The organism is Aeromonas sp. D3 (assembly GCF_027705025.1).
Taxonomy (GTDB): domain Bacteria; phylum Pseudomonadota; class Gammaproteobacteria; order Enterobacterales; family Aeromonadaceae; genus Aeromonas; species Aeromonas salmonicida.
The window spans coordinates 1-57,671 of record NZ_JAPDBE010000021.1 but is presented as its reverse complement, the minus strand read 5'-3'; the positions used below and the strand labels follow the sequence as shown (position 1 = coordinate 57,671).

Below are 57,671 nucleotides of genomic sequence, written 5' to 3'. Positions count from 1 at the left end.
TATGAACTGGCCAGCTTTGTCCCTGCCTATCAGGTGCCCTATACCCGGGAAGGGGCCTGGCGCTGGATAAAATTACCCAAGCTGCCCGCCACACCCAAAAGTGATCTGCTTTACTGGCCACTCGATGGCGGAAGTAGCGGCTACAGCTACGGCGGTCTGCTCTGGATCGACGACCAGCTAAAAACCGAGACAAAAGCCGCCATCAAAAACGGCAAGACCTTTCCTGCCGTCATGAAGATAGACACCACTTATCGGCAGCCTTGAGACCAAAGTACATATCAAACAAAAGACCCCGCACCAGAGGTGACGGGGTCTTTTTTGTTTGCAACCGTGGTTGCAGCCTTGACGCTAGGGGCGATTAAGCGCGCTTGGCCTGCTTCTCGGCAATGGCATCAGCCACGTCAGCCGGCGACAGCACTATGCCTTCCTGATCCGGAGTCGGGAACACGGCGACGCACAGCTCGTCCTGCTCCATACCGTCAACCCAGCGCTCCAGCCACACCTTGAGGGTGATGGACTGCGGCTTGCATTCGGCCCATTCACCCTCGGCCCACGCCTGGGCGTACTCAGGGTGTGGCCATACCGGGATGCAATCTTCATCGTCTGTGGTCAGCATCATGACGCCGTGCTCGTCGGTCAGGACAAACAGCTCTTCGTACTCGACCAGCTTGCTGATGAAGTGCTCGTAACGGTAGTCGGCATTCAGTTGCAGCGCAGCATTGCGCTCGGTTTCGCTCAGTTCATAGCTCATTGGCCAAGTCTCTCTTTCAATAAAGGGCGCCATGTTCACATCTTGCTGACAGCTTGTCCAGTATGAGAGATCGGTCACCTATTATTCGGCAATATCAGCCCAGTTCAGGCGTCACCAGGGAGATCTCCGTCGTCTCGCAACAACGCTGGCGCAGCCAGTAGGCGGACTCCACCTCGACGAAGCAGAGCTGATCCCGTCCCGCCTGTACGCCCTGCATGATCTGCTCGAATCGTAGCAGCTGTTGTTGCTCCCAGGCGTTGGCCAGTTTGGATCCATGGGCTTCGTCCACCACCTCGCGGCGCAGCTCGAACAGGTTGTCGGTGATCGGGCTGTTTATTTTGGCCGGGCTGTGCCAATACATCAACAGATTGTCCATCATCTCGCTGTCGTAGTTGGCAAGGGCATCCAGCTCGGGCGTCGCTCCGACATCGCTGGCAGCAAAGTCACACCAGCCAGCCGTCAGCGGCGCCAGGGTTTGCGCAGCCGCACCCTTGCCATGCTGACGCAATACGGCCACATCCCCCCCCTTTATAGCTGGCAGCCAGACATCGCCCTGATGCTTGTCGAGCAGAGGTAGCAGCAGAGAGGTGGGATAGACAGGGAAACGGGGACCGAGAGTGTGAAGCAGTGATACTAGCGTGATCTTTACCATGAGGGGCGCCTTGAACTGGAAGGCCGATATACAGTGCTCGGCCAGAAAGACAAAGGAGAGCCTTATCCTATCATGTTTGAACGCTGGCGAGAGGACTCACATTTTCACAGCAACTCGGAGAGCAGCGCCCAAAAAAACAGCGTTCAAGCACTCCTCGCACGGATAAAGCCCAATAGTTTGAACCAGCGCCCACTAAAGTGGATCCGAGAATGCTAGTTTGCATACATCTTTAGCGTAAGGAGTGCATTCATGATTGGGATCGACCAGATTTCTAACGACTTTGTAAACGACTTGAAAATACTGGCATGCTTTGATCCGGCCAACATGAGCCTGGGGATCAAGTTGCGCAGTGACATGTCCGACGAGCTGTGTCGGGCGGCTGTACGTCTGCATCAGCAAGGGCTCATCAGCGCAGAGGATGGCGGCTACCTGACTCCTTTTGGCATGACAATGGTTGAGCATCTGCAACATCTGATAGTCGCACTCAAACCGCTTTGATCGCCTGCGGGGCCCAGAGCGAAAAGTTGATCAACTCCCAGCGCAAGCCCTGGCGCAACAAACAGGCAAACAGCAAAGGACCTTCGGGTCCTTTTACCTTGCCATCGACCATCCACTCCCCTTCCCGCTTTGGCAAAGGCTGAGCCTTGATCTCATCAGGCTGACTATCATTCCCAAGACGTACCTGAACAAACTGCTGACATACGGCTTTCGCTTCTGTGGCGGATGTACTCTGTGTCTGAAGATCGGCAATAGTTAGCAGGCTGGCAGCAAGAAGAAGTGATGGGGTCATGGTGAAATTCAAGGTCAACTATGATGCTGAAAACAGTGAAGATGGCCCATAAACAAAAAGCCGTGGAACCAGAGGTACCACGGCTTTCTTAAATTCTGTAAGAATTACAGAGCAGTTACGTTCTCAGCCTGCGGGCCTTTCTGACCTTGGGTCACAGAAAACTGTACGCGCTGACCTTCAGCCAAGGTACGGAAACCGTTACCGCTGATAGCGCTGAAGTGAACGAAAACGTCCGGGCCGTTTTCTTGCTGGATGAAGCCAAAACCTTTGGTTTCGTTGAAAAACTTAACGGTACCGGTGATCATGTTAGACATATCTTTAACCTGTATTCTAAATAATTACTTATGCTTTTCAGCGGATAAAGCTCAAAAACGGGATTAACTTATGAACAACAGGAAAAGATGTAAAACATCATATTCATTGACATAACTTTGGCCCTTTCAAGCTGATTTAGATTATACGTGGCTTTGGGGATTACGCAAACAAATTTGTGCCCCGCCAATGGCAGGGCACAGCCGTTTATAAGGCGGGCGATTCCAGTGCCTGAACCAGTACCTTGAGGAAGCGAGCAGCCTCGCCACCGGTGCAGGCCCTGTGATCAAAGGTCATCGACAGAGGCAGCACTCTGACCGGGCGAGCCTCCCCGTGGATGAACACCACCTTCTCGAACAACTTGCCCGCACCTATGATGGCCACCTGCGGTGGTGTCACGATCGGACTGGCATAGCGACCCGCGATGGCACCGAAGTTGGTGAGGGTAATAGTCGCCCCCTGCAGCATCTCGCGCGGCACAGCGCGCGCCTTCACATCGGCGATCATCCGATCCAGCCCCTGCCGGATGTCGGCTCCCTCCCGCTCGGCTACGTTCTCCATCACGGGTACATAGAGCCCATGTCTGGAGTCGACAGCAATGGCCACGTTGACCTCGTTGAACAGCCGCCTTGAGAGCGTATCTCCGTCAAACCAGGCGTTCATGGAAGGTTCGGCCCGGCAAGCGACACCGATGGCCTTGATGAGCCGCACTGTCACATCTTCGTCTGGGCGCCAGTGACGCAGATCCACTTCGTCGGTGATGCTGACCGGCACCACTGTCTGATGGGAAAGCTCCATCGCCTTGGCCATGGCCCGGCGCGAGCCCTTGAGGAACTCGTTGCCGCTGCTTTGCTGCACCTCGAATGCCGCCTGCACGTCCTGCTCGGTCACCATACAGGCACCGCCACTGCACTTGATCCGATCGATATCCAGACCCAGTTTCTGTGCCAGCAGCCGCACCGCAGGCATAGCCTGTATCAGGTTGCCACCGGGGGCTATGGCCCCCACAACGAAGTGATCCTCGATATGCTGTTGGTGGGCGCTGACCTTGCCCACCACAGTGCCGTCATCTTCACCCCCTTCAAATTCCACCAGTGGCGCGCCAATGTGAAGTATGTCTCCCTCCTGACCACAGAGCCTGGCAATCACCCCCGCCACCGGCGAGGGCACATCCACCAGCGCCTTGGCGGTTTCTACCGACAACAGCACCTGATCGACACTCACTGTATCGCCAGCACTCACCTTCCATTCGACGATCTCGGCCTCGGCCAACCCTTCGCCCAGGTCCGGTAATTTGAAAAATTTCATGACCAGTTCTCCATCTGCGGGGCAATCACCAAACGTTGGAAGATTCCATGGCTATTTTTTGCTCGGCTGCTGAAGCGCCAAAATTTGAAAAATGTCATAGCCATTTGTTCTCCATCAGCTGGTAAGCCGCATCCGCGATATCCTGCTCTGTGATGAGGTAATACTCTTCGTTGCGATAATAGGGTACGGCGGCATCCACCCCGGTGAGACGCTTGGGCGGCGCCTTGAGGGAAGCCAACGCCTCCTCGGTCACCCGCGCCACTATCTCGGCCCCCACCCCGAAGCTGCCGCACGCTTCGTGCACCACCAGCAGACGGCCTGTCTTGCGCACCGACGCCAGAATGCTCTCCATGTCCAGCGGCTTGATGGTCGCCAAATCCAGCACTTCGCACTGGATATCCTGCTCCGCCAAGAGGCTCGCCGCCCGCATCACCTCCTGAATACAGGCCCCCCAGGCAACCATGGTGATATCCCGCCCCGGCCGCAGGGTGAAGCAGACATCCAGCGGCAGGCCGACACCGTCATCCACCACGTCCGACTTCATGGAGCGATAGATACGATCAGGCTCGAAGAACATGACGGGATCCGGGTCACGAATGGCCGATAGCAGCAAGCCATAAGCACGCCTCGGGCTGGAGGGAATGACCACCCGCAGGCCCGGAATATGGGCAAACAGGGCTTCAACGCTCTCGCTGTGGTGCTCCGGCGAGTGAATGCCGGCGCCGTAGGGAGAGCGATAGACGATGGGGCAGGAGAGACGGCCACGGGTGCGGTTACGCATCCGCGCGGCCTGGCAGATGATCTGCTCCATGCCGGGGAAGATGAAGCCCTGAAACTGGAACTCGGCCACCGGCTTGAGTCCCTGGGTTGCCATCCCCACCGCCACCCCGGCGATCAGCCCCTCGGCCAGCGGTGTATCTATCACCCGTTTGAAGCCAAACTTGTCGCGAAGGCCAACAGTGGCCCGAAACACCCCGCCGTTGACCCCGACATCCTCCCCCAGAACAACCACATCAGGGTCGTGTTCCATCTCATGGTGCAGTGCCAGATTGATGGCTTCGAGCAGTGTCATTTCACTCATGCGTCCTCCCCCACTCGGCGTCATCAGCCACCGCATTTCCGTGGCATGTCATGTCGTCACACCAGGCCGGCTTGATGGCATCCTGCAGTCTCATCTCATCGATCATGAGCGTTCCTCCCCGGCGTGACGCTGCATGCCCTTGGCGATGATGCGCTGGCGCTGCCCGCGATAATCCTTGGGCAACTCGGCAAACTGATAGTCGAGCAGGGTTTCCGGAGCCTGCGGGGCCGTGCTTTCATAGGCAGCCACGGCGCGATCGACCTCCCGGCTCGCCTCGGCCAGCAGCGCCTGCTCCTGATGCTCGTCCCACCAACCCTGTTCAAACATGAATTGTCGCAACCGCTTGACCGGCTCCTTGGCCCAGGCGGCTTCCACCTCGGCAGCATCCCGATAGCGGGTCGCATCGTCGGCCGTGGTGTGATCCCCCAGCCGATAGCTGATCGCCTCTATGAGAGTCGGCCCCTTGCCACTGCGAGCACGCTCGACGGCGATGCGGGTGGCATCATAAACAGCGACAACGTCGTTGCCGTCAACCTGGATGCTGCGTACCCCTGCGCCAACTCCTTTCTGGGCCAGGGTGGGTGCGCTCGACTGCAACTTGCGCGGCACAGAAATGGCCCACTGGTTGTTGTTGATGATCATCACCATGGGCAGATTCCAGACACCGGCGCAGTTGAGCCCCTCCAGAAAGTCCCCCTTGGAGGTACCGCCGTCACCTATGGTGACCACGGCGACACGAGGCTGGTTCCGCAACTTGAAGGCCGCCGCTATACCGGCGGCATGGGTGATCTGGGTGGCGATGGGCACGCAGATGGGCAAGTCCTCCGAAAGCTCTCCGTCGGCCTTGTAAAAAATACTACCCCGTTCGTCCCCGCCCCAATACTGCAGGTTTTTCTCCATGGGCACGCCCCGCACATAAAGGGTGGGCATGTCCCGGTAGTAGGGCACATAGACATCCTGCTCCTGCATGGCGAGACCGACGCCTATCCCGACCGCCTCGGCTCCCAGATGGGAGGGAAAGGTGCCGAGCTTGCCGGTTCGTTGCAGCGCGATTGCTTTCTTGTCATAGCTGCGCACCATCACCATGTTGCGGTAGAAAGTGTGCAGTATCGCCTTGTCCAGCCAGGTCGGTAGTGTTGCGACCGGGCGCCCTTCCTCATCGAGGTAACGAAGGAAAGGGATGTCGACATGGGTCATAACTGGCTCCTTGCCGTTGTCAACGTCACCACCATGAGGTGACTCTTAGAATGTAAATAATATGTTAACCAAAGAGCAATGTGATTTAACCAGGTAAGACCAGTAGAAACTTCTTTAATTTCAGAAAGACACTGAACTTTTCGGCTGAGCAGAGACGAAAAAGGGAGCCGCTTCGGGCTCCCTTTTGGGTGGATGCGGGATCACTCCCACATCAATGGATTCGCGTCACCAGCCGGACGACGCGCAGGTCTATGGCACAGAAGACGGGGTCGGCTCACACCCACAAACGGGTCGGCACCACCAGCAGCACGGTACGCTGACCTATGGCCACATTGGCGTTGGGGAAGACCACCGCTTCCCGCGTCTTTTCTACCGTGTAGCGCAGTTCACCATCCTCGGCCAGCACGAATCCCTGGGGAAACTCGGTGAAATTGTCCACATCGCTGGCAAACAGGAAGCGAAACTGCTCCGAACGCTTGTTGATCACCCGGTCGATGGCAAAAATGGTGAAGTCATCCGCGCGCCAGGGCTCGAGCGCCACCTCATCCCGAGTTACCAGCTCCTGCAGCGCCTGACGGGTCTCGATGAAGCGGGTCGTGTCGTTCTCGCCAAACGGGCGCACCTTGCCCAGCTCTACCGTGAAGGCATGGGCACCATGCTGGTGCGAGCTGTAATAGCTGAAGGTGGTGGTGGGGCCGCTGGAGAGCAGTATGGTACGCACCCCGCAGGCACCGAGGAACTGCACCTGCTCCTTGCAATGGGGCCGCTCATGGGGGAAAGGGTAGACAGCAAACTTCTCGTGGCGCGAACCGCGAATGGCGGTGTGCAGGTCGTAGTGGTAACGGGGCCGGGCAGGATTGGCAAAGAAGCGACTCACATACTGCTCGAGGCGCATGGCACGAATGCGCTCCTGATTGCACAGTCCCTCCCCCTTGCTGTGGGCACCGGAGAAGAGCCGGTTCATGTTCTCCTCCACCTCCCGCAACCCCAGGTTCATGGCGGCCGGGTTGCCAAACAGGAACAGCACCCGATGACGGGCGCTAAGCTCGCCGCTGAGCAGCCGGGTCAGCAGCTGGTTGCAGATCTCGATGGGCGCGGTTTCGTTGCCGTGAATGCCGCAGGAGAGGACGATATCCTTGCGTCCCCCGGACTGATCGCCCGCGCCACTGGCAGGCTCCAGGCAGAGCACTCCCGTATCCCACACGCTCACCCGGGAGCCATCGGGCAGGTCAAACGCGAAGGGCTCAAGCTGCCACTCGTGGTGGCGGGTCAGGGCCAAAAAATCATGCTGGGGAATCATCCATCTCACCCTTTTGTCAGGAATGCTATGGGCGGATTATACGCAAGGCGTGTGGGCTTAAAATCAGTTTTTAAACAAATTCAAACAGTAAGGATACAAAACTGGCGACAGATAGTGACAAATCGACAAGGTATGGGGTAAAGGAAGGGGAAATCACGGGAAGTAAAACAGCACTGCGGGGAAGCAATAATATCAGGCAATCATTCACACGCTGGCACGAGCCAAGTCGGGATTAAGCAATCAGGATCAGCAGAAAACAAGGCATCCATGCCCGGCAGATCAACCACGCCAGAAGGGCTTGGTGGTCTCTTGATAACGATCAGATTCGTTCAGGCCGATGTCCTTGAGCAGATACTCGGGCAGCTCGGAGAGCTGGCGACGGCTGCGGCTGCGTTCCAGCCAGGTCAGTACTGTCATTTTGACGCGAGCAGCCAGATTCAATTGGCTGGAATGCTGGTAACCGGCTTCGGTATAAGTCATGTTGGCCATGATGTGGCTCCTCTTGATGATGTCTGCGCGGGTGCATATTTATTGCGCAAAGCTTAGTCAGGAGGGACAACCGACTCAATTGACGAATTTTGATACAACGCATTAGTAAAGCTAATGCTGCATATCGTCAGCCATTAAAATATAACCAATTGATTTTTAACTATTAAATAACCGTTTTATTCCGCATGAAAACCCGACAGCATATTCTCCTGCGTGGCACACCCCTAACTATGCAGTTTCCTGCCTTGGCTATGCAGTCACCGGATCTAAAGGCGAGGCAGGCAACCTGGTGTTTACATCCAGTTGTTAAACAAGAGATCTTTTATTGATCCTTATTTAACAGAGAGATACAAAAAAAAACACCCAAATGGCTATCACTTCTGATGCTCGCCAAGGGCATCAAAAAGGAGGCACTTGGCTCACTTCCGGCATACTGGTATGGTTATTTATACAGTAGTTCAGCCAACCCCCTGCCAACTCTCTTCAGAGGATGTGACAGGGGCGACCACAGGACATGCCGATGGACACATTTACTCCGACTGCCGCCCTGCGTCAACAGATGGACGCGCTCGAAGAGGCGCTGGCCCGCCTGGCCCGACAGCTGGGTCAGCTACCCTTGCTGGAGGCTCACGTCTATCCCCTTCCTGCCGTACCCCAGGGGCAGGAACACGAGCCCATCGAGCAGATAGAAGTGGGCTATCTGGGCGCAGAGGAAGCTCTGGCGGCCACCCTGGCGGCCTATCAGGATCACAGTGCTCGCCCCGGCTGCTCCACCAAGGCTACCCACCGCCTGCCGGGCTGGCTGCGCTTCTCTGCCGCCAGCGCCAGCCAGCTGCGCCCACTGATCGAGGAGATTAACACTCGCAAACTCGCTTTTAAGGGGCTGGTGCAACAGGCAGGTGGGCGGGATGAGAAATTCGAGCTGGTACACAGGGCCCTGCCCGGGGTGATCACCTTGCAGGTCTACCGCAAGCTGACCCTGCTGGAGGGTGAGTTGCATTCCCTCGGCTTTACCTGGGCCGACAAACAAAGCATCAACCGCCTCAGCCGGGAGCAGGTGCTGGAGATGCTGGAGCGCAGCCGCCGCTATATTCCAGCGCTCTCCAACAATGAGGAGTGGAGCAAGATGGTGGATCAGGAGGTCTATGACCTTCGCCGCCTGCCTGCCGATGCCGAGCTCAGGATCCGGCGACCAGTCAAGACTCACCCCATGATCAACCTGCTCTGGCAGGACAGGGAGCCCCGCAAGCAGCAGCTCAAGGCGAGCCTGCCCTTGCTGCTCTGCTCGGATACCCAGCCCGGCGTCACCCACCTTGGCCACTACCCGCCCAAGCTGCGGCAGGCGCGGCGAGATCGCAAGATTGGCGGTGAGCCCATCATAGAACGGCTGCACCTCTACCTCTATCAGGGGTAGCCACGAACCGGCAGACTCCCCCTCTCCTGATGGTGTGGCAAGATGCCAATTCGCAGCTCCGCAGCCCTGGCTGAGCGGCCACCTCTTTGACGGGATCTCCTTTGCAGACACAGACATAAACGAAGGGGGGATCGCCTGCTGGCGATCCCCCCTTGTACACAGCGTCAGCCTGATCAGCCCATCAGCAGGGCGCGCAGGCTCTCCACATCCAGCCCGCGCACTTCGGACTGGCCGCTCAGCAGGCCATCGGCCAGTGCACGCTTCTCGTCGTGCAGGGCGACAATCTTCTCCTCCACCGTCTGCTCGCACACCAGCCGATAGACAGTCACCGGCTGGGTCTGCCCCATGCGATGGGCCCGATCGCTCGCCTGATCTTCTACAGCCGGGTTCCACCAGGGATCCAGGTGCAGCACCGTATCGGCCTGGGTCAGGTTGAGACCTGTGCCCCCCGCCTTGAGGCTGATGAGGAACAGCGGCACCGGCTCGTGCCGGAAGCGCAGTATGGAGTCCTGGCGGGACTTGGCGGAGCAGCCCCCATCCAGATAGCAGTAATCCCATTTTTTCTGTTCAATGCGCGCGCGCAGCAGGCTCAGCAGATCGACGAACTGGCTGAACACCAGCACTCTATGACCGTTGCCGATGGCCTCGTCCAGCAGCGCCATCGCCTCGTCCAGCTTGCTGCTGGTCTGTGACCACTCGGGCATCACCAGCTCGGGGGAGCAGCAGAGCCGGCGCAGCCGGGTCAGGCCGCTCAACACGTGCATCAGGGCGCGGCCATCGGCACTTTGCACCTGCTGCACCACTTCGCGCCGGGTTGCTTCATACAACTGGCGCTCCTCGGGGGAGAGACTGATGTGATGAATGATCTCTGTCTTGTCCGGCAACTCGGTCAGCACCTGCTGCTTGAGACGACGCAAGATAAAGGGACTGATCACAGCCCGCAGCAGGGCCATGTGCTGGGGATCTTTTACCGCCTTGCCGAAGCGGCGCTTGAACTCGCCCAGGCTGCCAAGCAGACCCGGGTTGATAAAGGTAAACAGGCTCCACAGTTCCCCTAGGTGGTTCTCGATAGGGGTGCCGGAGAGGGCAAGGCGAAAATCCCCTTCGAGCTGGAACAGCAGCTTGGCACGCTGGGTGCCGGCATTCTTGATCTGCTGCGCCTCGTCCAGCACCATACTGGACCAGCGGCGGGACTTGAGCGCCTCCGCCAGGCTGCCGAGCATGCCGTAGTTGAGCAGGATCACCTGGCCGGCCCTGGCATCGCGGATCACCCCTTCCCGCTCGGAAGGGTTCTCGAATACCACCACCTCAAGTTCGGGGGCGAAACGTGCGACCTCTTCCTGCCAGTTGGTGACCACTGACTTTGGCACCACCACCAGCGCCGGACCCAGGTGCTGACGCATGCGCAGCACTATGAGCGCCTGCAAGGTCTTGCCCAGACCCATGTCATCGGCCAGACAGGCACCGAAGCCATGATGGGCCAGAGTCGCCAGCCAGCGTACCCCGTCCTTCTGATAATCCCGCAGCGGGGTCAACAGTTCGGCGGGGCATTCCACCTCCTGCTGCCACTCCTGTTGCAGGGAGTGCCAGGCGTCATCCCCCTCAATGGTGATGACGGAGAGCAGGCGGGTGAGCGGATAGGCCAGCTTGTTGTTGATGCGTTGCTCTTCATCCAGCATGGCGCCCAGCATGGTGAGCCGCTCCACCAGCTTGTCACTCAACATCAGGCTGGTCTTCTCGTCGAGCTGGACGGTGCGCTGACCTGGCGTCATCTGGCGCAGGATGAGACGCAAATCGAGGATCTGGTGCTCATCGAGGGCCAGTGCCCCCTCCACCTGGAACCAGTCCTGGCGCCGCTCGATACGCAGGCTCAGGGCTGCTTCATCCAGACTCTTGAGGCGGGCGCTGTCCTGATGCCAGTGAATGACCACACCGGCATCCACCAGCTCGGGCAGGGCGTTGACCAGCGCCAGCGCCTGCTCCCCCTGAAGTAGCCACTCACTCCCTGGCAGCCCTATGGGCAGTGAATTGCGCAGTTGCTGGGCCTGCCCCTTCTCGGCGAGAAGATCTCGCTGCCAGTAGTGATAATCCTTGCTCCCCTGGCGCACTATGGCCTCCCCCTTGCCAAGGGGAAGCGGTGGCAACTCACCCTGCCGAGTCACCAGCTTGACCGCCAGCTGGCCATCCTGCCAATCCAGCTGTACCGAGGGAATACCGGGCCAGGGGGCCAATTCGGCATTGCCTTGCAGACCTGCCACCTGGCTGTGCCAGGGCAGATCGGGGATGGCGTCCAGGGTGCGCTGCAATTCGCTTAAGCCCTCGGCGGGCAACAGGGGGATAGATTCCAGTGCAGGCAGACGATCGAGCAGCGCCTGAGGGGTGAGGATGAGCTGCCACAAATCCTGTGCCAGCGGCAGTATATGGGCACCGCGCGCCGCGGCGGACGGGCTCAGCAAGGCACTCATGCCCTGCTCGGTGGCGATAATCTGCAACAGTGGCGCACTGACGGCCAGTTGCAACTTCTGCCCCTTGGCATTGAACAGGCGCGGATGAGTGGCAAGGGGAGCCCAGGCCTCTCGTGGCAGCTGGCCCATGACCCTAGGCAGGGTGCGCACCAGCGCCCAGTCCTCTTCGTCAAGCAGAGCGGCATATTGAGTCGAGAGCAGCGCGGGATCGACCCGGCGACCGGCGGTCCACTCCCCTTTGGTGCTCTGCTTCTGGATCTTGCACTCAAGCTCGGGCCCTTCGGCATGCAGCAGCCACACCAGCCGCTCCTGCGCCTTGCGCACGCCGCTGGAACGCCCCAACCCCTGCAACCAATTGAGCCAGCTGGCCGAGGCGGGGGTCTTGTCGTCTTCGTCCTGGTCTGCGGATGCGTCATCCCCGTTGGCGGCTCGCAGTTGCTGCAGCGGTGCGCGCTGCGCCCCCTGCCCCAACAGGAGTCGCAGCAGATCCTGGCAAAAGGCCATCAGCCTGTGATGGGGTTGTGCCTCCAGCACATGGGAGAGATCCCACTTGTGCAGTATGGCAACCTGGGGGCTCTGCTCCCCGTGCCTGGCAAGGGCGCAGAGATCGAGCCAGAGGTAACCCCAGTGCAACTCTTCCAGCGGCAATTGAAGGGTGTCGAACAGACCGACCGCCTGACCATGACGATCACCGGCCCACTGACCCAGCAGATCCGCCAGCAACGGAAACTGATTACCCAGACTGCGTTGCCACTTCTTGCGCTGCTCGCTGGCGATCACGGGGTCAGCTTGTTGCAACCAACCGAGCCAGAGCAGAGCACTGAACATCAGTGGCCACTGCCCCTTGGTACCCTCTGCCTGCCACTGGCCCAAGGCACCGAGCAGCCGTTCGGCAAGGGGTTGCTCTCCCCCCTGCTCCGCCAACTGCTGCAAGGCGGGCCAGTGTGTGGTGACCTCGCCGGCAAGGTCGCCACAGAGCCACTGCCATTCGGCGGCGAACCCTTCGCTCACGCTTTTCAGCTCGGGGGCACAGGCGCTGGCAACCGGTGCGAGCGGCCACTGTGCCCCTGGCTCGGCATCGAGCAGGGTTTGCAGGGAGAAGTGCATCAACATCAGTTGCTGCCATTGCGGGCTGGAGCCCGGCAGCAGGCGATGGGCATCGGTCACGTCGAGCAGGCCAAGCAAATCGGCCGCAAGATAGTAGGTCGGCACCTGACCCACCTCACCAAGACAGAGCTCCCGTACCAGCGCCAGCGCCATCTCCTGGCCGGTGACCGAGGGCACCCGTGCCCAGTTAGGCATGGGGCAGGCTCCCGAACGTACCGCCAGGATCAACGCCAGGGTTCCCTCAGCCGTCAGACTCCACTGCTGCTCCCCGCGCAGGCGCACCAGTCCCTGCTGCTGCAACTGCTCCAACTTGTCGATCAACGCCCGCCCGAGCGGCATCTGCGCTTGCAGCTGTTCTTGCAAATAGCGGGTACTGGCGGTGCGCTGCAACTGCAGCTCACTGAGCAGGGCATAACAATCGAAAGAGAGGGTGAACGCAGACATCAAGACTCACGGGCAGGTGCAAAAGCGGAATTTTAACGGGAAAGCGGCGGCGGCTCGACCCTTAACCGCGAAATAACTCAAAAAAAAGCCGACTGGCTCATATAAACCAAGGAGCACGGAGGATCACAAAGGATGGAAGAAGACATGCCAAGATGGGAGAACCTCGGCGAAATGACAATAAAAAAGGCGCCGGAGCGCCTCTTTAGGGTGAAACGTGCCGAGATGTCAGCCCTCCAGTTGCGCCAGACGGGCTTCCAGAGCTTGCAACTGTAACTTGAGGGTTTCGACCTCTTCTTCCAGCACGCTCAACCTGTCCGCCGCCGGGGAGGCATAACTGCTGGCAGGGGATGCCTCGGCCAGCGCCTGCAGATCCACCTCACCGCTGAACAGATGGGCATAGCGGGATTCACGCTTGCCCGGTTCGCGGGGCAACTTGACCACATAAGGCCCCTGCTCAATCAGAGCGGCCAAGGCAGCATCCACCTGAGTAACATCATCGAAGCTGCACAAGCGGTTGGTGCGAGAGCGCAACTCACCCGGTGTCTGAGGGCCGCGCAGCAGCAGCTCGCAGACGATACCTAGCTCCTGCTCGCTGAACTTGAGAGTACCGAACTCGGTATTGCAGAAGCGGTGCTGGTAACGGGGTACCCGGGCATTGAAACCGGCAGTGTTGACGACCAGACGCTTGCGGATCAGTTCATCCACCACGGCGCGGATATCCAGCTCGGAGAGCTCCAGCACAGGTTCGCGGTTGCTCTTCTGGTTGCAGGCATTGACCAGGGCATTGAGGGAGAGGGGGTATTGATCCGGCGTGCAGATCTCTTTCTCTATCAGAGCACCGATCACGCGGGCTTCCAATGGGCCTAGCACTAACTCCATTTCATACTCCCTTTCTAAAACAAGACGTTGAGGTCACTATCTTAGCCATGGCGCCTCTGCCGTCCAGCAAAGGCGCCTATTTTTGCGAAGCAGTAGTGCGGTTGGTGAAACATCGCGCAACCTTGCCGCCCTGCTTTGCACCTGCCGCCGGCATCAGGAGGAGGGTTTACCCTCCAGCGCAGTGGCAACGGATTTGGCGGCCGAGCCAGTTAGCAAGGGATCACCCGGATAGAGCATCAGGGCTTGCGTTCGTAGCGCCTGCGCTTCCTCTTGTCGCCCAAGCGCACCGAGTGCGATCACCATATTCGCGTAAATATTGGCTCTGGGGGTATGGCGTACAAATGCCTGACCCCAGTCGAGATAGGCTTCCAGCTCAGCCTTGTTATCAGTCTGCAAGCCCACCATCAACCGCACCGAGTTCACGTCAAACTCCACCCGGGTCAACCAGGCCATGGGGTTGACGACATCGAGCAGCAGGGTTGGATCCTTGTAACCGCCGCGCTCGTACTTGGTCACCACCCAGGCGGTATGAATGGCAGTGAGCATGAAGGGCACAACCAGCACAGGGATGGCGATAGCCAGGAAGCGCAGCAGCAACCAGGGGCGATAGACATATTCATGCCAGCTGGCTGTCTGCATCCCCTCCTCCACTTCCGCATCCAGCACATGGATCAGCAGCAGCAGAGCCCACCACAGAGCGATGGCGTGATAGAGCGGATATTCGGTCTGGGTGTGCAGCAGTATGGGGGTCACCAGTGCCAGCAGCGCCGCCCCCTTGACCCAGCCCGCCCTGGCAAGCCGCCACAGCAGAGCACCGCCCATCAGCACCATGCCGATCATGGGGGCCAGCCCCCCTTCCACCGCCCAGTAGAGAAACTCGTTGTGGGGGTGATCGAGGTTGTAAATGGCCATTCCAACATTTGGATCTACTTGCAGAGCCGCGGTGTAGGCGTGAAAAAAGGTAGCTTCAAACCCGCCATACCCAACACCAAGTAGCCAGTTTTGAAGGAGTAAATGCAAACTAAAAGGCCAGATATCGGAACGGGCACCGCCAGAGAGATATACACTCATCCCCCGATTGACACCAGACACCCAATACTGGGAAGCCAGCCCGACAGCGATCCCCAGTAAGACCAGACCGAGCATTCGTACCAACAAACGTTGACGATGCAACTGTGGCACAAGCAGGATAAACGTCACCACCCCCCCCAGCTGCCCCACACGGGATTGCAACACCACCAGCAGCACGCTGGCTGCCAGGATCACCCCATAACGCAGCCCTCGTAGCCAGACATTGGCATTGCCGCGCAGCTCAAGCCAGATAGCGAGGGAAAGTCCGGTCGCCATAAAGGTCGCCATCACATTGGGCTGCTGGAAGATGCCATAAGGGCGATTGGCCCGAGTGTCATAACCGAGCCAGTTGCCCGGGGTCAGCAGGTAATACTGCACCAGCCCGAGCAAGGCCTCTATCGCTACCGCCCCCAACAACAGATAGAGCAACTGATCACGGGCCTGACGAGCCAGTTGCCATTGGTACAGACAAAACAGAAACAGCAGACCGGCAAACAACCCCAGCAGTCGTGGAATGGCATAGTCCTTGAGTTCAAAACCGGGATACGCCATGGGTAGCAACAACAGGAATCCACCAAACCATAGCCAGCCCTGCAAAGACGAGAATATCAACCGCTGTTGCAAGGTGACCTGCCACAACCCCAGGCCGATGACTAGGCTGGCAAAGACCCAGCCCCAGGCATTGAATGGCAGATAGAGCCCGGCACCACCGGGGTTGTGCATGAAAAAATGCATGGCCAGAAGCCAATACAGCACGCTGACCAGCCCAAAGACCCTTGTTGTCATCCTCATCGGCCCTGACCCCTTGCTTTCATTCTTTTGAACACAATCACCAACCCCAAAAAAGAAAGGGGGCAAAGCCCCCGTTACTTACTTGGTAAACATTATGCCTGTTCAGGCCGACGGAAAGCATGGCGTACCAGCACGATGCCGATGCCCAGCATGCCACCGAGCAAAGTGGCCAATACCACTATCATGGCGCGCTTGGGTTTATCCCGTGACAGGGGTTCTTCCGGCGCATCAAGATACGAGAAAGGTCTGAAGCTGATGTCATCAAGTTTCACCCTTTTCAGACGCTCGATCCGAGTCTGCAGATCGACAAGTTTCGGCTGATAAGTATCCAAATCTATAGTCTTGAGCACCTTCAGTTTTTCTTCCAACCCTTTGGTACCCAAGGTGATAGGAAAGCGCTCCCTATTATTATAATTCTCAAGGGGCTGGGAAACGCCAGCAGCTTTGGCAATAGAGATTGTTAGTGCCGTTCCGCTAATTTCACGCTTGAGTGCTCGTTCAGCATCTTCAGTTGTGAGCTTTAAATTCGCCATCAGCACATCAAGTTTTATCGATTGCTGATCAGCCAACTCGCTGACCAAACGTTGTTGCTGCTTAGTTGAGATGAAACGAATGTAGCTTTCCAGCATCTTCAGTGCGTTACCGGACGTATCGGCACTCACTGTCAAAGTCACGCCAGGCCTCTCTCCTTTTTTATCAACGGCCTCAGCAGAAATAAAATTTGCCCAGTCACGTATCCATCTACGCTGTCCCTTCTCATCCAGTTGAGCTGTTTCAATATAATTCTTGAATAGCTCACTGTTTTTCAAAAACTCACGGCGATTCTCATAAGCGTTGAACTCACGCACGAACTCGTTATACAAGGTGCTCTTATCAGGAAAACCTGTGACTCCCAACAACTTGGCTTGACTGGCCACACGCAACATGGGGAGAAGATCTTTATTCTCGGGTGCCTGGATCACAGCATTGGCTGACCAGGTCTGCGGGGCCAATAGTGCGTAGGCAATCCCGGCGATGGCAAACACACCTGCGACCAAGAGGATCAACAGCTTCTGGCGCCACAACACCAAGATCAACTCACGCAAATCAATCTCATCAGAACCAGTGGACTGCACCCACTGCGCCGGCACATCTGGAGTTCTCTTTTTCATTTGTTATCTCTTCCATTAAAACTCAAAGGACTGATGTCTTATCCAAGCTCATACCATGATGACTAAATCTGCCGCCTGACTATCCTTATCAGACAAAAACAGAGGGTACTTATCCGACAGTGGCCAATTTATTGCCAATAAGGAAGAATCCCAGCGGATACAATGCTCATCGCCAGGCTGATAATAATCGGTACACTTGTAAAAAACATCCGCCATCTCGCTCATCACATAGAAACCATGGGCAAAGCCAGGGGGGATCCACATCAGCTCCCCTTGGTCAGCACTCAATATATGCCCCACCCAAGTGCCATAAGTAGGAGAGCCAACCCTGATATCTACTGCAACATCGAAAATGGTGCCCGTCATTACCTGCACCAACTTTCCCTGTGGATAACGCTGCTGGTAATGCAAACCTCGCAAGGTCCCACCGAATGAACGACTTAAATTGTCTTGTACAAACTTGTGCTCCCCACAATACAGTTCAAATTCACTCTGACGAAAACACTCCATGAATTCCCCACGCTTATCTCTGTATATACGTGGTGTTAGGATTATCACATCAGCCAAATCAGTAGTGCGGTATTGCATCTGGATACCTAAAATGGATGTAAAAACTACAACTATTTATTTTCAAGATAACTAAAAGGGTTGTATCATAAAAATATGACATTATCACCAAGATTAAAATATCAGCAATTTTATAAAAATGCAAATTCTCAAAACGCTTCGCAAAAACATTTACATTCAAGTGACTTTAAAACTTGAATTTAACTTAATTAATGGAGTAGTTCCCCCTTATCAAAAGAGCGACTGGCGCAGAGCTAAACTAGCAGACTGATATAAATTATAATTATCCACATAATTAGTCGCTTTGCATAGGAATGATAATAACAACTCACTACAACCGGTTTAACGTTTCCAGAACACCTTTGCGCCAATCTGGTAACTGCACACCATAGGCGTGACAAAACTTTGTTGTATCAAGACGAGAGTTTAGTGGGCGAGATACCTGACTCAAATAATTATCACTGGTCACCGAGATTAAGTTAGGTACTCTGTCTACCAGCCCTAAATCTTTCGCCTCACTAAAAATAAAACGGGCATAGTCAAACCAACTGACGCCACCTGTGGCAGCGATATGATAAACGCCAGCCAGCAGTGGATTCGTCAACACCTGCTCGATAGCCAACAAGACCATATCTGCTAACATAACTGTAGAAGTCGGAGCGCCAACTTGATCACAAACCACGACTAATTCAGTCTTAGTATGCCCCAACTGCAACATAGTCTTGATAAAATTATTCCGCCAAGGGCTATGTAACCAACTAGTACGAATAATCAAATAGCGACAACCGCTGGTAATAATCGCCTGCTCACCGAGCCATTTACTCTGACCATAAATATTTAAAGGGCTAGGCTGATCACTCTCATGCCATGGTCGTATGCCACTGCCATCAAATACATAGTCGCTAGAAAAATGTACTAAAAGTGCATTATATCGCTTAGCCAACCCAGCCAAATGAGCAACGCTATCGAAGTTAACAAAAAAAGCTTTTTCAGGCTCCTTTTCTGCCGACTCAACGTTGGTATAAGCAGCAGCGTTGATGATTACCCGAGGGAGAGTAGAGGCTATCAATGTACTCAGGGAGTCATTACCTAGATAATATTTCCCTGTAGCTGGATAATGCAAAAATCTCTTTGACTTAGCATTAGCGAGTTCAATAAACGAACACCCCAACTGCCCATTTTCACCTAATAACAAGATCTCGTCAAAGTTCAAAAAAACCTCTCTGACTAATGCACAGATAAATTCGTTTCTGAATTTAGAAAGTTAATTTCGTCAGCAGTAGCAATAAAAGGATCACCTTTTTTCTCCCCCCTAGCCTTCCAGACAAGATCACAAATACCATCAGTTGGACTAAAACCAGCAGGAACGCTTAACAACAGATTTCTAATTTGCTCATGATCGAAATGATGGCAAGCATCATCAAGTTTTACTAAGAAAGCACGCAACTCAGGCCAAGGCACCATCTGCTCAGATGCCTTCATAATCCGTGGATGGGCAGTCCCCTCAACTTGCTCACCAATCAGTAGCTCCTCATATAGTTTTTCACCTGGACGCAAACCTGTTATTTTTATCTCAATATCACCGTCTAAATTATTTTCGCTTTTAAGCATCAAGCCACTCAATCTAACCATTCTATGAGCTAAATCGAGAATCTTGACAGGCTTGCCCATATCTAGGACAAAAACATCACCGCCGCTTCCCATAGCTCCCGATTGAATCACGAGCTGAGACGCTTCGGGAATCGTCATAAAATAACGAGTAATATCAGGATGTGTAACTGTTAATGGTCCACCGTCTTTAATTTGTTTACGAAACAATGGCACCACAGATCCAGAAGATCCCAGAACATTACCAAAACGCACCATACAAAATCGAGTTTTATTTTGAACATCAGATAACGCTTGCAGAACCAACTCGGCCAAGCGTTTGGTTGTTCCCATTGTATTGGTAGGGCGCACAGCTTTATCAGTAGAAATCAACACAAAAGTCTCAACCTGAGCGCGAATAGCCGCCTGAGCACAATAAAGTGTGCCAAACACATTATTACGCACGCCTTCCACTACGTTATATTCAACCATAGGTACATGTTTATACGCTGCGGTATGGTAAACTGTCTGTATATTGAAACTACTCATCACTGCTTGCAAACGATGCTGGCGCTGTACAGATCCAAGTAAGGGTACTATCTCAACTTGCAAGCCTTCAGTGCGACAGAGTTCATTTAGTTCTTTATCTATCGCGTATAAACCATACTCGGATAGCTCAAACAATACCAATTGAACAGGCTTACACCAAATAATTTGGCGACAAAGCTCTGAACCAATAGACCCACCAGCACCGGTAACCATAACCCGTTTGCCTGCAATATTCGCATTGATCAACTCAGGGATAGGATCAACCGCATCTCGACCCAATAGATCCTCAATCGATACCTCTTTCAGCTCATCAATGTGTGCATGCCCCGCGACCAGATCGACCATCCCTGGTATGGACAATACTTCACAAGGAAAATGCTCCAAGCGCTGGATTACATTCTGGCGTACGGCTCGAGAGGCGCTTGGCATTGCAAGCAAAACTTTTTTAATATCAAACTGGGAGATCAACTGGCCGACCAAATCTGGACTGTAGACATTAATGCCCTGGATCATCATCTTCCGTAATGCAGGATCATCATCGATGAATGCGACTGGAAAAAACTCCTTACCCTGGTTTAATGCCACCTGCAACTGCCGACCAGAAGCACCAGCACCATAAATAAGTACGGCTGTGCGTTGGTGTTGACCACGATTGACCAAGGCTCTGAAGAATAATCTTATTCCCCCGACTAGCAATATTGCAAAGGAAAAATAAATAACAGATACAGTCCTTGGTAATTGTACTTCCATGAAGAAAGCTAGCATCACCAGTGCCATTGTGGAAATAAATACACCTAGCGATACAGTCCATAACACCTTAAATCCTACGTAACGCAAGACCGCACGATAAAGCCCTAATCGAATAAAAATAATGATGGTTACTGGCAGTAATAATGCCAGTAACTGCCAATGAGAATAGCTTTGTATGGGAATTCCAGCATCTAACCTCACCCAATATCCGCCCCAAAAAGCCAGTGATATTAGGACAGTATCAGCAAGTACGCTGACTACCCGTTTATAGATACGGGGAATACCAAGAAACATGGCTAGCATCATATTACCTTGTGTTTAAAAATGGCGATAACATTCATTATTAACACCACTAATCATTATCACTTAGCATGAGGCTAGCGATAATACCTCTGCCAATACGTCACAGGATTTTTGCATCTCATCATCAGTGAGGGTTGGATGCACCAGCATCATCATACTAGTTTCACCCAATAGTTTAGCGTTGATGAGACGTGTTTCTGGGCGCCATGGTGTTCCATCAAAGGCCGCTTCCAAATACACTTCTGAACAACTTCCCTGATAGCAAGGTACTCCCCGGGCAGAAATTTCCTCAACTAAGCGGTCGCGACTCCAACCGCTTGCAAGATGCTCTGACTTAACAAAAAAGTAATGCTTATATTCTGCATGCACTATGTCATCAGGGACGGTGACTACGCGTAGTGCTGAGTAATTAATTGCCACCGAATCCAGCTTGGCGGCATTGGCAATACGCTTTGCAGTCCAATCGCCTATACGCTTGAGTTGAATTCTACCAATTGTGGCCTGCATCTCCATCATCCGCCAATTAGTACCAAAACTATCATGTACCCAACGAAAACCTGGTGCATGTTGCTTGTGATAAACCGAGTCATAACTCTTGCCGTGATCTTTATATGACCACATGGCTTGCCACAGAGTTTTATCATTGGTTGTCACCATGCCCCCCTCACCACCAGTCGTCATGATTTTATCCTGACAGAATGACCAGGCTCCGACATGACCAAGCGACCCCACTGAGCGTCCTTTATATTTTGCACCATGAGCCTGAGCACAATCCTCAATCACATAAAATCCTTGCTCTGCCGCCAATGCCATAATTGGGTCCATATCGGCCGGCATGCCGGCCAAATGCACTACGATCACAGCTTTAGTATTTGGCGTTAACACAGAACGAATTGAATCAGCGGTGATATTCTGACTATTGAGATCAACGTCAGCAAATATCGGATTAGCTCCGGCAGTAATCACTGATGATACAGATGCCAAAAAAGTGCGCGGAGTTACTACGACATCATCTCCTATACCAACGCCAAGAGCCTTTAATGCTACATCTAATGCTAAAGTGCCATTGGCTAATGCAACCGAATAATCAGTACCGACCCAGTTTGAAAATTCTTTCTCAAACTCGCGGCATTCATTGCCGGTCCAGTAGTTAACTTTATTTGATAAAATAACTTGGCTAACAGCATCGGCCTCTTGCTGCGTAAAAGAAGGCCAGGGAGAAAATTGAGTATTTAACACAGAATGCCCTTAATACTAGTAGAGTAGAAAACCTAAATATTATATAGCTCTGGCAGGTGTACCGACCACAATTTGATGATGTGGCACATCGCGAATAACAGTAGCGCCAGCTCCCACTACCACCTCATCACCAACCGAAACTAATTGTTTGATTTGTGCACCGATACCAACCCAAGTTTGTAGTCCAATATTCACACCTCCGGCCAACTTAGCACCTGGGCTAATATGCACCCCATCTGCCAGCACACAGTCATGTTCGATACAGGCTGCAGTATTTAGAATACAAGCCTCACCTACAGAAGCAAATGGATTCACTACTGTATTCGCCATTACAACCGTGCCTGCTCCCAAGCTGGCATAACGACTCACTACTGCATTCGGATGAACTAGTGGGCTAATAATTGCTCCTATTTTCTGTAACTGCCGTAATTTATTTACACGGGTAGCATTATGACCGATAGCAACCACAACCAAGTCATAACGATGAGCCGATTTTAGCAGAACATCTGAATTACCAAAAACCGACCAATGAGCAAGTTGGGTCAATTGTGGCCAGCGATCATCAAAGAAGTGAATCTCATTAAAGTTATTAAGTTCAGCTATCTCAGCAATGACTTTACCATGGCCACTTGCACCTAGAATTGCACACTTAGTCATTGGGATTACCTTCAAAAGGTTTAATCGTTGCATGACCTTCAGCTGTAATGCCTTCTTTTATAAAAACCTTCTTCACAGTAAGAAATAATATTTTAATATCCAACCATAACGAATAGTTATCTACATACCATACATCAAGTTTAAACTTATCCTGCCAACTAATCGCATTTCTACCATTAATCTGCGCCCAGCCAGTTACACCAGGGCGTACTTCATGGCGGCGAGCCTGCTCTAGATTATATAGTGGTAAATATTGCATCAGCAACGGGCGTGGACCTACCAAACTCATCTCACCTTTTAATACGTTCCACAGCTCGGGTAACTCATCCAAGCTAGAGGTACGTAACTTGTTGCCAAACGCGGTCATTCGTTCGACATCAGGTAATGGGTTGCCTTGCGAGTCTGTTGCATCTTTCATCGTCCGGAATTTAACCATCTTAAATGGCTTACCATGTAGACCAGGCCTAATTTGCTGGAAAATAACTGGTGAGCCTAGATTTTTACGAATTCTCCATGCAATCAGGACCATAATTGGTAAAAAAACAAGCAAAGCCACAAGAGAAATTAAAAAATCAAAGCATCTTTTCATCATCTAAACCAACTATTTATTATACAGTTCAGTCTATGTTAATCATTACCAAACAAGTCACGGGTGTAGACTTTACTAGCAACATCGATGAGCTCTTTAGACATACGATTTGATATGATAACGTCAGCTATATTTTTGAATTCAGCAAGACTGGTTACAACTCGTGAGCGATAAAACTGCGTATCTTGTAGCGATGGCTCATATACAACAACTTCTATTCCTTTCGCTTTCAACCGTTTCATAATACCTTGAATGCTAGATGCACGGAAGTTGTCTGAACCAGCTTTCATTATCAGGCGATAAATACCCACAGTTTTTGGATTACGCTTTAATATTGACTCTGCAACAAAGTTTTTACGTGTTGTGTTGGACTCGACAATTGCTCCGATTATACAATTAGGTATATCTGCATAATTAGCACGCAGCTGCTTGGTATCTTTGGGCAGACAATAACCACCATAACCAAATGAAGGATTATTGTAATGATTTCCAATACGTGGGTCTAGACATACGCCCTCAATGATCTGGCGCGTATCCAGGCCATGAGTTTCTGCATAAGTATCTAACTCATTAAAATAAGCGACTCTCATTGCAAGATAAGTATTTGAAAATAACTTTACGGCCTCAGCTTCTGTCGAGTCGGTGAATAGAACTTGGATATTATCTTTGACAGCACCTTGAACTAATAAACTTGCGAAGACCTTAGCCCGCTCACTTCGTTCGCCAACGATAATACGAGATGGATGCAAGTTATCATAAAGGGCTCGGCCTTCTCGTAAGAATTCTGGTGAGAAAAATATATTTTCACAATTCAATTCATTTTTTATTTTTGCGGTATAGCCAACCGGCACTGTAGATTTTATAACCATGATGGCATTCGGATTTATTGCCAACACGTCCTTAATAACAGTTTCAACGGAAGATGTATTAAAATAATTTGTATCAGGATCATAGTCAGTTGGTGTTGCAATTATTACATAGCGAGCATCTTGATAAGCCAACACCTTATCAAGTGTCGCAGTGAAGTTGATATCTCTATTCGTTAAAAAATCACTTATTTCTGCATCTATAATCGGTGATTGTTTATTGTTTAACTGAGCAACTCGCTCTGGAATAATATCAACGGCAATGACCTGATGATTCTGAGCCAGTAGCATTGCATTAGATAACCCAACATAACCAGTACCAGCAATAGCAATTTTCATTTTCTATCCTAAACTTGACTAGTATAACTATACTAGTTATCAACTGCTGCCAACAAAGCATCTTGCAGGCGCCGAGCCATTAAATCACGTGAATATTCGTTGTAAGCAAGATGCCGACAAGCTTGCTCGGCTTGCTTATACCTTGCCTCATCATAAAGAAAACTATGCAACATCGATGCTGAATGCGTCACATTGTGCGGATCAAGCACTAAACCGCAATGATTCTCTTCAATCAACGCTTTTTGCCAGCCACCATAATTAATCGCAATTGGAGTACTCGATGCCAGTGCATCGAATAGTTTATTCGCTGAATTATGCCACATTTCCGGGATTGGACCGAATAGGGATAATGAAATATCTGCAGCAGAAAGAACACTCACTATTTCGACTTTAGGAACAGGATCAAGAACATAAAAATTTTTATTTAAAACACCCGACTTTTTTGCATATGCAGTAATCTCTTTTTTCTGCATACCATCACCGATCGCTACGAAACAAATATCACTTCCCTGTGTCAACGATGCAAGAGCTAGATCAACCATATATTTGACATTATTAATCAGACCAAATGTACCAGTGTACACCACCAACTTTCTATCGCTAATAAATGATAACTTGTTCAGTCTGTATTTAATTCCAGTTTCTTTAGCAACATCAAATAATGAAGTATCGCAACTATTCGTCGCTAGCGTTACCATCTCGGGGGCAATACCTTTTCGGATAATGCCATCGCACATACCTGGTGATAGCCCCACCAAACGTTTGGCATTTTTATAGGCGAAAATTTCTAACCATTCTGCTATTTTTATAACAACAGGATTTTTTATTGCACCGACAGCTATTGGCAGTTCTGGCCAGAGATCTCGGACCTCAAACACCATAGGTACCTTTTTAATCTTGGAATATATGACAGCAGGTATTGCTATTGTCAAGGGTGTGCTAGTAGCCAGTACTACATCCGACTTAATAGCAAGTGCCTTGATAGTCGCACGCACTGAGAAATTAATGAATTTAATAATTCTGCTGTAAAAACTATCTTTATTTGAATATGCAAGATGCAAGACATTGAGTTTAATCCCATCCAACTCCAACTGATTCCATCCATTGTGAAAATGGAAGTTGGATGACATAAAAGCAGAGGATGTTATAAACTCGACTTGATGACCATTTTCTACAAAACGCTTAGCCATCTCGTATGAACGCGTTCCTCCATTAGACTCTGGAGTTGCAAAATATTGATGTAAATATAACACTTTCATTTATCTAGCCTTCTGCCTTATAAAATAGCCCTGTAACAGTAATCTAAAGCACATAAACAGGCTTAATTCACTTATTTTAGAAAATCTGATCCCCCACCTAATAAACAAAACTATTGCCAACCAATGAGGCACAAACGACAAGAGGTATCCTTTTGCCTGCATGCTTTTCATGTAGTCAATATTTCTATTTGATAATAGCGTGGTGTGGTAACAGGCGACGCAATCCACATAAAAGATACTGGCAGAGTGGTTAAAACAGTCAAGGATGAACTTATTTTCTTCACAGCAAGGCAACTGAGTACCTAATCCTAAACTTCTATCAAAATTTATTTGATGCTCTTTAATAAAACTTACTTTCACTATAATTTCGATAGAAGAAATCTTTAAGAAATTCAAACTTGAATGCTTCTTAAAAAAAGAGTAATTCTTATAAAGTGCATTTTTTTCCTCTAATGAACCAATCTTTACAAAATATAAATCTCTATTCTCATGAACTATCTCTGCAAGTATTGAAGATATATTATCCAAGTCAATTTCTATATCATCATCTTGAAACCAAATGTATTCCCCTTGTGCAATATGGATACAAGTGTTTCTATTTTCGCTTAACCCTACAGACTCACACCTAGTAAATGTCACTCTTGGGTGATCAGAGGAATATACTCTAGCTTCTTTACTTTGGTATGAAACCAGGAAATCTATTCTTCGATCTATCATATCTGCATATCTAGATAACTTATCATTAAGCCCATCTAAGTTGGATGTATTGGTAGATACTCCTATGGTTAATTTTATATCCACATTCTGACCTTTTATATAATTAGTTAAAAATATAATTGAAATACAGAAACTCACCCTTTGCTAATAAGGTGACTTTTAATAAATATGGCAGAAGTAGATACATTACAAAAAATAAAACACATGGGGTATTGCCCTTTTTATAAAAATAAATCAACACCCAATAAATTGGGAATATATAGAAGAAAACGAAATACATGGCAATTCTATACATAAAGCCGAAATCTAAATATAGGATCAAAAACCAATATGTTATGCACCAAACGCTAACTAGCACTCTAGATAAACCACCAAAACCAACGGATTCAAGCTTATCATTTACGTACAAGAACCAGAAGACTATGAACACAGGTATGTAATATAGTTTACTAAACAATGAGGATATTGGTAGTTTCTGACCATATTCATTTGTTAGATAGTGGCGATACATAGGTAAATACTCAGTAATCAGCGTCTGGAAAAGACTACCACCGATCATTAATAGTAATGGTATTATCATAAAAGACCATAGCTGAAATCTTTTAGAACATCTTGAGAAGATTAATGATGGAATGAATAGAATAAATACCAATGATGTTTTATGGAGAAAAAATGCTAACAGACCCAATAAGAGAAAGCGTATGTAAGACTTTTCATAAAGATACATTAAAATAAGAGGGAATAAACCTAGCGCCATATACTGGCGTATTCCATTCATTTGATTATGGAATATATTCGTCACTGTAAAGAAAATAAAGAAGACTACAATTATTTTATATCCGTATCTTTTATTAAGTTTATACACTGTAATAAAAATGACTAAAGTATTAAATATGGATGATATATAAAAAATTGCCTGATCCCCTAACGAGGACCATCTTACTAATCTGAATATATAATAGAATAAATACTCTGACTTATTATAAAAGCGCTCTACTCTATCTAAATCGAAATATGTCAGCTTATACTCAAAATAATCCGTACCAACACCATATTGAGTTGATGAAACGATGGCCATGATATAAATCAAGGGACTATAAAGAATTAAAAAGGCAGGCAAACTTTTTACTGACACCTTACTTTCTAACATATAGATATACAGCAATGAAAAAATTAGAAGCAGTGTATATACCACATCAAATCACCCTATATTAAAAACGACTTAAAAATCATGCAGTCCATACTTTTATGTATTGATCTGTTACTGAGTTAGGGGAGTGTTTCTCTAAAATATACTTAAGTGATCTCTCTATTATTTTGTTACGAAGCTGCATATCTTCGATAAGTATCGCCATAGCCTGTTCTAATTTATTTTTTTGTGCAATACCATTAACTCCAATCTCAGTTATTAATTTATCATCTACCACAAAATCTTCAAAACCTGACACAACCAATTTCCCATTTGCCATACCGAGTATGGCATTTACACCTCGATCATAGCTATATAACTGATCTAGAAAAATATCGGCAGAGTCAAATCGCTTTATATACTCATCATAGGGCAGACCGGAGACGACTTCATAAATCAGCCTATCAGGATATTTTTCTTTCAGAGATAGCATAGTAGCATCAAGTATGTCATTTCCTTTGCGTATGTCTTTACCTTTTTGCCAGCCATGAAATACATTGACGACCTTGTTTTCACGTATAAAAGACTGAGTCTCATATATATTCTTTGTTCGTATCAGCTGTTCTTGGTCTATCGGAATACCAATTATCTCTGTGACCTTGTCAGACCAAGTATACGCATTTTTATAATCAGTCAAACCAGGTATTATTTTGCTTGATATTACAACAGCATAATCATTTAACTGTTTATAACCAATGCCGTATATGTATTTTAGAGAAAAAAGATATTTTTTACACGTCAAGAGATTGCACTTATCTAACGGGCTATATTTCAACTTACCACTTAAACATAGCTTGACCCAATAATAGTCATCGCCCAAAGCACATAAGAAAAACTTGCCGTTATTTTTTTTTAGCTTCCTTAAGAGCATGTAATTTGCAATTGAGGAGTATGCTGTTATTGGGGCAGGGTTAATTAACTGAACAATGTCAAACCCTTTAAGTTTATCAAGATCAGCTCGCTTTTTAAAATAGGATATAATTCCTTTAATACCCAGGTAGTATAAAATGTTTTTTACTATTGAACTTTTAAAAAATCCAGTTTCAGATACAGCAAGGTCGACATCCCGAGGAAAATTTTTGTATCCATCACCATCAGATACTGTTGTAACAGTATGTCCTTGGGAAATTAGGTTTTTTGCCAGATTGGTATGTACTCCGGAGTACTCTCCGACTAATAAAACTTTCATATGACCGAGTTCTCGAGCAGGTTAAATTTTAACGCGCTAATCTCTTAACATTAAAATACATGAATATGAAATAGATACTATAAGTAACTAAATAAGATATAGTAACTCCTTTAATTCCTACAAAAAATATAAGTGGGTAAGAAACTGTGACGAATAGAATTGAGAATAAAATTTCAGATGCTATAAATATCTTAGTTTTACCTCTCGATAACATGGGATATGCATATAACCAACTTGCAATCTTGATTACATCGCCACACAATTGAATCGCAAACAGATCACGTGCGGCAGTGAAATCTGAAGTAAAAAGAATCCATATAGCCAGATCACGTAATAAATAGACACACAATGCCATCGCGGCTACAACAGGAATGATAATCCGTGCTGTCTTATTAATCTCGTCGGCAATTGCATCTACGCCGACTAAAGACGAAAGACGAGGTAAATAATAGGTGCCCAAAGCCATGGTGATCACACCAAGGTAGACTTCTGATATTTTCCACACTGCCTGCCAATGACCTGCCGCTTCCCACCCCACCTGGTGAATCAAAATTGTACGAACCAAGATAAGCGATATCGGCACAGTCAAAGCACTGGTGATCGCCATCAGCATATATCCACCGATCGACCTTCTTGCTTCCGGCGTTGAACTACCCCACCAGTATTGCAATCTAAACCAAGGTTGACGCAGATTGGCGATGAACATCACCAGCCCAATCAAGGCAGCCTGTACCGCAGCGGCAAACAGGGCCCCCTGGATATTGGCGAGCATGATCATGGTCAACATGACGGCCGCTGAAACCAGGGCTGACAACATACCCAGCCCCACATAACGGCGATAAAGCTGCTGACCATTAATGACTGAGTTGCAAAGCGTGCCTATGGCTGACAAGGGTAATACACAGATAGTGGCCATGACGATCCAGGCCAGGGACTCATCCTGAAATAGCCAATCAGCGATATGGTTGGCCATTAGCAATCCAGTGGGAATTGCAACAGCAGAAATAATTAGAACCCATTGCAAAGCAGCTCGCCACCAAGGTGCGCACGCCTCAAAACCCTGATCTTTCTTCTCGGCTGTATAACGTACGATCCCGCTACCTACCGGGGCATTTATAATGCCATTCAGGCAGCCCACCATACTTTGCACTTGACCCAGCATGGCCATGCCACTGGGGCCGGTATATACAGCCACTACCTTGGCAATAACAAATCCCATCACCATCTTGAGCAACGTTAATAGCCCGGTCATGGCTGTGACTTTTAACAAACGCTTCATGCTCTAAAGCCGTTTACCGCATCGATTACCTTTGTTACGGCCTCATCGCTCATTGTGGGATCCATAGGGAGTGAAAGGACTTGCCGATGAATTTTTTCGGTAAATGGCAGCTGGCAATCCTGAAACTGTAGATAAGCCTGTTGCTTATGAGGCGGAATAGGATAATGGATCAGAGTTTGAATTCCTTGCTCGGTCAGCCACTGCTGTAACTGTTCACGTTCGTCACAGCACACAACAAAAAGATGCCAGACATGAGCACTTTCTGTCGTGACCTGAGGCAATCTCACCAGTGAGTTATTGATACCTTCACAGTAACGTTGGGCAATTTGCTGGCGACGGGCGGTTTCCCTCTCCAGGTAGGGTAATTTCACTCGCATCATTGCCGCCTGAATTTCGTCCAAGCGGCTGTTAACCCCTTGATACAGGTTTTCATATTTCTTGTGGGACCCGTAATTACGCAGCGCCCTGATTGTCTGAGCCAACTCATCATTATTCGTTGTTACAGCCCCTGCATCCCCCAGCGCCCCCAGATTTTTCCCCGGATAGAAACTGAAACCAGCCGCATCTCCCCAGTTACCCGCTCGTTTTCCCTCAATTTCTGCACCATGCGCCTGAGCACAGTCTTCCAATACAAGTAGACCCGATTCAGCGGCAATCGCCATCAACTCTGACATGGGAGAAAGCTGACCATAGAGATGGACTGGCAATATTGCTTTGGTCTTGGCAGTTATTGCTGCACGAACAACGCCGGGATCGAGGTTATAAGTATCCGGGTTGGGCTCAACCAAGACAGGTACCAAATCGTTTTCGGTGATCGCCAATATGGATGCAATATACGTATTGGCCTGCACTATTACTTCATCGCCAGCTTGCAATTTTCCAAGTGCTTTCCAGGCACGCAGCACCAGATTGAGGGCATCAAGGCCATTAGCAACACCGATGGCATGTTTGGCACCACAATAGTTGGCGAACTCCACTTCAAATTGGGCCAGCTCGCTACCCATGATATACCAACCAGAATCTATCACTCTTGCACAAGCATCTTTTAATTCTTTTCCGTATTGACTATTAATAGATTTTAAATCAAGAAATGAAATCATAATCTAGAGATCCATGAAGAATATAAAGTTAATTACTCCGAGACTGACGAGCATCAGCATCTTCATTCTAGTTTTAATTTAGTTTAGCGCTTTATATTAGTAAAATTAAGAGTTGACTTTAATAGCATTAAATTATAGCAATGCTTTAAACTTATCCCTGCTTTTCATTACTGCATCTTTAGTAATTTCAAAGTAATAATGCTCAGCATCCTCGCCTGTTTTAATTGCACCAAACTTCTCATGAAAACTAACAACTTTAACATTATCTTTTATCACTTCGAAATGGCTTTTATTAAAACCAAGTATATTAAAGCCAAAATCATATATCATAAAAGCACTTTCAATAGATGAATAACGTGTTTTATTTTCATTGAGTATCCAGCTTCCCCAACAAAACGACTCATCTTTGATGTCATATATTCTGACCGTACCACAAGGAATCCCATCCTTTCTTTCAATAATAAAATAAAATTGTTTGCGTTCTTCTTCGTCCTTTTTATATCTTCTTATCCAAGCCTTTTGGTTATCTACATTATCGTCTACAGCTGACAAAAACCTATTATACCTTTCATCCAATCTTAACTTCAGAATAAACTCGGCATCATCTTCACTTATTAACCTCATATTAATGGTTTTAGATTCTAGCATTTGATACGCCCTTAATGTATTCGTTATAACTTCTTATATAATCAGCTTCATCATAAATATCGCTAGCTAATACCAATAATATACAATCTTCACTAAAATCATACATCTCATGCCACTGCATGACATCAATCAACAAGCCCTGTGATGGCGAGTTTAATATAACTTCATTTTTCTGAACTCCATCATCCATGACAAAACGGCAACTGCCACTCAAGCAAATGGCAACTTGTTTTAACTCTTTATGGGCATGGAAACCACGAGCAACACCTTTTTGAGTACCGTAAATGTAGTAAACACGTTTTATTTCAAACGGAATATTTCTATTCCTTTGAAGAGCTACCAACGAACCACGCTCATCCCCTAACACGGGCAGGTCAATCAACGTTATCAAACTCATTGTTAATCCTTTATCAGATCCAGTAGATATTGCCCGTAACCATTCTTGGCCATCCTCTGTGCAACAATGGCGACGTCAGAGCTACTCAACCAACCATTACGCAATGCAATTTCTTCGAGACACGCTATTTTAAAGCCTTGTCGAGCCTCTATTGTTGCCACAAAATTAGACGCCTCAAGCAAGCTCTCATGAGTACCGCTGTCAAGCCAGGCAAAACCACGTCCCAACAGCTCAACATTGAGCTGATTACGCTCAAGGTACATCTGATTAATACTGGTTATCTCAAGCTCCCCTCGTTTGGAGGGTTCGACCTGTTTGGCAAAATCTACAACCTGGTTATCATAGAAATACAATCCGGTAACAGCAAAATGTGACTTAGGCTGTGCAGGCTTTTCTTCAATGGAGATGACACTTTGTTTATCATCAAATTCAACAATACCAAACCGCTCAGGATCTTGAACCTTATAGCCAAAGACTGTTGCGCCTTCCTTTCTGCCTGCGGCATCGAGCAACATCGGCGAAAAACCCTGCCCCCAAAACATATTGTCACCCAATATCAAGCAGACAGAGTCGTTACTAATAAACTCTTCACCAATGATAAACGCTTGGGCAAGCCCATCGGGGGTTGGTTGTACTGCATAAGTCAGCGAAATACCAAACTGGCTACCATCACCCAATAGACGCTGGAAACTTGTCTGATCTTCTGGGGTAGTAATAATCAAAATATCTCTGATGCCGGCCAACATTAATACTGACAGAGGATAGTAAATCATGGGTTTGTCATAAACAGGAAGTAACTGCTTGGAAACACCCATGGTGATAGGGTAAAGACGGGTTCCAGAACCACCTGCCAGAATAATACCTTTCATTACTTCCTCTCCCCATACTGCTGATCAATCCAAGATTGGTAGGCTCCGCTCTTCACATTATTAACCCACTGCTGATTATCCAAGTACCACTGTACCGTCTTGCGGATGCCGGACTCGAAGGTCTCTTGCGGTTGCCAGTTCAGCTCGGCGCTCATCTTGCTGGCGTCGATGGCATAGCGGCGATCGTGACCGGGGCGATCCGCCACATAGGTAATTTGATCGCGGTAAGAACCAGCCTTGGGGACCATCTCGTCGAGCAAATCGCAGATGGTGTGGACCACCTCCAGATTCTGCTTCTCGTTGTGACCGCCGATGTTATAGGTCTCCCCCACCAAGCCCGTGGTCACCACCTTGTAGAGCGCGCGCGCGTGGTCTTCCACATAGAGCCAGTCACGGATCTGGTCGCCCTTGCCATAGACAGGTAACGGCTTGCCATCCAGCGCGTTAAGAATGACCAGCGGGATCAGCTTCTCGGGGAAGTGGTAGGGGCCATAGTTGTTGGAGCAATTGGTGACCAGGGTCGGCAGGCCGTAAGTTCGGCGCCAGGCGCGGACCAGATGGTCGCTGGAGGCCTTGGAGGCAGAATAGGGGCTGCTCGGAGCATAGGGGGTGGTCTCGGTAAACAGCGGCAACGACTCTTCACTATTTACCTCATCCGGGTGAGGCAGATCGCCATACACCTCATCGGTAGAGATATGGTGGAAGCGGAAAGCCGCCTTGCGTGTATCGTTCAATTCGTTCCAGTAAGCGCGCGCCGCTTCCAGCAACGTATAGGTGCCAACAATATTGGTTTCGATGAAATCGGCAGGCCCCGTGATGGAGCGATCGACATGGCTCTCGGCCGCCAAATGCATCACGGCATCCGGTTGATGCAGAGCAAACACCCGATCCAGTTCACCACGGTTGCAGATATCCACTTGTTCAAAGGCATAGCGAGTACTGGTTGCCACGTCGGCCAGGGACTCCAGATTCCCCGCATAGGTGAGTTTGTCGAGATTGACCACTGCATCCTGCGTGTTTCGAATAATATGACGAACAACCGCCGACCCGATAAAGCCAGCGCCACCAGTGACAAGGATTTTCATAGGTATGCTCTTGAAATGAATATAAAAAATGAAGGTAAAACGAGTTGCAACAATGAGACTGGAGACAAGGATAAACATGTCTGACCGGCAGATTTCTGACTATCAAGGGGAAAAGTGCAATGGCTACCGCCCCTGAGTTACAGCTCCCAGTTCGCTGATTTTAACCAGAATGAGTGTGCTGTTGGCCATCATGCCCTCCAGCTTGTGGCGTAGCGGCTACTACCCTTGCCAACTACTTGCTTAATAAGGTTCGATGAGACGTTGATGTTCGAACCTATCTTATTGAGTTATTCCATTTCAACGATAGCGGTGGATTGTAACGCCTTTAGCGATCTGTTGCACCGTCAGATCTGACCCTTGATCTGGTTAATGCGTCATCCTGGCTCACTCTCTTTCCGTTCCCGCTCTTTGCTTATATAAGGCGAGAACAGTTGCGGCTAGTCTTTCGCTTGTTGAGTTACTATTTCTTTGATCTTAAACGCAAAAATGAATTTTTTACTCACCAGGTCGTGCGACAAGCACTAATATGTATGGTCCTGAAAGGGTCTTACCTATCTTCCGAACACTGTTCAAGTACCATTTTGCGGTGTTGCAGCCCATTCACATACTACTCAATGAGCTGGACATCGGAAACAGGGGTCCCAACTTGATAAAGCACGACGCATTATGTCATCAAGGTGCCATACGCATATGATCTTGCTCAAAAAAAACAGGGCGAACCGGATGGTTCGCCCTGTGGCATATGATAACCCAAAGTGGGAGGTAATCGCTACTGCTGCTCCGTCGTCGTGTCGGGGGCTTGCCAACCACCACCTATGGCCTTGTAGAGCGCCACCTGGTTGGTCAGCTGGGCCAGACGGGTGCTGATCAGGCCCTGCTTGGCACTGAACAACGAACGCTGGGCATCGAGCCGGGTCAGGTAACTGTCCACACCTTGCTCATAACGGAACTCCGCCAGCTTGAAATAGGTCTGGTTGGCTTCGACCAGAGCCTGCTGTGCCTGCAACTGCTGCTGATAGTCCGACTGGGCACCGAGGGTATCCGCAACCTCCTTGAAGGCGGTCTGGATGCTCTTCTCGTAGCTCGCCACCGCCTGCCGGGTACTCACTTCAGCCACATCAAGATCGGCGATACGTTTCCCACCGTCGAAGATGGGCAGGTTGATCTGGGGGATAAACGACCAGGTGCCGGTTCCTCCGTCAAACAGGCCGCTCAGCTGGTTGCTGGCCGTCCCCGCCGTCGCGGTGAGCGAGATGGAGGGGAAGAAGGCGGCGCGCGCCGCGCCTATATTGGCATTGGCCGCCTTCAGACTGTGCTCGGCGGCCAGAATATCCGGGCGCTGTTGCAGCAAGCTCGAAGGCGCGCCCACCGGGATCGCCGCCAGTTTTACCTCGGCCAGGGTCACTGGCTGGCTGTCCAGCACAGGAACCTGGGTGCCAAGGAGTAGTGCCAGACCATTGCGATCCTGCTTCACCTGGCGTTGGTACTGGGCCAGGCTGACACGGGCGCTTTCCAGTGCGGTACGCCCCTGGGCAAGCTCCATCTCTGAGGCGGCGCCCAGGCGATACTTGTGCTCGGTCAGGCCATAACTCTCCTGCTCGGTCGACAGAGTCGCCTCGCTCAGCGCCAGCAACTCCTGATCCGCCAGCAAGGTGAGATAGGCATTGGCCACCGACGCTATCAGTGCAATCTGGGTGCTGCGCCGGGTCTCAATCTCGGCAAGGTAGGTCTCCAGAGCCTGATCTTTGAGGCTCTGGATCCGGCCAAACAGGTCCAGCTCATAGGCTGTGATGCCGAGATTGGCATCGTACTGGCTGCTGATAGTCCCCTGCCCCGTGCTGCTGAGATCGTCGGATCCCTGCTGGCGGGTGCCCGAGCCGTTCGCTGCCAGGGTCGGCAGTTGCGCCGCCCGCTGAATACGGTACCTGGCTTCATACGCCTCGACGTTGAGAGCCGCGATCCGCAGATCCCGGTTGTTCTCCAGTGCCGTGTCGATGAGCCTTTGCAGCGTCGGGTCGAGGAACTGTTGCTGCCAGGGGGAGACGGCCGCCTCCCCTGCTGTCTCATTGCTCTGCCAGGAGGCGCCTTGGGGTAATTCAGGTCTTTGATAGTCAGGGGCCATGGAACAGGCCCCCAGCAGCAGTGTCACGCTCAAGGCGACCAGCGTCTTAGTCATGATGGGTCCCCTTGGCAAGCGCAGCCTGCTCTTCCTGTGAATTGTGCTTGGTGAAGTGGCGAGTCACCAGCACGAAGAACAGCGGCACGAAGAAGATGGCCAGCACGGTCGCACTGATCATCCCCCCCATCACGCCGGTCCCGATGGCGTTACGGCTACTGGCACCGGCCCCTGAGCTGATGACCAGCGGCAGTACACCCAGGATAAAGGCGAGGGAGGTCATCAGGATGGGACGCAGACGCAGACGCGCAGCCTCCACCACGGCTTCACCCAAGCCCATTCCCTTGTCGTACAACTCCTTGGCAAACTCGACGATAAGTATCGCGTTCTTGGCCGACAACCCTATGGTTGTGAGCAAGCCCACCTGGAAGTAGACGTCGTTCTCCAGCCCGCGCATGGTCGCTGCCAATATGGCCCCCAAGACTCCGAGCGGTACCACCAGCATGACGGAGAAGGGAATGCTCCAGCTCTCGTACAGCGCCGCCAGACAGAGGAACACCACCAACAGGGAGATGGCGTACAAGGCCGGCGCCTGGGAACCCGCTTGCCGCTCCTGCAAGGAGAGGCCGGTCCACTCGATACCTATCCCTTCCGGCAACTGCTTCACTATCTGCTCGATGGCCGCCATGGCGTCACCGGTACTCTTGCCTGGCGCGGCTTCACCCACTATCTCCATCGCCGAGACGCCGTTATAGCGTTCCAGACGGGGCGAACCGAAGCTCCACTCAGTGCTGGCAAAAGCGGAGAAGGGCACCATCTGGCCTGTGCTGTTGCGCACATACCACAGCTTGAGATCTTCCGGGTTCATCCGGAAGGGGGCATCCGCCTGCAGGTAGACCTTCTTGACCCGACCCCGGTCGACGAAGTCGTTCACGTAAGAAGAGCCCCAGGCCGTAGAGAGGGTGCTGTTGATGTCGCTGATGGAGAGCCCCTGGGCCAGCGCCTTCTCGTAGTCAATCTTGACATCGAGCTGGGGCGTGTCTTCCATCCCGTTCGGGCGCACCCGCACCAGGTTGGGATCCTGCGCCGCCATGCCAAGCAACTGGTTGCGCGCCGCCATCAGCTTGTCATGACCCAGTCCTGCGCGATCTTGCAGGTAGAAGTCAAAGCCGGTGGCCGTGCCCAGTTCAGGAATGGGAGGCAGGTTGAAGGCGAACACCTGGGCTTCCTTGATGCTGAACAGATAACCCATGGCGCGGCCTATGATGGCATTGGCGCTGCGATCCGGGCTGCTGCGCTCTTTCCAGTCTTTCAGCTTGATAAACGCCATGCCGCTGTTCTGGCCGCTACCGGCGAAGCTGAAGCCCGCCACCGTCAGCACAGAGTCGACGTTGTCCTTCTCGTTTTTCAGGAAGTAATCGCGCATGTCCGCCAGTACCACTTCGGTGCGCTGCTTGGTAGCGCCGACCGGCAGTTGCACCATGGACATGATGACACCCTGATCCTCTTCCGGCAGGAAGGAGGTGGGCATGCGCATAAACAGCACGGCCAGCACCGCCAACATGGCGACATAGATGATGCTGTAGCGGGCGCCCTGCTTGATCACCTTGCGCACACCGCTCTGGTAGCGGTTGGCACCAGAATCAAAGGCCCGGTTGAACCAGCCGAAGAAGCCACGCTGGGCACCAAACTCCCCATGCTTGATGGGCTTGAGCAGGGTGGCACACAGTGCCGGCGTCAGGATCAGGGCCACCAGCACAGACAACACCATGGCCGAGACGATAGTGAGAGAGAACTGGCGATAGATGGCACCGGTCGAACCACCAAAGAAGGCCATGGGCACAAAGACCGCAGAGAGCACCAGGGCGATCCCCACCAGGGCACCGGTGATCTGGGTCATGGACTTGCGGGTCGCTTCCAGCGGGGAGAGATCCTCCTCGCTCATCAGCCGCTCCACGTTCTCCACCACCACGATGGCATCATCCACCAGCAGGCCGATGGCCAGCACCAGACCAAACATGGTCAGGGTATTGATGGAGAAGCCGAACGCCGACATGACGCCAAAGGTCCCAAGCAATACAACCGGCACGGCTATGGTCGGGATCAGGGTGGCACGGAAGTTCTGCAAGAACAGATACATGACGCAGAACACCAGGAAGATCGCCTCGATCAGGGTCTGTACCACCTCCTCGATGGAGATCTGCACGAAGGGGGTAGTGTCGTACGGATAGACCACCTTCATGTTGGCCGGGAAGTAGGCGGAGAGCTCGTCCAGCTTGCCGCGGATCTTCTCGGCGGTATCGAGGGCGTTGGCACCGGTCGCCAGCTTGATGGCAACCGCCGCGGTAGACTGGCCGTTGTAGAGTGCATCGGCGTCGTAGTTTTCACCCGCCAGCTCAACCCGGGCCACATCCTGCAACCGTACCTTGGAACCGTCCTGATTCACCCGCAGCAGGATATTGTTGAACTCCTCCACGGTAGAGAGACGGGTCTGCCCCATGATGGTGGCAGTAAACTGCTGACTTTCGACCGAGGGCGTGCCCCCCACCTTGCCAAACGCCACCTGGGCATTCTGTGCCTTGATGGCGTTCTGCACATCAATCGGGGTCATCTGTACCCGGGTGAGTTTGTTCGGATCGAGCCAGACACGCATGGAGTACTGGCTGCCGAACAGTGTGATGTCCCCTACCCCGTCCAGACGGCTCAGCGGCTCCTTGATGTTGGCCACCACATAGTCGGCCAGGTCATCGTTGTTCATGCTGCCGTCACCGGAGATGAAGGCCGCCACCATCAGGAAGCTGCTGGAGGTTTTCTGAACCCGGATCCCCTGCTGCTGAACCTCTTGCGGCAACAGCGACATCGCCTGCTGCAGCTTGTTCTGCACCTGCACCTGGGCGATATCGGGATCTGTCCCCGCCTGGAAGGTGAGGGTCACCGACACATTGCCGGAGGAATCAGATTGAGAAGACATGTAGAGCAGGTGATCCAGCCCCGTCATGTTCTGCTCGATGATCTGGGTCACAGAGTCTTCTACCGTCTTGGCAGAAGCTCCCGGATAGCTTGCAGAGATGCCCACGGCGGGCGGTGCAATGCTGGGATACTGGGCGATCGGCAGGCCTATGATGGCCAGGCTCCCTGCCAGCATGATCACCAGGGCAATTACCCAGGCGAAAATGGGTCTGTCTATGAAAAATCGTGCCATGAGGCGACTACTCCATCCTACTTGTTGGCCGGGGTCTGTTCAGACGGCGCGTTGGCCGCCTGTTCAGTGGGCGCGACGACAGCCCCGGGTTGTACTTTTTGCAGACCGGCGACGATCACCCGCTCACCCGTCTTGAGACCGGATTCCACCACCCAGTCACTGCCAACGATGCGGCTCACCTGCACCTCGCGCAGCTCGACCTTGTTGTCCGCCGTCACCACCATGACGGTAGCGCCCCCCTTGGGGGTGCGGGTCACGGCGGTTTGCGGCACCAGCAGCCCTTTTGCACGCTCGCCCTCTTGCAGAGTGGCGCGCATGAACATGCCGGGCAGCAACAGTTGATGAGGGTTCGGCACTATCACCCGAAGAGTCACCATGCCGGTGGTCTCATCCACGGTCACGTCGGAGAACTGCAATGAGCCCTCTTCGCTGTAGCTGCTGCCATCTTCCAGCTGGAAGCGCACCTTGGCGCCCTTGTTCTCGTCCTGAACGAGCTTGCCATCGGCGATCTGGCGCTTGAGGCGCAGCAGGTCGGCGGTGGACTGACGCACATCCACATACATGGGATCGAGCTGCTGGATGGAGGTAAGGCTGTCAGCCTGCTGGGCTGTCACCAGGGCACCCTCGGTCACCGCGGACTTGCCGATGCGACCGCTGATGGGGGCCGTGATGCGGGTATAGGCCAGATTGATGTTGGCACTCTGCAAGGCCGCCTTGGCAGCGCCTATCTCGGCCAGTTGCTGCTTCCAGGCGGCATCGGCGTCGTCATACTCCTGGCTGCTGATGGCTTTCACCTTCACCAGTTCGGCATAACGCTTTGCCTTGAGGCGAGCGCTCTGCTCATTGGCCTGCGCCTTGGCCAGATTGGCCTTGGCACTGGCCACGTTGGCCTGATAAACCGCAGGATCGATCTGATAGAGCAGTTGCCCGGCCTTGACGTCGCTGCCTTCGGTAAACAGACGCTTGAGAATGATGCCACTCACCTGGGGACGCACCTCGGCGACCCGCAGCGGCGCGCTGCGACCGGTCAGCTCAGAGGTGAGTTGCAGCGGTGCCGTGTGCAGGGTCACCACATCCACGGCGGCGGGTGGCATGTCACCCGGCCCTTGCTGGGCACCGCCCTGTTCGCCACAAGCTGCCAGCAGACCACCTGCCAGCAGGGCAAGGCCAACCGAACGTGCGAGAATATGTTTATGCATGGAGAACCTTAACCTTTGTCAGTCAATGAATAACCACAGGGTTTACAGGTCCCTGTTGGTAAAATCGGAAAGATGAGGCAATATACATACATTCATAAATGTATGTAAGTGACTTTTTTTACTTTTACAAGGCGCAGATATCGATGGCCAGAAGAACCAAAGAAGAGGCGCAGCAGACCCGCTGCCACATCATGAGTACGGCCCTTAATCTGTTCTGTTCACACGGCTTGGCCAAGACCAGCCTGACCGATATTGCCAGGGCCGCCGACCTGACCCGTGGCGCCATCTACTGGCACTTCAAGAATAAAGAAGAGCTGTTCGTCTCCTTGTGGGAGGAGCTGTGCCAGCCGCTCTCCCACCAGCTCGATGCCTGCGTTGCCGAGCAGGAGCCCGATCCCCTCGGCAAGCTGCGCAGCTTCCTCAAGGAGGTGCTGGTGAAGATCAGTACCAATCCGGCTCATCAGCAGATGTTCACCATCATGTTCAATCTGGAATCGCTGGAAGGGGAAGCCATCTCCCTGCGCGAACATATGCGCGGCCAGGCCGCCAACTTTTTCCGGGATCTTGAGATCACCCTGACCAATGCCATCCGCCAGGGTCAACTCCCCAAGACGCTGGATACCCAGCGCGCCGCCACCCTGCTGCACTGCACCCTGGATGGCTACATCATCAACTGGCTGCACTTCCCTGAGCGTATCAACCTGACCCGCGAGGCCGATTTCCTGCTCGACAGCCTGTTTACCCTGATAGCCCTGCCAAACGGCCCGGCCACCCGCCGCCCCTGATCTGCATGGGCCAGCTCCGAGCTGGCCCGCATTCCTTGCTGGCAGGCGCAACGGGATCTTGCCCAGCTTCTTGCTCAGCCAGGAGGTAGTCACAGCGTCACGGATCAGTGTCCACCCAGGCGGCATTATTTCGCTTACCTGAGCCTTTGGTAGCCCGCCGCCAAATTTGCTAGAGTAGTGCCCCCGAAAGAAGGTGCCTGCCATGTCCATATCGCTACAGCCCAACCATGATGCCTCCCCCAGTCTGCCATCTGTGGCGGATCCAGGCACACTGTCAGCCCGTCAGCGTTTTCTGAAACCGCTGGCGGCAGGCGCCCATCTGCTGGAAGCGGGCTGCGGAGCGGGCGAGGATCTGCTCTTTTTCCGGCAGCAGGGGTTCATGGTCACCGCATTTGATGCCAGCCTGGCCCAGGCGAAGCTGGCCTCGCGCCGCTGCGGCCAGCCGGTGCGGGTCTGCCGCTTCGAGCAGATGCACAACGTCCTGCCCTTTGACGGCATCTGGGCCAGCGGCTCCCTGCCCTGCCTGGTCGAGGAGGAGCTTGCCTCCGCCCTGATGCATCTCGCCAGCCTGCTCAAACCCCGGGCGCCGCTCTACTGCTCCTTCCCTTATGACGAGGGCAAATCCGGCAACCCAGTGGCATCCTCACAGGACGAATACCCGCTGCAGACCCGGCTCGATGAAGCCCGCCTGCAACAACTGATCGCCCCCCTGCCGTTTGAGCTGCATCAGAGCTGGTGCGGCGAGGATGCCGAGCACGGCCGCTGGCTGCATGCCCTGCTGATCCGGCTACCCGATCTCGCCCCCACCACGAATCAATATCGCCGCCGTCGCTTCAAGGGGCCCATCCCTCGCAATTCATCATCCAGCTAACAATATTTAACTCTGAGTTAACCAGGTGTTGGAAGACAAGATGCGGTACTTGTGTTAAAAAGCGGCATTAAAATCAGAATTAAATAACAAATCAGACACTAACACCTGGATTTCCTTATGAAACTTGTCCTCAAACTGGTTGCCGGTATTCTTGCCGGTCTCTTGCTCGGTCTCTACGCCCCGGAATGGGTTGCACGCCTGCTGTTTACGGCCAAGACAGTCATAGGTCAGCTGATCACCTTCACCATTCCGCTCATCATTCTGTTCTTCATCATGAGCGGTATCGCCAGCCTGCCGAAGAACTCCGGCAAGCTGCTGGGCAAGACGGTGGCACTCTCTTATTGCTCCACCATACTGGCAGGTCTGTTCGCCTTTACCGTGGCAAGCCATCTGATCCCGCTGCTGACCACAGCCGCCGAGCCCACCACGGAAACCGCCGTAAAGCTTGCCTCCTACATCAATCTGGAGATACCGCCGCTGTTCGGGGTCATGTCTGCCCTGGCCGCCGCCTTCGTGTTCGGCATTGGCATCAGCGCCACCCAGGCCACCGACCTGCGCCGGGTCGCCGATCAGGGCCGTGACATCATAGACCGCCTGCTGGCCCGCGTGATTATCCCGCTGCTGCCACTCTACATCGCCGGCGTCTTCGTCGAGATGACGGTGGAGGGCACCGTCTTTGCCACCCTCAAGACCTTCGGCGTGGTGCTGGTGATGGCCATCGTCATGCACTGGTTCTGGCTCAGCGTGCTGTTCGTCGGCACGGGTCTGGCGCTCGGTCGCTCACCCGCCATGCTCATCAAGAACATGCTGCCCGCCTACTTCACTGCACTGGGAACCATGTCCAGCGCCGCCACCATTCCGGTTGCGCTGCAGGCCAGCAAGAACAACGGCGTGAGCCATGGCATCGCCAACTTCACAGTGCCGCTGTGCGCCACTATCCACCTGTGTGGCTCCACCATCACCCTGGTGACCTGCGCCACCGCCGTCATGTTCCTCTCCGAGCACCTGGCCATTCCCGGCTATGGCACCATGCTGCCCTTCATCATGATGCTAGGCGTCATCATGATAGCCGCACCGGGCGCACCGGGTGGCGGCGTCATGTCGGCCCTGGGTCTGCTCACCTCCATGCTGGGTTTCGGGGAAGCCTCCATCGCCCTGATGATCGCCCTCTACCTGGCGCAAGACAGCTTCGGCACCGCCTGCAACGTCACAGGTGACGGCGTCATCGCCCTGTGGGCCGACCGTTTCGCCCAGGGTGGGGAAGCACAGCTCGCCCCCGAGCGTGAAACGGCCTGATTGCCGGTTCGGAAAACAAAACGGGAGCCACTGGCTCCCGTTTTTTATGGTTGGCATCTGAGGTCAACCGCGCCGGCGGATCACCCCCTCCTGCGCCGTGCTCGCCACCAGCACACCATCGCGGGTGAAGAACTGGCCGCGCACCAGACCGCGACCTGCGCTGGCGCTCGGGCTGTCCACCACGTAGAGCAGCCAGTCATCCAGCCGGAAGTCCCGGTGGAACCACATGGAGTGATCTATGGTGGCCACCTGCATGTCCGGCTCCCAGTATGAGACGCCATGGGGCTGCAGGGCGGTAAACAGGAAGTGGAAATCGGAGGCATAGGCCAGCAGGTACTTGTGGACCCGCTGATCATCAGGCATCTGGCCATTGGCCTTGAACCAGACATGGCGCAGCGGCTCGTGCACATCCGGACGGATCGGGTCGACCAGGGTCACAGGGCGGATCTCGATGGGTTTCTCGCACATGATCTTGTCGCGCAGGGCGGGCGGGATCTGATGCTCGTAGGGACGCACCAGCTCCAGTTCGCTCTTGAGCTGCTCGGGTGGGGTAATCCCCGCCGGCATACTTATCTGATGCTCGAACCCTTCGGCCTCGACCTGAAACGATGCGTTGAGATAGAAGATGGGCTTGCCACCCTGAATGGCCTTGACCCGGCGGGTGGAGACGGTCTGGCCGTCACGGATATTCTCCACGTCGTAGATGATGGGACGATTGGCATCACCGGGGCGCAGGAAGTAGGAGTGGAAACTGTGCACCTGACGATCGCCGGCCACCGTCTGTTTGGCGGCTGACAAGGCCTGCCCCATTACCTGTCCGCCAAACACGGCCCGCAGACCGAGATCCTGGCTCTGGCCCCGAAACAGGCCCTCCTCGATTTTTTCAAGCGCCAGCAGTGCCAGCAGCTCATCAAGTACCTTGCTCATTATTATCTCCTGTATCAGTGCCGCAAAGGCTAACAAGCCCGCTCTGGCAGAGCAACCTTGCCCCTCTCCCGCAGCGGGTCCGCCGGGTGGTTTAATTCAGCAAGGAGGGGATTGGAATAATAAGCGGCAAACAGCAGCAACAAAAAGGCCCGCCTGAGAGGCGGGCCTTTCCTTGCATGAACCCATGAGGCTCAGCGTAATGCTTACTTGCTGCCGGTACCCGAGTTGCGGGTAGAGGAAGTTGGCTTGCGGCGGGCCGTGGTGCTGCGGGCGCGCGGCTCCATACCCTGCATGTCCTTGTGACGCTTGACGGCACGACGGATCTGGGCAGCCTGCTTGTGGCGGGTACTCTTGCCATCCTGCTGCAAATCAACCTTGGATTCGGTCTCCGGCGGCATGTTGACCAGGCCGCGCAGGTAGTTCACTTCCGGCAGTTTCAGCTCCTGCCAGCCACCGCGGGGGATGCCACGATCCAGAGTGACGTCGCCGTAGCGCACCCGCATCAGGCGGCTCACCTGCACTTCCTGGGATTCCCACAGGCGGCGCACTTCACGGTTGCGACCTTCGGTCAGGGTGACGTTGAACCACTGGTTCAGACCTTCACCGCCGGCCGGTTTGATCTTGTTGAACTTGGCCATGCCATCTTCCAGCTGCACGCCTTTGCGCAGGCGCTGCAACATGGCTTCGGTGATCTCGCCAAACACGCGCACCGCGTATTCGCGCTCCACTTCGTGACTCGGGTGCATCAGGCGGTTGGCCAGTTCACCGTCTGTGGTGAACAGCAACAGGCCGGAGGTGTTGACGTCGAGACGGCCTACCGCGATCCAGCGGGCACTGTCCAGCTTGGGCAGACGATCGAACACGGTCGGACGACCTTCCGGATCGTGACGGGTACACATCTCCCCTTCGGGCTTGTGATACGCCAGCACACGGCAGATCATCTCTTCCTCGGCACGGGTCTTGACCGTATGGCCATCGACACGGATCACGGCGTTCACTTCGACGCGATCTCCCAGTGTGGCGACCTTGCCATCCACACTGACCCGACCTGCGGTGATCAGGGCCTCCATCTCACGACGGGAGCCGTGACCCGCGCGGGCCAACACTTTTTGCAGTTTTTCACTCATCGGGGTTACCTGATTGTTGATCGCTGCCCGCCAGCATAACGGGCAACGTTGACTACTGTGCTAGATCCCGTCGGGGCAATCCGGCACCACTTTAATCATTAAGAGACCTGGCCCGCGCCTTGGCAAATGCCAACAACATGGATCAGGTTTCACGGCCCTCAGCCGGCATAACGGCCAGGGGGGTTTGCAGTTCAGGATCCAGCTCGGGGAGCTGCTCCAGGCTCTGCAGATTGAAATAATCCAGAAATTCCCGGGTGGTGGCGAGCAGCTCCGGGCGACCCACCACCTCCTTGTGACCGACGCTGCGCACCCAACCACGGTCTTTCAGGGTATTCACTATCTGGCTCGACACCGCCACCCCGCGGATGGCTTCGATCTCGGCCCGGGTGATGGGCTGACGATACGCAATCAGTGTCAGCGTCTCCATCACGGCGCGCGAATAACGGGGAGCCCGTTCGCTCCAGAGCCTTGAAAGCTCCTCGGCATACTCCTGGCGCGCCTGAAAACGCCAGCCGGAGGCAACTTCTTTAAGCTCCACTCCCCGCTCGCTGTAATCCTGTCGCAATTCGGCCAGCAGCAGCTGAATATAGCGGCCGGTGACGGGGTAATCCGCCAGCACACCGCTTTTCAGCTCGCTCACGGTCAAGGGGCGCCCGGCAATAAAAATCGCGGCTTCGACCAGTGTCTTGAGTCGTTCAGCAGGCAGCGCCACGGTTGCCCTCCTTGCTCATGACGTCAGGCTGGCTGGGCAACAGGAAATGCACGCAACCCCCGGCAAATTGGCTGCGAGGAAGTGACAAAGAAAACAACTCAGTGCGCATGTTCACGCTCCCCGGTCTCCTCTTGGCTCGCCAGGGCAAAATGGATAGGACCCAGGGGTTCGGCCTGCAGGATCCAGATCAGGGACTCCTTGCACAGCTCCAGCAGCGCCAGAAACGTCACCAGCACCCCCATGCGTCCCTCTTCCATTTTGAGTACCTGTTCCAGCCGCAATGTCTGGCCCAGAGAGAGCATGGCCAAGATCTCCGCCATGCGCACCCGGGTCGGGATCTGCTCACGGCGGATCTGGTGATGTTCGAAATGAGTCGCGCGTTTTACCACACTTTGCATGTAAAGGGCGAGCTCAACCAGTGAAACATCGGGAGTCAGTGGCTTGAGAGAGCCGAAATCCGGCGGCAGGGCGGCGGCGATATAAATCTCCCGCTCCACTCGTGGCAAGGCATTGAGGCGCTCGCCCCCCACCTTGAAGCGCTCATATTCTTGCAATCGACGAATAAGGGTGACGCGGGGATCTTCTCCCTCTTCTTCGTCCTCAAGCTCGGGGGCCTTGGGCAGCAAAAGACGGGATTTGATCTCCGCGAGCCAGGCCGCCATCAGCAGATATTCAGCCGCCAGCTCCAGATTGAGCCCCTGCATCAGCTCCACGTACTCCATGTACTGGGCGGTGATCTGCAGGATTGGCAGGTTCAGGATATCCAGCTGCTGGCGCCGAATGAGATAGAGCAGCAGATCGAGGGGCCCCTCGAAGGTATCGAGAAACACTTCCAGCGCATCGGGCGGAATAAACAGATCCTGGGGCAGCTCATGGTAGGGCTGCCCCAGCACTTTCGCGATGGGGGATGGGGCAAGCACCTCCCCCATGGTGACCTGTGCTGGCGTGGCCATCACAGGTGCCGGATCGGCAGTATCACTCAAACGGCGTGGGATCCCCGGCACCGCGACGACGCAGCACTGTCTCGTCGTCGGAGAAGTCCACCACGGTAGTGGGCTGCTCGCCCAGATAACCGCCATTGACCACCAGATCCAGCTGTTTGCCCAGCTTGTCGAAGATCTCCTCCGGGTCGAACTCCGCCATGTCAGATTCCGGCAGGATCAGGGTGGTGGAGAGCAGCGGCTCGCCGAGGGCTTCCAACAGCGCCTGGGCAATCTTGTTGTCCGGCACCCGGATGCCGATGGTCTTCTTCTTCTCGTTCATCAGGCGGCGCGGCACCTCCTTGGTGGCCTTGAAGATGAAGGTGTAGGGGCCGGGGGTGTTGTTCTTGATCAGGCGAAACGCCGTGTTGTCTACCTTGGCATAGGTAGAGATCTCGGAGAGATCCCGGCACACCAGGGTGAAGTCGTGGGTGGGGTCAATGCGACGGATGCGGCAGATGCGCTCCAGCGCGCCCTTGTCACCCATCTGGCAACCGAGCGCATAGCCGGAATCGGTCGGATAGGCAATGACGCCGCCGTTCTGGATGATCTGCACCGCCTGGCCGATCAGACGGGCCTGGGGGTTTTCCGGGTGTACGTAAAAATGCTGACTCATAGCTCGTTCTCGCAATGGGGGCAGCAATGCCTGCCCGCTCGTATGGTCACGGGTTCCAGACCCATGACGCTACCTTAACCTGTTTGACGCCGGTTTACCCTCCCATGCAACAGAGGGCCAACCGGCCAACCTTGTGCTAGCGATTGGCCAGCAGGGCGGCGTGCTGCTCGGTGGTGAGACCAAAGTGGTCCGGATAGGCCAGCCAGACCGGCATGCCTTCTTTTGGCAACCAGAGGTGGCGGCCCAGCTCGGTCCAGCTGGACGGAAAATGAAAATCAGACCCCACCGAAATATAGAGGTCGTGATCCTTGGCCCACTGGCCCAGATTGGCCCGTTCCTGCGGACTCTGCTGGGGAAGTGACACCTCCATGGCATCGCCACCGGCCGCCTTGAAGGCCACCAGCAGCCGCTTGATCCACTTGGCGGTGAGATCGTAACGGCTGGGGTGAGCCAGTACCGCCAACCCACCGGCGGCGTGAATAGCGGTGATGGCCTCGCTCATCTCGGGCCATTCGGCCGGGGCATAACCCTTATTGCCACGGCTCAGATACTTTTTGAATACCTTCTGCATGTTGTCGGCCACACCGCGCGCCACCAGCACACGGGCAAAATGGGCCCGGGTCACGGCAGCATCACCGGCAAGCGCCTTGGCCTCTTCATAGGTGCCGGGGATGAGGCACTTCTCCAGACGGCGCCCTATTTCCAGTGCGCGCGTCTCGCGGCGAGCCCGTTGCCCCGCCAAAAACGCCACCAGCTGCGGATTTTTTTCATCCACCCCCAGCGCCACCACATGGATCTCGTGGTGCTCCCAGCCGGTGGAGATCTCGACCCCGCTTACCAGTCGCAGCGGCAGTTGCTCGGCTTCGATGGTACGGCGTACTTCATCAAGCCCGTCAAGGGTATCGTGGTCAGTGACTGCTAACACCTCGACCTGTTTTTCGGCGGCGCGGCGCACCAGATCGGCGGGGCTCAGCACGCCGTCGGAGGCAGTGGTATGGCAGTGAAGATCGAATCTCATCAGGTTATTCCGCTCTCATGGTCAGGTCCCCATCGGGATAGATAGGCAAAAAAGCGACTTGACTTGGCCGCGGCTTTATCGTTTTCTGTAGGCACTTCATTGCAAACATCTTTTTACAGGACTTTATCATGCAAACGACTTCCATCCTGACCATCTGGTGGTGGCACACTCCCTGACATGCGGGCGTGTGGTCGTTGCTGTATCTGTAATCTGACAGCAAATTAAGAACCCAAAGAAAAAGCCCGCTGACCCCAGCGGGCTTTTTTATTATCCGGCAAATGGACCTGTGATGAAACCGAGAATTCAGACAAGAACACTGACATGGCGATGGCATCCCTACTGAAGCTGCCAAACCAACGTAATTTCCAAGGCATTTTTTCAAGGTATTCAACGTCATGAACATCGGTAAAACGCATCACACGCAAGGGAACGCACTATGACCGTCAATACGACTCGCTTGCCCCTGGGTGAATTCGATACCCTCAAGCTCAACGCCCCCTATGTGGCCGACCCGCTGGCGCTCTACACCCAGCTCTGCCAGGGGCGCCCCAACAACCTGCTGCTGGAATCGGTGGAGATCGACTCCAAGGCGGGCAAGCAGAGCCTGCTGCTGGTCGATGCCTGCCTGCGCATCGAATGCCGGGGTCGCACTGTGCGAGTTCGCACCCTGAACGACAACGGCGCCCAGTTGCAGAGCCTGCTGGCCGAGCGTCTGCCCACCGTCATCAGCCAGACGCTGGTGGATGGCGAGTTGCAGCTCGACTTTCCCGCCTCCGATCGGGCACTGGATGAAGACAGCCGCCTCAAGGGGACCAGCGTGCTGGACGTGCTGCGCACCCTGCAACAGGAGCTGCAGTGCCAGCTGGGTAAAGAAGCGCTGTTTATGGCGGGCAGCTTCGCCTACGACCTGATTGCCTCTTTCGAGGATCTGCCAGAGGTGCCGGAGGGGAGCAACAACTGCCCCGACTACTGCTTCTATGTGGCCGAGACCCTGATCACCATCGACCATATCGCGCGATCCACCCAGTTGCTGGCCTGCATCTTTGGCGGCGACAGCGACGAGAGCCATGTGGACGACAGATATGCCCGTCTCACCGAGCGACTCACCGACTTCAAACTGGCCTGCCAGCAAGCCCGGATCCCGGCGCAAGCCACTGCGGCCCTGACTGGCGGCATGAGCGTGGACAAGAGCGACAAACAGTTCTGCGCCGAGGTGGAGAAGCTCAAGGGCTTTATCCGCCGTGGCGACATCTTCCAGGTGGTGCCGTCCCGCTGTTTCTCCCTGCCCTGCCCGAGCCCGCTGGCCGCCTATCGCCGCCTCAAGCAGACCAACCCCAGCCCCTACATGTTCTACGTGCAGGATGAGAACTTCACCCTGTTTGGCGCCTCGCCGGAGAGCGCGGTGAAATTCTGCGCCGCCAGCCGCGACGTCGAGATGTACCCCATCGCCGGTACCCGCCGCCGCGGCTTCAACCCCGATGGCAGCATCAACCGGGATCTGGATGGCCGCATCGAACTGGAGCTGCGCCAGGATGAAAAAGAGGTGGCCGAACACCTGATGCTGGTGGATCTGGGGCGCAACGACATAGCCCGCATCTCGGAGCCGGGTACCCGCTACGTCAAAGAGCTGCTGAAAGTGGATCGCTACAGCCACGTGATGCACCTGGTCTCCAAGGTGGTGGGCACCTTGCGCTCCGACCTTGACGCCCTGCACGCCTATCAGGCCTGCATGAACATGGGCACCCTCACCGGCGCCCCCAAGATCCGCGCCAGCGAGCTCATTCGCATGGTGGAAGGCAAACGCCGTGGCAGCTACGGCGGCGCCGTCGGCTACATCAACGGCGCAGGGGAAATGGATACCTGCATCGTCATTCGCTCGGCGTTTGTCAAAGATGGGATGGCCCATGTGCAGGCCGGTGCCGGTGTGGTCTATGACTCCAAACCCCAGGCCGAAGCGGACGAGACCCGCGCCAAGGCGGCCGCCGTGCTGGCCGCCATCGCCGCCAGCCATGGCACCTCACTGCAAGCCCTGAGCGCCCAGCAGGAGCAACATAAGGACGTGAGCCATGACTGATATCTTCCTGCTCGATAACTTTGACTCTTTTACCTACAGCGCCCCGGCCGATCAGTTCCGCGCTTCGAAGGAGCAGCATCATGACTAACATCTTCTTGCTCGATAACTTCGATTCCTTTACCTACAACCTGGTGGATCAGTTCCGCTCACTCGGCTATCCGGTGCGGATCTACCGCAACAGCCTGCCAGCGAGCCGCATCATGAGCGAGATCGCCGCCTGCGAAGGGGATGCCGTGCTGGTGCTCTCGCCGGGACCGGGCGCCCCCCATGAAGCGGGTTGCCTGATTGATCTGATCAAGCTGGCCCGCGGTCAGGTGCCCATCCTCGGTATCTGCCTCGGCCATCAGGCCCTGTGCGAAGCCTACGGTGGCACCGTCGGTGCGGCGGGCGAGATCGTCCACGGCAAGCGTTCGCTCATCGAGCACAACGGCCACGGTGCCTTTGCCGGTCTGCCGAGCCCGCTGCCGGTGGCCCGCTACCACTCGCTGGTCGCCACCTATGTGCCGGAAGAACTGACTGTGATTGCCCACTACCAGGGCATGCCCATGGCCATAGAGCAGCAGGATGACAGGGTGCTGGGCTTCCAGTTCCACCCGGAATCCATCATGACCTCGGAAGGGGCCCGCCTGCTGACCCAGGCGCTCGCCCATATCACCCGTCCAGTTAGCAGTGTGCGGTAAGGAAGACCCTATGCATCATCATCTCAACACCCTCTATCAGGGTCAGTCTCTGAGCCGTGAAAGCACCCGTGACGCCTTCGGGCAAGTGGTTCGTGGCGAAGTGGATCCCATAGTGCTCGCCAGTTTATTGACCGCCCTCAAGATCAAGGGGGAGACACCGGAGGAGATCGCTGGCGCCGCCGAAGCGTTGCTGGCGGAGGCGCGCGACTTCCCGCGTCCGGATTATGAGTTTTGCGACATAGTCGGTACCGGTGGCGATGGCCTCAACACCATCAACGTCTCCACCACCTCGGCACTGGTCGCAGCCGCCTGCGGTCTGAAAGTGGCCAAGCACGGCAACCGCTCGGTATCGAGCAAGTCGGGTTCGAGCGATCTGCTCGACAAGATGGGCATCAAGCTCGACATGAGCCCGGCGCAGGCACGCCATTGCCTGGACGAACTCGGCATCTGCTTTCTGTTCGCCCCCCAGTACCACGCAGGGGTGCGCCACGCCATGCCGGTGCGTCAGGCCCTCAAGACCCGCACCCTGTTCAACGTGCTGGGGCCGCTCATCAACCCCGCTCGCCCCACCTATCAGCTGATGGGGGTCTATGCCCCCGAGCTGGTGCGCCCCATCGCAGAAACCCTGCTGGCACTGGGGCTGAAAACCGGTATGGTGGTTCACGGCGCCGGACTCGACGAGATTGCCATCCACGGCCCGACCCAGGTGGCCCAGATCCGTGACGGCGAGATCCGCGAATTCATGATCACCCCGGCTGACTTTGGCCTGGAGACCTATCCGGTGAGCGCCATTCAGGGGGGCGAGCCCGAAGAGAACCGCGCCATCACCGCCGCCATTCTGGCAGGGCAAGGCACTCCAGCGCACAACGCCGCCATCGCCGCCAACGTGGCCCCGCTGCTGTTGATGGCGGGCAAGGCCGCGGATCTCAAGAGCGCGGCGGCCGAGGTGCTGGCGGTGCTGGCGAGCGGCAAGGCGGCCGAGCTTGCCGCCCGCCTCGCCACCCTGAGCCATCAGGAGGCATGATGTCAGCCACGAACCAGCACGGCACCAAACCAGAAAGCCCGCAGGGCAATAGCCAGCTTCGCAAGGATAACGAGATGTCAGACCCCATTGCCCCCCATGCCTACCTGAACATGGCCTCCATCAACCAGACCATTCTCGGCAAAATCGTGGCGGCCAAGCAGGAGTGGGTTGCCGCCAGCAAGCTGGCCCAGCCTCTTGAAAGTTTCAAGAACGAACTGACCCAAAGCGATCGGGATTTCGTCGGTGCGCTCAAGGCCGGTTCCACCCGCTTTATTCTGGAGTGCAAGAAGGCCTCCCCCTCCAAGGGGCTGATCCGCGATGATTTCAGCCCGGAGGCCATCGCCGATATCTATGGCAAATACGCCACCGCCATCTCGGTGCTGACCGACGAGAAGTTCTTTCAGGGGGATTTCGCCTTTTTGCCGCGAGTGCGCGCCCGCGTCCAGCAGCCGGTGCTCTGCAAGGATTTCATGATTGACCCCTATCAGCTCTATCTGGCCCGCCACTATCAGGCGGACGCCATACTGCTGATGCTCTCCGTGCTCACCGACGAGGGCTATCGCGCCCTGTTCGCGGTAGCCAAGGAGCTCGGCCTCGGCGTGCTGACCGAGGTGAGCAATGAAGAGGAGCTGACCCGCGCCATCGCGCTGGGGGCACCGGTCATCGGCATCAACAACCGGGATCTGCGCGACCTCAGCGTGGATCTCAACCGCACCAAGCAGCTTGCCAGAGACATTCCCGCCGATCGGGTAGTGATCAGCGAGTCCGGCATCAAGGATCGCACCCAGGTCGCCGACCTTCGCCACCATGCCAAGGGCTTCCTGGTGGGCTCCTCCCTGATGGAGGAAGCCGATCTGGAGGCCGCGGTACGCAAGCTGGTGCTGGGCCAGAACAAGGTATGCGGCCTCACCCGACCAGAGGATGCCGCCGCTGCCCATCAGGCAGGCGCCGTGTTTGGCGGCCTTATCTTTGTTGCCAAAAGCCCGCGCTATGTGGACATTCCCACCGCCCGCACAGTGATGGCAGGTGCGCCGCTCTCTTACGTCGGGGTATTTCGCCACGCCATGCCCGCCACCATAGTCCAGACGGTAGAAGCTCTGGGACTGGCCGCGGTGCAACTGCATGGGGATGAAGATGCCGCCTATATCGAGGCGCTGCGCCCGCTGCTGCCGGCGAGCTGCCAGATCTGGAAAGCCATAGGAGTCACGAGTGGCGAGCCGCTGCCCGCCCTCGACTATCCGGCAGATCGGCTGCTGCTGGATACAAAAGTGGGCAGCCAGAGCGGCGGCACAGGTCAGGCGTTCGACTGGACCATGCTGGCCGGGCTCGACAAGAGCAAGTTGATGCTGGCGGGCGGGCTGAATCCCGACAACGCCCTGCAGGCGGCAGAGGTCGGCTGCCTCGGCCTTGATTTCAACTCCGGGGTGGAAAGCGCCCCGGGCCAGAAAGATCCACACAAGCTGGCTGCGGCCTTTGGCGCCCTGCGCGGCTTGTAACAATGCCCTTCGCCTCTTTGAAAGCGCAGAGCGATAACACCGAATTTAATATTGTCTTTTTGATTCAAGGTATAAGGAAGAAACCATGACCCTGCTCAACCCGTTTTTTGGTGAATTTGGCGGCATGTATGTGCCCCAGATCCTCATCCCCGCCCTGCTTCAGCTGGAAAAAGCCTTCGTCGATGCCCAGGAAGACCCGGCCTTTATCGCCGAATTTCAGGAGCTGCTGACCGAGTATGCCGGTCGCCCGACCCCGCTCACCCTGACTCGCAACCTGACCAAGGGCACCAAGACCCGCCTCTACCTCAAGCGTGAAGACCTGCTGCACGGCGGCGCCCACAAGACCAACCAGGTGCTGGGTCAGGCGCTGCTGGCCAAGCGGATGGGCAAGAGCGAGATCATCGCCGAAACCGGCGCCGGTCAGCACGGCGTTGCCACTGCGCTGGCCTGCGCCCTGCTCGGCCTCAAGTGCCGGGTCTATATGGGTGCCAAGGATTGCGAGCGCCAGAAGCCCAACGTATTTCGCATGAAGCTGATGGGCGCCACCGTGATCCCGGTGCACTCCGGCTCAAGCACCCTCAAAGATGCCTGCAACGAGGCGCTGCGTGACTGGGCCGCCAACTACGACTCCGCCCACTACCTGCTCGGCACCGCCGCCGGTCCGCACCCCTTCCCCACTATCGTGCGGGAGTTCCAGAAGATGATCGGCGAAGAGGCCAAGGCCCAGTGCTTCAAGAAAGAGGAGCGGCTGCCCGATGCGGTGATCGCCTGCGTCGGCGGCGGTTCCAACGCCATAGGCATGTTTGCCGACTTTATCGACAACAAAGAGGTGCGCCTCATCGGGGTCGAGCCCGGTGGTCACGGCATCGAGAGTGGCGAGCACGGTGCACCGCTGGGTCACGGCAGCAAGGGGGTCTTCTTTGGCATGCACTCCTACCTGATGCAGGACAAGCAGGGGCAAATTCAGGAGTCCTACTCCGTCTCGGCGGGGCTGGATTTCCCCTCCGTCGGCCCGCAGCACGCCCATCTGGCCTCCATCGGCCGCGCCGAGTATGTCTCCATCACCGACAAGGAGGCGCTGGACGCCTTCCAGGAGCTGGCCAAATCAGAAGGGATCATACCGGCACTGGAGTCCTCCCACGCGCTGGCTCACGCCCTCAAGATGGCCCGCAGTGAACCGGAAAAAGAGCAGGTGCTGATCGTCAACCTCTCCGGCCGTGGCGACAAAGATATCTTCACCGTTGCCGACATCTTTGAAAAAGAAGGAACCTTGTCATGAACCGTTACGCACAACTCTTCTCCCGTCTGGATGCGGTCAATCAGGGCGCCTTTGTGCCGTTCGTGATGCTGGGTGACCCCACCCCCGAACTCTCCCTGGCCATCGTCGATGCCCTAGTCGCAGGGGGCGCCGATGCCCTCGAACTCGGCATACCCTTCTCTGATCCGGTAGCGGATGGCCCCACCATTCAGGGCGCCGCCCTGCGTGCCTTCGAGAGCCACACCACCCCGGACGACTGCTTCGAACTGCTTGGCCGCATCCGCGCCAAGTATCCGCAGTTGCCCATTGGCCTGCTGGTCTACGCCAACCTCGTCTATGTGCGCCACATCGATGGTTTTTATGAGAAGTGCCAGCAGGCGGGCGTGGACTCCGTGCTGGTGGCCGACGTGCCGGTACAGATGTGCGCCCCCTACAAGGCGGCCGCCGACAAGTTCGGTATCGACAGCATCTTTATCGCCCCGCCCAATGGCGACGCCGAGACCCTGAAACAGGTGGCGGAGCTCGGCAGTGGTTACACCTATCTGGTGAGCCGCGCCGGTGTGACCGGTGCCGAGACCAAGGCCGGCATGCCGGTGGATGGCCTGATCAACACCCTGCGCGAGTTTAACGCCCCCCCCGCCCTGCTCGGCTTTGGCATCAGCGAACCGGCTCAGGTGCGTGAAGCGATCGCCGCTGGCGCCGCCGGTGCCATCTCGGGCTCCGCCGTGGTGAAGATCATCGAGACCCACCACAACAACCCGGAGCATATGCTCACTCGCCTAAAGGAGTTTGTGGAAGGGATGAAGGCCGCGACCCTGCGCTAAGCGTTCAGTCAAACGCCCACCCCCATGACAAGCAAGGGAGCCCAAGCGGGCTCCCTTTTGTTATCCACCATCCCTGGTTGGTGCCACCCTTGTAGGTCTGATTAGCGAAGCGTAATCAGACGTTCGCGGAATTGATGCTGATGCTATGGCGCGGCTTCGCCACGCAGGACACGAGGGCTCTGCCCTCGACGGGGTTTCGCCCGCCCTTCGGACCTGGGCGAGTGACTTTGGAAAGACCCGCTCTCTTTAGCAAATCACACCAAAAGTCTTCTCCCCCGCTTATTCTCCCGACTAACGTCGGGTTCCTTCGGCTCACCCTCTTATCCAACGGCACGCGCCGATGGGCCGTCCATGGCCCAACGCCGCTCGCTCGGCGTCCTGCCTCGCGGCCTGGACAAGAGGACTCGCCACAGCGAATAAGAGGGGGATCAAAACCGTGCCCGCCTGAGGCTACCGTGCAACAGTGAACAAGCCCCCTCTCCCCTTGGGAGAGGGTTGGGGTGAGGGGAAGCTACGGCAACCGAATTTGCTCAAATTGAACGCTACTGATGACTAATTTATTGATCCAACACAGATTCCCGCCAAAACACGCTTCTCAACGCGCCCCCCTCCCCCTTAAGATACCCGAATGACAATCAACCTCTCGGAAGAACGCCATGAAAGCGATTGTTACTATCTCGCAGGTTAACAGCAGCGAACTGGGGGCTGTCACTCAGGGGCGGTAGCCTTGCCTGAAGAGACAGACAAGCCGAGTTAGAATGGCATTGACCTCAACGGCATCGAGTTTTTGCGGGTGTAGTAATTGATTAAAAAGTATAAAATTGTGGACCCAGTACCAGTCGAACTTTTCATTACGGATGCTGTAGTGATGCAAACACATCACTTTCCTGACCCGTTCACTCAGACGGAGTTTGATGGTGCGCGCCATAGCTGTCCCCTGAACTTTTTTGATAATGTGTAGAGTGAAAAGGAGGTATCAAGCGAGTACATTTAAATATCGGAAGTCAACTAAATAGCTGTTCCGAATAGTAGATCACCGGAGGAAGGGAACTCAGTCCAGTTTGTGCGATCTGATTAGTCGCTAA

At 53.9% G+C, this 57,671-nt stretch carries 53 protein-coding genes (1 of these 53 running past the window's edge); 12 read left to right on the top strand and 41 right to left on the bottom strand.

Annotated features, from left to right (window positions below; genetic code table 11):
* Window positions 1–264 carry the final stretch of an extracellular solute-binding protein gene (locus OKC28_RS13400; RefSeq protein WP_270689687.1) on the top strand. The gene continues 1,599 nt to the left of window position 1, outside the view, so only the last 264 of its 1,863 coding nucleotides appear in the window; its start codon lies beyond the left edge, outside the window; it ends in the stop codon at window positions 262–264.
* A gap of 94 nt (window positions 265–358) precedes the next feature.
* Here OKC28_RS13400 and OKC28_RS13395 read toward each other — a convergent pair whose 3' ends face one another.
* Window positions 359–751 carry a DUF2750 domain-containing protein gene (locus OKC28_RS13395; RefSeq protein WP_005320236.1) on the bottom strand — a complete coding sequence of 131 codons (393 nt, stop codon included), beginning with the start codon at window positions 749–751 and terminating at the stop codon, window positions 359–361.
* 94 nt (window positions 752–845) lie between these two features.
* A complete protein-coding gene (locus OKC28_RS13390) occupies window positions 846–1,403 on the bottom strand; it encodes a hypothetical protein (RefSeq protein ID WP_270689685.1) in 558 nt (185 codons plus the stop codon).
* A 249-nt stretch (window positions 1,404–1,652) separates the two neighbouring features.
* On the opposite strand from OKC28_RS13390, the gene OKC28_RS13385 reads away from it, so the two are divergent.
* Window positions 1,653–1,901: a TIGR02647 family protein gene (locus OKC28_RS13385; RefSeq protein ID WP_270689683.1), complete on the top strand. Its 249-nt coding sequence runs from the start codon at window positions 1,653–1,655 to the stop codon at window positions 1,899–1,901.
* Here OKC28_RS13385 and OKC28_RS13380 read toward each other — a convergent pair.
* The 7 genes from OKC28_RS13380 to OKC28_RS13350 form a co-directional block, all read right to left on the bottom strand.
* A complete protein-coding gene (locus OKC28_RS13380; protein WP_011898543.1) occupies window positions 1,888–2,193 on the bottom strand; it encodes a hypothetical protein in 306 nt (101 codons plus the stop codon). The two genes, OKC28_RS13385 and OKC28_RS13380, sit on opposite strands and share 14 nt — an antisense overlap.
* A 104-nt stretch (window positions 2,194–2,297) precedes the next feature.
* Window positions 2,298–2,507, bottom strand: coding sequence for a cold-shock protein (locus tag OKC28_RS13375; RefSeq protein WP_005331438.1), 210 nt, complete (start codon window positions 2,505–2,507; stop codon window positions 2,298–2,300).
* 205 nt (window positions 2,508–2,712) lie between these two features.
* Window positions 2,713–3,813: a dihydrolipoamide acetyltransferase family protein gene (locus tag OKC28_RS13370; RefSeq protein WP_270689680.1), complete on the bottom strand. Its 1,101-nt coding sequence runs from the start codon at window positions 3,811–3,813 to the stop codon at window positions 2,713–2,715.
* Between the two features lie 94 nt (window positions 3,814–3,907).
* Entirely contained in the window at window positions 3,908–4,894 is a 987-nt protein-coding gene (locus OKC28_RS13365; protein ID WP_087755334.1) for an alpha-ketoacid dehydrogenase subunit beta, read from the bottom strand.
* Window positions 4,895–4,996: 102 nt separating this feature from the next.
* A complete protein-coding gene (gene pdhA, locus OKC28_RS13360; RefSeq protein ID WP_270689678.1) occupies window positions 4,997–6,091 on the bottom strand; it encodes a pyruvate dehydrogenase (acetyl-transferring) E1 component subunit alpha in 1,095 nt (364 codons plus the stop codon).
* Between the two features lie 274 nt (window positions 6,092–6,365).
* On the bottom strand, window positions 6,366–7,391 hold the full coding sequence (gene astE / locus OKC28_RS13355) for a succinylglutamate desuccinylase (protein WP_270689676.1): 1,026 nt from the start codon (window positions 7,389–7,391) through the stop codon (window positions 6,366–6,368).
* Between the two features lie 279 nt (window positions 7,392–7,670).
* The gene (locus OKC28_RS13350; protein WP_017412738.1) at window positions 7,671–7,880 is read right to left on the bottom strand and encodes a DUF1127 domain-containing protein; all 210 of its coding nucleotides are present in this window, start codon (window positions 7,878–7,880) and stop codon (window positions 7,671–7,673) included.
* 520 nt (window positions 7,881–8,400) lie between these two features.
* Here OKC28_RS13350 and OKC28_RS13345 point away from each other — a divergent pair.
* Window positions 8,401–9,294 (top strand): DNA replication terminus site-binding protein, encoded by an 894-nt coding sequence (locus OKC28_RS13345; protein WP_270689673.1) that lies wholly within the window; start codon window positions 8,401–8,403, stop codon window positions 9,292–9,294.
* Between the two features lie 173 nt (window positions 9,295–9,467).
* Here OKC28_RS13345 and OKC28_RS13340 read toward each other — a convergent pair whose 3' ends face one another.
* The 24 genes from OKC28_RS13340 to OKC28_RS13230 form a co-directional block, all read right to left on the bottom strand.
* Complete coding sequence (locus OKC28_RS13340) at window positions 9,468–13,310, bottom strand: DEAD/DEAH box helicase (RefSeq protein WP_270689671.1); 3,843 nt, start codon at window positions 13,308–13,310, stop codon at window positions 9,468–9,470.
* A gap of 225 nt (window positions 13,311–13,535) precedes the next feature.
* The gene (locus OKC28_RS13335; protein WP_005319007.1) at window positions 13,536–14,189 is read right to left on the bottom strand and encodes a YceH family protein; all 654 of its coding nucleotides are present in this window, start codon (window positions 14,187–14,189) and stop codon (window positions 13,536–13,538) included.
* Window positions 14,190–14,342: 153 nt separating this feature from the next.
* Complete coding sequence (locus OKC28_RS13330; RefSeq protein ID WP_442865759.1) at window positions 14,343–15,983, bottom strand: Wzy polymerase domain-containing protein; 1,641 nt, start codon at window positions 15,981–15,983, stop codon at window positions 14,343–14,345.
* A gap of 161 nt (window positions 15,984–16,144) precedes the next feature.
* Window positions 16,145–17,203 (bottom strand): LPS O-antigen chain length determinant protein WzzB, encoded by a 1,059-nt coding sequence (locus OKC28_RS13325; RefSeq protein WP_270689668.1) that lies wholly within the window; start codon window positions 17,201–17,203, stop codon window positions 16,145–16,147.
* 48 nt (window positions 17,204–17,251) lie between these two features.
* Entirely contained in the window at window positions 17,252–17,791 is a 540-nt protein-coding gene (gene rfbC / locus OKC28_RS13320; RefSeq protein WP_087755328.1) for a dTDP-4-dehydrorhamnose 3,5-epimerase, read from the bottom strand.
* A gap of 310 nt (window positions 17,792–18,101) precedes the next feature.
* Window positions 18,102–18,983, bottom strand: coding sequence for a dTDP-4-dehydrorhamnose reductase (rfbD, locus tag OKC28_RS13315; RefSeq protein ID WP_270689664.1), 882 nt, complete (start codon window positions 18,981–18,983; stop codon window positions 18,102–18,104).
* A 14-nt stretch (window positions 18,984–18,997) separates the two neighbouring features.
* Window positions 18,998–20,959 (bottom strand): polysaccharide biosynthesis protein, encoded by a 1,962-nt coding sequence (locus OKC28_RS13310; protein ID WP_270689742.1) that lies wholly within the window; start codon window positions 20,957–20,959, stop codon window positions 18,998–19,000.
* 63 nt (window positions 20,960–21,022) lie between these two features.
* Window positions 21,023–22,198 carry a DegT/DnrJ/EryC1/StrS family aminotransferase gene (locus OKC28_RS13305; RefSeq protein WP_087755326.1) on the bottom strand — a complete coding sequence of 392 codons (1,176 nt, stop codon included), beginning with the start codon at window positions 22,196–22,198 and terminating at the stop codon, window positions 21,023–21,025.
* 39 nt (window positions 22,199–22,237) lie between these two features.
* Complete coding sequence (locus tag OKC28_RS13300) at window positions 22,238–22,855, bottom strand: acetyltransferase (protein WP_265432044.1); 618 nt, start codon at window positions 22,853–22,855, stop codon at window positions 22,238–22,240.
* On the bottom strand, window positions 22,848–23,447 hold the full coding sequence (locus tag OKC28_RS13295) for a sugar transferase (RefSeq protein ID WP_270689658.1): 600 nt from the start codon (window positions 23,445–23,447) through the stop codon (window positions 22,848–22,850). Before OKC28_RS13295 ends, OKC28_RS13300 begins: the two co-directional genes overlap by 8 nt.
* Before the next feature lie 35 nt (window positions 23,448–23,482).
* Window positions 23,483–24,649 (bottom strand): nucleotide sugar dehydrogenase, encoded by a 1,167-nt coding sequence (locus tag OKC28_RS13290; protein ID WP_270689656.1) that lies wholly within the window; start codon window positions 24,647–24,649, stop codon window positions 23,483–23,485.
* A 32-nt stretch (window positions 24,650–24,681) separates the two neighbouring features.
* On the bottom strand, window positions 24,682–25,908 hold the full coding sequence (locus OKC28_RS13285) for a glycosyltransferase family 4 protein (RefSeq protein ID WP_270689654.1): 1,227 nt from the start codon (window positions 25,906–25,908) through the stop codon (window positions 24,682–24,684).
* A complete protein-coding gene (locus OKC28_RS13280; RefSeq protein WP_270689652.1) occupies window positions 25,909–26,709 on the bottom strand; it encodes a glycosyltransferase in 801 nt (266 codons plus the stop codon). It abuts the gene before it with no gap.
* 19 nt (window positions 26,710–26,728) lie between these two features.
* Window positions 26,729–27,775 carry an EpsG family protein gene (locus OKC28_RS23005; RefSeq protein WP_442865758.1) on the bottom strand — a complete coding sequence of 349 codons (1,047 nt, stop codon included), beginning with the start codon at window positions 27,773–27,775 and terminating at the stop codon, window positions 26,729–26,731.
* A gap of 79 nt (window positions 27,776–27,854) precedes the next feature.
* On the bottom strand, window positions 27,855–29,003 hold the full coding sequence (locus tag OKC28_RS13275) for a glycosyltransferase (protein ID WP_270689650.1): 1,149 nt from the start codon (window positions 29,001–29,003) through the stop codon (window positions 27,855–27,857).
* A 28-nt stretch (window positions 29,004–29,031) separates the two neighbouring features.
* Entirely contained in the window at window positions 29,032–30,282 is a 1,251-nt protein-coding gene (locus tag OKC28_RS13270) for an O-antigen translocase (protein ID WP_270689648.1), read from the bottom strand.
* Entirely contained in the window at window positions 30,279–31,382 is a 1,104-nt protein-coding gene (locus OKC28_RS13265; RefSeq protein ID WP_270689645.1) for a DegT/DnrJ/EryC1/StrS family aminotransferase, read from the bottom strand. The genes OKC28_RS13270 and OKC28_RS13265 overlap by 4 nt, the downstream gene beginning before the upstream one ends.
* Window positions 31,383–31,514: 132 nt before the next feature.
* Window positions 31,515–32,030 carry a GNAT family N-acetyltransferase gene (locus OKC28_RS13260; protein WP_270689643.1) on the bottom strand — a complete coding sequence of 172 codons (516 nt, stop codon included), beginning with the start codon at window positions 32,028–32,030 and terminating at the stop codon, window positions 31,515–31,517.
* Complete coding sequence (locus OKC28_RS13255; protein WP_270689641.1) at window positions 32,017–32,427, bottom strand: sugar 3,4-ketoisomerase; 411 nt, start codon at window positions 32,425–32,427, stop codon at window positions 32,017–32,019. Before OKC28_RS13255 ends, OKC28_RS13260 begins: the two co-directional genes overlap by 14 nt.
* A 2-nt stretch (window positions 32,428–32,429) precedes the next feature.
* A complete protein-coding gene (gene rfbA / locus OKC28_RS13250; RefSeq protein ID WP_270689639.1) occupies window positions 32,430–33,296 on the bottom strand; it encodes a glucose-1-phosphate thymidylyltransferase RfbA in 867 nt (288 codons plus the stop codon).
* Entirely contained in the window at window positions 33,296–34,381 is a 1,086-nt protein-coding gene (gene rfbB, locus OKC28_RS13245; protein WP_270689637.1) for a dTDP-glucose 4,6-dehydratase, read from the bottom strand. The genes rfbA and rfbB overlap by 1 nt, the downstream gene beginning before the upstream one ends.
* 769 nt (window positions 34,382–35,150) lie before the next feature.
* Window positions 35,151–36,557 carry an efflux transporter outer membrane subunit gene (locus tag OKC28_RS13240; protein ID WP_021140001.1) on the bottom strand — a complete coding sequence of 469 codons (1,407 nt, stop codon included), beginning with the start codon at window positions 36,555–36,557 and terminating at the stop codon, window positions 35,151–35,153.
* The gene (locus OKC28_RS13235; protein ID WP_021140000.1) at window positions 36,550–39,699 is read right to left on the bottom strand and encodes an efflux RND transporter permease subunit; all 3,150 of its coding nucleotides are present in this window, start codon (window positions 39,697–39,699) and stop codon (window positions 36,550–36,552) included. The genes OKC28_RS13240 and OKC28_RS13235 overlap by 8 nt, the downstream gene beginning before the upstream one ends.
* 17 nt (window positions 39,700–39,716) lie before the next feature.
* A complete protein-coding gene (locus OKC28_RS13230; protein ID WP_021139999.1) occupies window positions 39,717–40,898 on the bottom strand; it encodes an efflux RND transporter periplasmic adaptor subunit in 1,182 nt (393 codons plus the stop codon).
* 143 nt (window positions 40,899–41,041) lie between these two features.
* Between OKC28_RS13230 and OKC28_RS13225 the strand changes: the two genes are divergently transcribed.
* The 3 genes from OKC28_RS13225 (at window position 41,042) to OKC28_RS13215 (ending at window position 43,850) form a co-directional block, all read left to right on the top strand.
* Window positions 41,042–41,683, top strand: coding sequence for a TetR family transcriptional regulator (locus OKC28_RS13225; RefSeq protein ID WP_017412282.1), 642 nt, complete (start codon window positions 41,042–41,044; stop codon window positions 41,681–41,683).
* Window positions 41,684–41,885: 202 nt separating this feature from the next.
* Window positions 41,886–42,554 carry a class I SAM-dependent methyltransferase gene (locus OKC28_RS13220; protein WP_021139997.1) on the top strand — a complete coding sequence of 223 codons (669 nt, stop codon included), beginning with the start codon at window positions 41,886–41,888 and terminating at the stop codon, window positions 42,552–42,554.
* A 117-nt stretch (window positions 42,555–42,671) separates the two neighbouring features.
* Window positions 42,672–43,850 carry a dicarboxylate/amino acid:cation symporter gene (locus OKC28_RS13215; protein ID WP_169045730.1) on the top strand — a complete coding sequence of 393 codons (1,179 nt, stop codon included), beginning with the start codon at window positions 42,672–42,674 and terminating at the stop codon, window positions 43,848–43,850.
* A gap of 63 nt (window positions 43,851–43,913) precedes the next feature.
* Here the strand turns inward: OKC28_RS13215 and tesB are convergent, their stop codons facing one another.
* The 7 genes from tesB to OKC28_RS13180 all read right to left on the bottom strand — a co-directional run bounded on the left by tesB (window position 43,914) and on the right by OKC28_RS13180 (window position 49,655).
* On the bottom strand, window positions 43,914–44,777 hold the full coding sequence (gene tesB, locus OKC28_RS13210; protein ID WP_096118182.1) for an acyl-CoA thioesterase II: 864 nt from the start codon (window positions 44,775–44,777) through the stop codon (window positions 43,914–43,916).
* A gap of 203 nt (window positions 44,778–44,980) precedes the next feature.
* Window positions 44,981–45,904, bottom strand: a complete 924-nt coding sequence (gene rluB / locus OKC28_RS13205) for a 23S rRNA pseudouridine(2605) synthase RluB (RefSeq protein ID WP_021139995.1) — start codon at window positions 45,902–45,904, stop codon at window positions 44,981–44,983.
* A 142-nt stretch (window positions 45,905–46,046) separates the two neighbouring features.
* Window positions 46,047–46,616, bottom strand: coding sequence for an SMC-Scp complex subunit ScpB (scpB, locus tag OKC28_RS13200; RefSeq protein ID WP_005319123.1), 570 nt, complete (start codon window positions 46,614–46,616; stop codon window positions 46,047–46,049).
* 98 nt (window positions 46,617–46,714) lie between these two features.
* Window positions 46,715–47,599, bottom strand: coding sequence for a segregation and condensation protein A (locus tag OKC28_RS13195; RefSeq protein WP_181455189.1), 885 nt, complete (start codon window positions 47,597–47,599; stop codon window positions 46,715–46,717).
* Window positions 47,592–48,212: an L-threonylcarbamoyladenylate synthase gene (locus OKC28_RS13190; RefSeq protein ID WP_270689631.1), complete on the bottom strand. Its 621-nt coding sequence runs from the start codon at window positions 48,210–48,212 to the stop codon at window positions 47,592–47,594. Before OKC28_RS13190 ends, OKC28_RS13195 begins: the two co-directional genes overlap by 8 nt.
* A 136-nt stretch (window positions 48,213–48,348) precedes the next feature.
* Window positions 48,349–49,230 carry an RNase RNM gene (gene rnm / locus OKC28_RS13185; RefSeq protein ID WP_021139991.1) on the bottom strand — a complete coding sequence of 294 codons (882 nt, stop codon included), beginning with the start codon at window positions 49,228–49,230 and terminating at the stop codon, window positions 48,349–48,351.
* 221 nt (window positions 49,231–49,451) lie between these two features.
* Window positions 49,452–49,655, bottom strand: coding sequence for a hypothetical protein (locus OKC28_RS13180; RefSeq protein WP_139723361.1), 204 nt, complete (start codon window positions 49,653–49,655; stop codon window positions 49,452–49,454).
* 11 nt (window positions 49,656–49,666) lie between these two features.
* Here OKC28_RS13180 and OKC28_RS13175 point away from each other — a divergent pair, with 11 nt between their 5' ends.
* The 6 genes from OKC28_RS13175 (at window position 49,667) to trpA (ending at window position 56,586) form a co-directional block, all read left to right on the top strand.
* Window positions 49,667–51,304, top strand: coding sequence for an anthranilate synthase component 1 (locus tag OKC28_RS13175; RefSeq protein WP_021139990.1), 1,638 nt, complete (start codon window positions 49,667–49,669; stop codon window positions 51,302–51,304).
* Window positions 51,305–51,384: 80 nt separating this feature from the next.
* Window positions 51,385–51,984 (top strand): aminodeoxychorismate/anthranilate synthase component II, encoded by a 600-nt coding sequence (locus OKC28_RS13170; RefSeq protein WP_005319135.1) that lies wholly within the window; start codon window positions 51,385–51,387, stop codon window positions 51,982–51,984.
* Window positions 51,985–51,994: 10 nt separating this feature from the next.
* Window positions 51,995–53,008, top strand: coding sequence for an anthranilate phosphoribosyltransferase (gene trpD / locus OKC28_RS13165; protein WP_021139988.1), 1,014 nt, complete (start codon window positions 51,995–51,997; stop codon window positions 53,006–53,008).
* A complete protein-coding gene (gene trpCF, locus OKC28_RS13160; RefSeq protein ID WP_270689739.1) occupies window positions 53,008–54,504 on the top strand; it encodes a bifunctional indole-3-glycerol-phosphate synthase TrpC/phosphoribosylanthranilate isomerase TrpF in 1,497 nt (498 codons plus the stop codon). Before trpD ends, trpCF begins: the two co-directional genes overlap by 1 nt.
* A gap of 85 nt (window positions 54,505–54,589) precedes the next feature.
* A complete protein-coding gene (gene trpB, locus OKC28_RS13155) occupies window positions 54,590–55,783 on the top strand; it encodes a tryptophan synthase subunit beta (RefSeq protein WP_021139986.1) in 1,194 nt (397 codons plus the stop codon).
* Window positions 55,780–56,586, top strand: a complete 807-nt coding sequence (gene trpA, locus OKC28_RS13150; protein WP_270689626.1) for a tryptophan synthase subunit alpha — start codon at window positions 55,780–55,782, stop codon at window positions 56,584–56,586. The genes trpB and trpA overlap by 4 nt, the downstream gene beginning before the upstream one ends.
* Window positions 56,587–57,298: 712 nt before the next feature.
* Here trpA and OKC28_RS23000 read toward each other — a convergent pair.
* On the bottom strand, window positions 57,299–57,514 hold the full coding sequence (locus OKC28_RS23000; RefSeq protein WP_407061314.1) for a phage integrase N-terminal SAM-like domain-containing protein: 216 nt from the start codon (window positions 57,512–57,514) through the stop codon (window positions 57,299–57,301).
* Between the last annotated feature and the right edge of the window lie 157 nt (window positions 57,515–57,671).

What these genes read in the sequence shown, in the direction of transcription:
- OKC28_RS13300 (WP_265432044.1), bottom strand. Translation starts at nt 22,855, where the DNA reads ATGACTAAGTGTGCAATTCTAGGTGCAAGTGGCCATGGTAAAGTCATT.
- OKC28_RS13275 (WP_270689650.1), bottom strand. Translation starts at nt 29,003, where the DNA reads ATGAAAGTTTTATTAGTCGGAGAGTACTCCGGAGTACATACCAATCTG.
- trpCF (WP_270689739.1), top strand. Translation starts at nt 53,008, where the DNA reads ATGTCAGCCACGAACCAGCACGGCACCAAACCAGAAAGCCCGCAGGGC.
- OKC28_RS13215 (WP_169045730.1), top strand. Translation starts at nt 42,672, where the DNA reads ATGAAACTTGTCCTCAAACTGGTTGCCGGTATTCTTGCCGGTCTCTTG.
- OKC28_RS13265 (WP_270689645.1), bottom strand. Translation starts at nt 31,382, where the DNA reads ATGATTTCATTTCTTGATTTAAAATCTATTAATAGTCAATACGGAAAA.
- OKC28_RS13290 (WP_270689656.1), bottom strand. Translation starts at nt 24,649, where the DNA reads ATGAAAATTGCTATTGCTGGTACTGGTTATGTTGGGTTATCTAATGCA.
- OKC28_RS13325 (WP_270689668.1), bottom strand. Translation starts at nt 17,203, where the DNA reads ATGAAAAAGAGAACTCCAGATGTGCCGGCGCAGTGGGTGCAGTCCACT.
- OKC28_RS13390 (WP_270689685.1), bottom strand. Translation starts at nt 1,403, where the DNA reads ATGGTAAAGATCACGCTAGTATCACTGCTTCACACTCTCGGTCCCCGT.
- OKC28_RS13340 (WP_270689671.1), bottom strand. Translation starts at nt 13,310, where the DNA reads ATGTCTGCGTTCACCCTCTCTTTCGATTGTTATGCCCTGCTCAGTGAG.
- OKC28_RS13370 (WP_270689680.1), bottom strand. Translation starts at nt 3,813, where the DNA reads ATGAAATTTTTCAAATTACCGGACCTGGGCGAAGGGTTGGCCGAGGCC.
- OKC28_RS13285 (WP_270689654.1), bottom strand. Translation starts at nt 25,908, where the DNA reads ATGAAAGTGTTATATTTACATCAATATTTTGCAACTCCAGAGTCTAAT.
- OKC28_RS13385 (WP_270689683.1), top strand. Translation starts at nt 1,653, where the DNA reads ATGATTGGGATCGACCAGATTTCTAACGACTTTGTAAACGACTTGAAA.
- OKC28_RS13330 (WP_442865759.1), bottom strand. Translation starts at nt 15,983, where the DNA reads ATGCACAACCCCGGTGGTGCCGGGCTCTATCTGCCATTCAATGCCTGG.
- OKC28_RS13240 (WP_021140001.1), bottom strand. Translation starts at nt 36,557, where the DNA reads ATGACTAAGACGCTGGTCGCCTTGAGCGTGACACTGCTGCTGGGGGCC.
- rnm (WP_021139991.1), bottom strand. Translation starts at nt 49,230, where the DNA reads ATGAGATTCGATCTTCACTGCCATACCACTGCCTCCGACGGCGTGCTG.
- OKC28_RS13395 (WP_005320236.1), bottom strand. Translation starts at nt 751, where the DNA reads ATGAGCTATGAACTGAGCGAAACCGAGCGCAATGCTGCGCTGCAACTG.
- trpD (WP_021139988.1), top strand. Translation starts at nt 51,995, where the DNA reads ATGCATCATCATCTCAACACCCTCTATCAGGGTCAGTCTCTGAGCCGT.
- OKC28_RS13230 (WP_021139999.1), bottom strand. Translation starts at nt 40,898, where the DNA reads ATGCATAAACATATTCTCGCACGTTCGGTTGGCCTTGCCCTGCTGGCA.
- OKC28_RS13310 (WP_270689742.1), bottom strand. Translation starts at nt 20,959, where the DNA reads ATGCTAGCCATGTTTCTTGGTATTCCCCGTATCTATAAACGGGTAGTC.
- pdhA (WP_270689678.1), bottom strand. Translation starts at nt 6,091, where the DNA reads ATGACCCATGTCGACATCCCTTTCCTTCGTTACCTCGATGAGGAAGGG.
- rfbB (WP_270689637.1), bottom strand. Translation starts at nt 34,381, where the DNA reads ATGAAAATCCTTGTCACTGGTGGCGCTGGCTTTATCGGGTCGGCGGTT.
- OKC28_RS13350 (WP_017412738.1), bottom strand. Translation starts at nt 7,880, where the DNA reads ATGGCCAACATGACTTATACCGAAGCCGGTTACCAGCATTCCAGCCAA.
- tesB (WP_096118182.1), bottom strand. Translation starts at nt 44,777, where the DNA reads ATGAGCAAGGTACTTGATGAGCTGCTGGCACTGCTGGCGCTTGAAAAA.
- OKC28_RS13365 (WP_087755334.1), bottom strand. Translation starts at nt 4,894, where the DNA reads ATGAGTGAAATGACACTGCTCGAAGCCATCAATCTGGCACTGCACCAT.
- OKC28_RS13380 (WP_011898543.1), bottom strand. Translation starts at nt 2,193, where the DNA reads ATGACCCCATCACTTCTTCTTGCTGCCAGCCTGCTAACTATTGCCGAT.
- trpA (WP_270689626.1), top strand. Translation starts at nt 55,780, where the DNA reads ATGAACCGTTACGCACAACTCTTCTCCCGTCTGGATGCGGTCAATCAG.
- OKC28_RS13375 (WP_005331438.1), bottom strand. Translation starts at nt 2,507, where the DNA reads ATGTCTAACATGATCACCGGTACCGTTAAGTTTTTCAACGAAACCAAA.
- OKC28_RS23005 (WP_442865758.1), bottom strand. Translation starts at nt 27,775, where the DNA reads ATGTTAGAAAGTAAGGTGTCAGTAAAAAGTTTGCCTGCCTTTTTAATT.
- OKC28_RS13295 (WP_270689658.1), bottom strand. Translation starts at nt 23,447, where the DNA reads ATGATGAAAAGATGCTTTGATTTTTTAATTTCTCTTGTGGCTTTGCTT.
- OKC28_RS23000 (WP_407061314.1), bottom strand. Translation starts at nt 57,514, where the DNA reads ATGGCGCGCACCATCAAACTCCGTCTGAGTGAACGGGTCAGGAAAGTG.
- rfbA (WP_270689639.1), bottom strand. Translation starts at nt 33,296, where the DNA reads ATGAAAGGTATTATTCTGGCAGGTGGTTCTGGAACCCGTCTTTACCCT.
- OKC28_RS13345 (WP_270689673.1), top strand. Translation starts at nt 8,401, where the DNA reads ATGGACACATTTACTCCGACTGCCGCCCTGCGTCAACAGATGGACGCG.
- rluB (WP_021139995.1), bottom strand. Translation starts at nt 45,904, where the DNA reads ATGAGTGAAAAACTGCAAAAAGTGTTGGCCCGCGCGGGTCACGGCTCC.
- OKC28_RS13335 (WP_005319007.1), bottom strand. Translation starts at nt 14,189, where the DNA reads ATGGAGTTAGTGCTAGGCCCATTGGAAGCCCGCGTGATCGGTGCTCTG.
- OKC28_RS13260 (WP_270689643.1), bottom strand. Translation starts at nt 32,030, where the DNA reads ATGCTAGAATCTAAAACCATTAATATGAGGTTAATAAGTGAAGATGAT.
- OKC28_RS13270 (WP_270689648.1), bottom strand. Translation starts at nt 30,282, where the DNA reads ATGAAGCGTTTGTTAAAAGTCACAGCCATGACCGGGCTATTAACGTTG.
- OKC28_RS13220 (WP_021139997.1), top strand. Translation starts at nt 41,886, where the DNA reads ATGTCCATATCGCTACAGCCCAACCATGATGCCTCCCCCAGTCTGCCA.
- OKC28_RS13175 (WP_021139990.1), top strand. Translation starts at nt 49,667, where the DNA reads ATGACCGTCAATACGACTCGCTTGCCCCTGGGTGAATTCGATACCCTC.
- astE (WP_270689676.1), bottom strand. Translation starts at nt 7,391, where the DNA reads ATGATTCCCCAGCATGATTTTTTGGCCCTGACCCGCCACCACGAGTGG.
- rfbC (WP_087755328.1), bottom strand. Translation starts at nt 17,791, where the DNA reads ATGCAATACCGCACTACTGATTTGGCTGATGTGATAATCCTAACACCA.
- OKC28_RS13255 (WP_270689641.1), bottom strand. Translation starts at nt 32,427, where the DNA reads ATGAGTTTGATAACGTTGATTGACCTGCCCGTGTTAGGGGATGAGCGT.
- OKC28_RS13235 (WP_021140000.1), bottom strand. Translation starts at nt 39,699, where the DNA reads ATGGCACGATTTTTCATAGACAGACCCATTTTCGCCTGGGTAATTGCC.
- OKC28_RS13225 (WP_017412282.1), top strand. Translation starts at nt 41,042, where the DNA reads ATGGCCAGAAGAACCAAAGAAGAGGCGCAGCAGACCCGCTGCCACATC.
- OKC28_RS13190 (WP_270689631.1), bottom strand. Translation starts at nt 48,212, where the DNA reads ATGAGTCAGCATTTTTACGTACACCCGGAAAACCCCCAGGCCCGTCTG.
- OKC28_RS13170 (WP_005319135.1), top strand. Translation starts at nt 51,385, where the DNA reads ATGACTAACATCTTCTTGCTCGATAACTTCGATTCCTTTACCTACAAC.
- trpB (WP_021139986.1), top strand. Translation starts at nt 54,590, where the DNA reads ATGACCCTGCTCAACCCGTTTTTTGGTGAATTTGGCGGCATGTATGTG.